The following is a 57,671-nucleotide window of genomic DNA, read 5'->3' as shown; positions in this document are numbered from 1 at the left end:
GCGGTCGCGACGTTGACGGCCGCGTCCACCGCGGCGCGGTACGGCAGGGATCCCGAACTGACCCGCCGGACCCCCAGCTCGCCCAACCGGGCAACCGTCAGCGTGGGATGCGCCAGCACGTTGACCGGCAGCGCAATCGCGGCGGTGATGCGTTCGATGTCCTCCGAGGCGGCGAGGCCGGGAACGAAGATCCCGTCGGCTCCGGCGTCGGCGTACCGGCGGGCCCGGAGCAGGACGGCCTCGACGGTGGCCTCCTGGGCAAACCACAGGTTGTCGACCCGGGCGTTGACGAACATATCCGGGCAGCGGTCCTTGACCGCCGCTACCTTGGCTGCAAACGCCGCGGGGTCCACCAGGCGGGAGTCGGCGCTGTCCTCCAGGTTGACCCCGGCGACGCCGAGCTCCGCCAGCCCGGCCACGAAATCCGAGACCTCCCGGGGGTCATCGGAGTACCCGTTTTCAATGTCCGCGGTGACATGGACGGGCAGGGCGCGCAGCGCCGCCACGAGCGCGAGGGTTGCGGACTGGGTGGAGTGGCCGCCGTCGGGCCGGCCGGCGCTGGCGGCCACCCCGAAGCTCGTGGTTCCCACCGCGGGGAAGCCGGCGTGTGCGAAAGCCAGGGCGGATCCGGCATCCCAGGCGTTCGGCAGCACCAGGGGTCCAGCACAGTGGTGGAGTTCGCGAAAAGTGTTCATTGCAGCTCACATCCCTTGTTCTCACCCCAACCGTACGGGCTCCGCCGAGGGAACGTAACCCCGGCGCCGGCTACGACCCGGAGTCCGGGCGCAGTGCGGCGAACCCGGCGGCAATGCGTTTGACCCCCTCCACGATGGCTTCCTCGCTGGCGGCGTAGGAAAGCCGGAGATGGAACTCGCCGGCTGCGCCAAACTCCCCGCCCGGCCGGACGGCGACGCCGTGGTCCCGCAGGTGGGCCACCATCTGCTCCGAGGTCAGGGCCGAGTCGTAACGCGGAAAGACGTAGAAGGCGCCCTCCGGCGTACCAACGCTCAATCCTGCAATCCCCGACAGCCCGTCCACCATGAGCCGGCGACGTCGCGCATAGGCTTCGTGCATGCGGGCGATGTCGGGAGCGCACGTTTGCAACGCCGTGAGGGCGGCCAGCTGGTTGGCGGTGTTGACCGAACCGTTGAATGTGCCGTGCACCCGGGCCGTGGCGGCAATGACCTCAGCCGGTCCCCAAAGATAGCCCACCCGCCAACCCGTCATGGCATAGCTCTTGGAAAAGGTCTGGCAATAGATGGTGCGCCCCTGCAGTTCCGGGACTTCCAGGGCCGAGGTAAACGGCTCAGCCGTGTAGACTAGGTCGCCATAGGCCTCATCGGACAGGACCAGCGTGTCGGTGCCCTCGAGGATCCGGCCCAGGGCTTCCAGCTCCGCGCGGCTGTGGACGATCCCGGTGGGATTGGACGGGTTGCAGAACACGAAGAGCTTCGCGTCAACCAACGCCGAGGACAACGCCCCAAGGTCCCAATGCAGGTCCGCCGCCAGGGGTACGGGCACGAGCACTCCCCCCGCCATGCTGACCAGGTCGGCATAGAGGGAATAGGTGGGGTCCGGAACCACCACGCGGTCCCCGGGATTGACGACGGCGAGAATCACCGCCGCGAGCCCGGCCGTGCCGCCGTGGGTCACCAGGACGTCCTCGCTTGATACGTCCTCGGCCGTGAGAAGTTGCAGCTTCTCCGCCAGGGCCTGCCGCAGCGCCTTCTCGCCGATCGTCGGAGAGTAGTGGGTGTGCCCGGCCCGCAATGCCTCGGCAGCTGCGGCAACAACCTGTGCGGGCGTGTCGAAGTTCGGCTCCCCCATGGCGAGTGAGACCAGGTCGGCGGTGGACTGGGGCTGTTGCACGCGCCGCGAGGTGCGCTGCACCCGCTGGACGGCATCGGCCGGGCGAAAGGACGGTTGGACTGGTGCTGGAAAGCGGGTCATCTGGATCCTGACTTAGATGGTGCGTGGAGGTGGCGTGTCAGTCTTCGGCGGGGGCTGCCGGAAGCACGGATTGCGGGGCCCCGGCCCAGCGGCTGATGTCGAGGTCGCCCGAAACGTCGCGCTGGAAGGTGGGGGCGATGGTCAGTTCCTGGACGACGGTGCGCTGCGGCATGGTTGCCACGAGGTGCACGGCACGCCCGATGTCCTCGGGCTGGACCATGTTGGCCCGCTCGTCCTCCCTCGGGGGCCTGGCCCGGTTGTCCATGATGGGGGTGCTGGTCTCGCCCGGAAGGATCGTGATGGCCCTGAGGCCGTCGTTGCGGAAGGTGTTGTGCAGGTAGGTCATGAAGTTGCGGACACCAGCCTTGGCGGCACCATAGGCAGCCCCACCCAGCAGGTTTGGATTGACGGCCGCGAGTGAGGAGATCGTGATGATCGTGCCGGTGTGGCGCTCAAGCATGGACGGCAGGACGGCCTGGGTCAGCAGGTAGACGGCATTCAAGTTCACGTCAATGACCTGTTGCCACTCTTCCTGGCTGATCCAGCGGACGTTCAGGACCTTGCTGGCGCTCCCGGCGTTGTTGACCAGGATGTCGACTGGTCCGAGCGTGCCGGCCACCCAGGAAATGAGTTCCTCAACGTCGGTTTTGGCTTCGATGTGGGCTGCCCGTGCGAACGCATTGCCACCGGCCTGGTTGATCTCGAGGGCTGCAGCCTCGAGAATCTCCAGGCGGCGGCCCACCAGCACCACCGTGGCACCCTCGCCGGCGAGCTGCGCCGCGCTCGCCCGCCCTATTCCGGACCCGGCACCCGTCACGATGGCTACTTTGCCGTCTAAAGCTCCCATAATGGTCCTGCTTTCCAGATTTGATGTGACACACGATACTAATATGAGAATACTTTCTCACCTTATCGCGAGGCCGTCAATAGTCCCACCCCGCCGCCGGCGCCGACCTACTCCCCCTTGCCGCATTGCTTCCGAAGGCGCACACTTGAGGAGATAAATGCGAAAGTCATCTCATTTGATACTCAAAACCCACTTGAAAGAGGAAGCGCAATGACTACCGACAATATCCGCGTCACGTCAGAATGGAACCGCCCCGCCCCCGAACTGCTGGCGGCATTCCGGGACTGCTCCGTCGCCAACCTCGGCGACGCCATGGATCGCCTGGGCATCGTCGACGGCGGGATTACGCCAATCTGGGCCGGCGCCCGGGCCGTCGGCGCAGCCCTCCCCGTACTCACCGTCGCCGGGGACAATATGGCAGTCATCGACTCACTCGACCACATCCGCCCCGGAGACATAGTGGTCATCAACGCCTTCGGCTACAACGGACGCGCCATCATGGGTGACAACCTCGCACAACGGTTCGATTTCCACGGAGCCGTTGGCGCCGTCATCGACGGTTACGTCCGGGATCGCGCCATCATAGAGGAACTGCGCTTCCCGGTCTTTGCCCGGGGCCTGACGCCGGCCGGACCGTTCAAGCACGGCCCGGGCACCATTGGCGCAGCCGTGGCCATCGGCGGAATCGTCATCAATGCCGGTGACATCGTCGCCGCCGACGACGACGGCGTCATCGCCATTCCCCTGCACCGCGCCACCGAAGTCCTGGCGGAAGTGGCGAAGATTGTTGAGCTCGAGGCAAGCAAGGATGCCGAAGTCGAAGCCATGCGGCACCAATTGGCCTAGCCCCACCCCGTCCGCGACACCGAGGCCCGGCAGCGCCACCCACCCTGATGGTTGGCACTGCCGGGCTTCCCCTTGCCCGCCGCCCAAAATCGAGTTAACACAGAGTTAACAAACCTTTGCGGGAAAGCCCTTGACGGAAATTATGAAACGAGACACAATTCTCATATGTGATTGGAATCTCACCATTCACCTTCGCAGCGAATCAGAGCCGGCACGTGCGGCCCCAGAACGTGGGGACGAATGAGGAAGGCTCGATCCAACCGCACAGCTTGCCGCAACCGGCACAGCACCTACATCTTCGAGAGGCCGCCATGACCAGCATCAAACCCGGGACCGGCACCCTGGACACCGAACAAATCCAGGTCGTCACCGCCGACGGCAAGGTTGTCCGCAAGGCCACCATCGCCGGAGCCATGGGCTCGTTCGTCGAATGGTACGACTACGGAATCTATGGCCTGCTAACCACCTACCTGGCCATCAACGTCATGGGCTCCAAGGACGTCGGGTCGCTCCTGCTCACAAACATCGGCTTCCTGGTCAGCTTCCTGGCCCGCCCCTTTGGCAGCGTCATCTGCGGCTACCTCGGCGACAAGATGGGGCGCAAGACACTGCTCTCGACGCTGCTGCTGCTCATCAGCGCATCAACGGCGGCCATCGGCCTGATCCCGTCCCATGCGATCATCGGAATCGCCGCCCCGATCCTCTTGATCCTGTTGCGGATCCTCCAGGGATTCTCCGCCGGTGGCGAGGTGGCCGGTGCAATGTCCTTCGTGGGCGAATATGCCCCCAACCGGACCCGCAACCTTTCCATGAGCTTTATCGCCGTCGGCTCCTTCGCGGCCCTGCTCTTTGGCAGCCTGCTTTCCACCGCACTCATTGCAACCCTCGGCGATGCCACCATGGAAGCCTGGGCATGGCGTATCCCGTTCCTCGTTGCGGTGCCGCTGGGCTACGTGGGCTTCTTCATCCGCAGCCGCATGGAGGACACCCCGCACTTCGCGGCACTTCGGGAACGCAACCAGGTTGAACGCAACCCGCTGAAGGCGGTCTTCACCTCGAAGCGGCACCTGCAGGCGATCGCCATCACCATCTTCCTGCCCGCGGTCAACGGCCCCGGCTACTACCTGCTGTTCGCCTACATGCCCACCTACTTGAAGACGTCCCTGGGCAACGGCCACAACTTCAGCAGCGTCCAGGCGCTCATGGTGACGGCGGTCGGGCTCGTCACCATCATCGTCGCCATCCCGCTCATGGCCCGCTTGTCCGACCGGATCGGCCGCAAGCCCGTGCTCACGCTCTCCGCCATCGCCATGGCCGCGGTGTCCTACCCCATGTTCACCTTCATCGTTACGGGCCAGATGGGTCTGGCCATGGTTGGCGCAGCGGTGATGGCGGTCGCGTTCTCCGGCCATGCCGCCGTCGTCCACACCGTACTGACCGAGCTGTTCCCCACCACGGTGCGCTACAGCGCCTACAGCATCGGATTCAGCATCAGCACCATCATCTTCGGCGGCAGCGCCCCACTGGTCATGACCGAGCTGATCAAGTCCACCGGAAGTTCCATGGTCCCGGCCTACGCGTCAATCATCACCGCACTCATCACCCTGGCCACCATCTTCTTCCTCAAGGAAACCAAGGGCCAGGCACTACGCTCACACTAAAGCCCGGGAGGGCGCCCCGACACCCGGGGCGCCCTCCTCACAGCAATCCGAACCATTCGAAGCCCCTTGCGGGACTTCATCAAACACCCGGGAGTAACAACGTGGGAATCAATTCAGTAGCCGTCGTGGCCGACCTCGGCGAGAGCTACGGAAACTACACCATCGGCGACGACGCGGCCCTCCTCGGGCTCGTCACTGCATCCAACATCGCCTGCGGCTTTCATGCCGGCGATCCCCGCGTCATGGACGCCACGGTCAGGGAGTGCGTGGAACGGGGCATCGAACTGGGCGCCCATCCCGGCTATCCGGACCTGGTGGGCTTCGGCCGCCGGTTGATCGAAGCCTCGGAGGAGGAGATCCGCACCGATGTGCTCTACCAGATCGGCGCACTGGATGCGTTTGCCCGGGTCCACGGCGGCACCATCAGCCATGTGGCCCCCACGGCCGTATGGGCAGCATCGCCCAGACGGATCCCAAGCACGCCCGCGCCATTGCCGACGCCGTGGCCGCCTACGACTCCTCCTATGTGGTGATCTGCCAAAATGGCGTCCTCGCCGACGAATCCCGGGCGCGCGGGCTCCAGGTGGGCTACGTTTTCCTTGCCGACCGCGGATACGGCGAGGACGGGATGCCGGTCCCCCGCTCCGCGGAGGGCGGCCTCTTGTACGACCCCGAGGAAATCGGCCGCCGCGTGGTCCAGGTGGTTAAGGACGGCACTGTTCGCTCGGTGTCCGGTCAGGTGGTCCCGCTGGGCCACGACTGCGACGTCGTCCTGCTCCACGGCGACCACCCGGACGTGCTCCGCAACGGAACGGCCCTGCGCAAGGCGTTGGGCGATGCCGGGATTGCCGCCGTCGGGCTGCGCGAAGTGCTCGCCGAGAAGGCCGCCGTCGCGGCGTCCGCCTAGTACCGGACGATCCGCCATGGCCACCTCCACCTCCCTCGCCGCCACCCTTGCCATGCACGAATTTGGCGACTCCGCCATGATGCTGACCGTCCGCGACGACAGCCAGGCAGTACGCCGGACCGTCATCGCCACCGTGCGGTCCGCGCTGCTCCCACGGCTTCCCTTCGGAGTCCGGGACGCCGTGGCCGGGTTGGAGTCCCTGCTCATCGAGTTCGACCCCTGGCAGTGGCGCCCCGACAACTTGCGGAGGTGCTGGGGCTGATCATCGACGCACACCACCAGGATTCCGGTGACGTCCGGGAGGCCAACACCTTCCTGATCCCCGTGGACTTCCGGGAGGAATTCGCACCCGACCTGGCCGAGGTGGCGGGCGAACTGGGACTCGCGCCGGAGGATGTCATCAGGGTGTTCACCGGTTCATCGCTGCGAATCAGCCTTTTGGCCGCGGCCATGGCCCCCATGATGGACGGTGTCGATTTTCCGGCACCCGTCAGCAGGTGCGCCCTGCCCCGGACAAACGTCCCCGCCGGTTCCATCATGGTGGCGGGGAACAATGCCATCATCCAACCCTTCCCCGGCCCCAGCGGGTGGAAGGTCATCGGGCGGACCCCCTTGCGCATCTGCGACATCGCGGAACAACCGGCCATCACCTACGCTGCCGGCGATTCAGTGAGCTTCACGGCCATCGGACCGTTGCAGTGGGCCCGTTACGAGGGCCGATTCCTCCGCCCCGTGAAAGGCGAAACACCGTGAAAAGACTCGTAGCCCTCACGATTGCCGAGTCCGGCTGGCTCAGCACCTACCAGGACCTTGGGCGCCACAACGCCGAGGCCCTCGGTGTTCCCAGCGGAGGGGCCGCGGACCAGCATTCGGCCACTGTCGGCAATATCCTGGTCGGCAACCCCCGCGACGCGGCATGCATCGAAATCATGGGTGGGCGTTTCTCCTTCGTCCCGGACAGCGACATCCTCATCGCCGTCACCGGCACCCCCGCGGAATTCACCGTCGCCGGCTGCACGGCTCCGCTCTGGACGCCGACCCGGGTGCCGGCGGGAGCCAAGGTCACCATCTCGAATGCCGCCGAGGGAGTCCGTTCGTACCTGGCCGTGGCCGGCACGATCGGCTCCGAACGATTCATGGGCAGCTGCGCACCCGATGCCCGCATGGGCTTCGGGCAAAAGCTCTCCGCCGGGGACACGGTCACGCTCAAGACGGCAAACAGCGGCTATTCGCACGCCTATTTTGACCAAATGCTTTTTCGGCTGCCGGTGCCGATCCCCACCATCTCGAGTGGGATCTGGACGGTCGACGTCGTCGAGGGGCCGGAAATGGCGGCCACGCCGGGGATCAGGGAACTCATGGCCTCGTCCATGTACACGGTCGGGGGCCGGTCCGACCATGTCGGCCTTCGGCTTGACGGGCCGGTCCTGCACCCCCAGGGCCTGGGCGAAATTGTTTCCCACGGCGTCCCGGTCGGTGCGATCGAGATCCCGCACTCCGACGAGCTGATCATCCTGGGCCGTTACCGGACCCTGACGGCCGGCTACCCCATCGTCGCCTTTGCCACGACGGCGGCCCAGTCCATGTTGGGCCAGGCCGGTCCCGGGCGCCGGCTGACCTTCAATTGGGTCCGGCAGGCGGACGCGATCCGGGCGCTTCGGTACCGGGAACACGAATTGAACGTCCTCGAAGATGCCGTGCGGAGCGCCTTTACCGCCGCCGGGCTGCCGATGACCGTTGCGGCGGCGTAACCCGAAATCGCAGTCGGGCAACCCGCCGGCAACGAGTTGACGGCGCCTATCTGCGAACGTATTCTCAAATGAGGATGCCCCGGACGTTGCCTTCCCGGCAACGGGACCGGGCTCGACGGGAACCACGAACAAGCAGGGTTGGGGCCAATGACCGAAGCACCAGTGACCGGCAAGGTCAGAAGCGACACCAAACGCAACCGCAAACACCTCATCCGTGCTGCCGGGGAACTGTTCGCGACCATGGACGGTCCCATCAACATGGTGGACCTTGCCCGCCATGCAGAGATCTCCACGGCCACCGCCTACCGCCACTTCAACTCGGTCGCCGATGTCCTCACCGCCTACCGGTACGACGTCGGACTCCAGCTGAGCGAGTACAGCCAGAAACTTACGATCAACGGGCTGCCGCTCCTGGAGGCCGTGAGCCTGAAGTGGGTGCTGCTGGTCGTCAAGAATGGCGCCGCCATGGTCCACACCAGGTCTCCGGAGGGATACCTGGCCCGGCTTCGGCAGCGTCCGGCGTACCTCCAGGTCCAGGCGGACGCCCTGGACCGTCCGCTCCGGGAGGCCGCGGCCGAACTGGGATTGGACGAGCTCGGCGACGAGGCGATGTTCCTGTGGAACATTCTCTTCGACCCCCGCGAAATCTTCGACCTGATCGACACCCTCGGGCTCAGCCCGGCCCAGGCCAGCGCGCGCCTCATGGCGACATTCAAGGGTGCGCTCGGCGGCTGGGCTGCCGGAAAGAAGGCCGGGTAGCCTACGGGGCCCAACCGGCGTCGTCGCCCTCATATCGGTGGAAGTGGGCGCGCAGGTACTCCCCCACCACGGCGCCGCCAAGGTCCCCGGTGTCCGGGGAGACCACGCGGCCACCGATGCGGCGCGACACCCGCTGCAGGAAGCGTTCAAGCTCGGGATCGTCGCCAAGCCGGAAGAACGTGGCCTGGGTGCCGGCCCGGCCGAGCCGGTCGAGCTCGGCCACCGTGACCCGGATGGTCTCCGGCTCCGGCGGCCAGTCGAACAGCGCTTCGCCGTCCGCGGCCAGGCGCGCGGTGGGTTCGCCGTCGGTCACCACGAGGAGGATGTGCGCCATCGTCGGATACTGACGGAAGAATCGGTTGGCGAGCAACAACCCGTGGTGCAGGTTGGTGCCCTGATCCCGCAGGGACGGCAGCGCCGTGAGTTCGCCAATATCCATGGACTGGGCGAAGCGGCCGAACGTGATGAGTTGGAGCCGGTCGCCGCGGAACCGCGTCGTCACCAGCTGGTGCAGGGCGAGGGCGGTGCGTTTCATCGGCACCCAGCGCCCCTCCGCCGCCATGGAGAACGACACGTCGACGAGCAGGACCACGGCCGCCTGGGTGCGGGCCTCCGTTTCCTTGACCTCAATGTCTCCCACCGCGAGGCGCAGGCCGTGGCGCGGATCGCCGCCGGCCGCGATCGTGCGCTGAATCGCATTGACCATCGTGGTGGTGACATCCCACGGCTCGGCATCCCCAAACTGCCATTCACGGCTGGCGCCCGTCTGCTCGCCGGCCATCCCGGCGCTGCGGGTGTCCCGGCTGCCCTGCCGTCCGGAGATCTGCCGGGCGGCATCCTGCAACAGTGACTTCCCGAGCCGCCGCAGGGCCGACGGCGACAACCGCAGCTCGCCGTCGCCGCCGCGGCGCAGATAGCCGCCGTCGTGCAGGGCCCGCTCGATCTCGGCGAGCCTGCGGGCCGAGATCGCGGCCTTCTCGCCCAATTGCCGGGCCAGGGCGTCCAGGTCAAGGTCATCCAGGCCCGCACCGTTGTGGTTCTGGGCGAGCTGCTCGGCTAGCTGGTCGAGCTCGGCAAGGTCCTGGATCACACCGGTGCCGTCGCCCAGCCCAAGCCCCTCCTGACCCTTGAACCGTTCGGACCCCGACCAATCTTCGCCGGGCCGCAGCGCCTGCAGATTCGCGTCCAGCTGCTCGAGCTGGCCCATGAGCTCCGGAGAGCCAAACGCTTGGGCGGAGAGCCGCATGAGTTCCTCACGCTGCTCCGCGGACATCGACTGCATCAGCCGCTGGGCCGCCGCCGCCCGCTGCGCCAATGCGTCGATCAACTCCTCGACGGATTGCGGGTTCTCCGGAAAGAACTGCCCGTGCCGGTCCATGAACTCCTGGAAGTCGGCGTCGGTGTCTTCGCCGCGCCCATGCTTGCCGAGGAGCTCATTGAGGTCCGCCAGCATGTGGTTGACCTCGGCGCGGTCCTCGGCGGTGGCGCTTTCCAGTGCCTCCTTCATGCCGGCGAACCGTTGGTCGAGGAGCTCGCGGCCCAGCAGGTCCTTGATCTGTTCGTAGGCCTCCCTGGCGCTGCTTGACTGCCAATCGTAGTTGGCAAGCTCATTGACTGCCGCCGCTGTGGACTGGGGAAGGTTCGCCAGCTCCATCTCCCGGAACGCCCTATCGGTGTCGTCCATCGCGACGTCACGGGCCAGCTGTTTACGTTCCTCCAGGACCGCCGTCTCAAGAAGTTTCCGGACCTCGTTGAGTGTGCCGTCCAGCTGGTGCCGGCCCAGCAGTTCCCGGCGGCGCTGCTGGACGCGCCCGGCCAGGTTGTCCAGCCCGGCACGTTTGCCCGTGCCCCGGCGCAGGTACTCCCGCAGGGCCTGTTGCGGGGAGTATCCGCTCATGACGTCCTCGGCGATCGCGTCGAGGGCCTCGGCCAAATCGACCGGCGGCGCGAGCGGGTCCGGCCCGCCGGCATAGCGGCCGTACCTGTTCGATCCGCTGTGGCTACTCATCGTTGCTGCCTGTTTCCGGTCCCGGGCCTAGCCGTAGATCCGCTCGCCGTCGTCGGAGTCCTTGGAGATTTTCCGGGCCAGGTAAAGGCCCTCGAGCGCCAGTTCGATGGCGGCGGCGCGCTGGCCGTCGTTGCCCGCGCCGAGGCGGGCGCCAATCTCGTCGTAGAGGCCCGAGCCATTCAGTGACGGCAGGTCCTCAAGGAACTCCCGTGCGGTGACCGCATCTCCCGTGGTCACGGTCCGGCGGCCGTCGAAGGCCGCCACGAGCGGCCCGAAGTCGACGCCGCGGAAGTGCAACCTGACGGCCTCGGCCGTCGCCATGCGCAGCAGATGCTCCAAAACGTCCTGTTCACGACCCTCCTCCCCCGCCTCGAATTCGATCTTGCCGGCCAGGACATCCACGGCGGCCGCCAGGTCAACGATCCGGGCGACGGCGTCCGTCTCACCACGGACGGTGGCGCGCCGGCGTGCGGCCGCGGCCACGGTCTCCGCGCCGGCGATCGCGAAGCGGACGGACACCCCCGAGCCCTGGTTCACGGCGGGCGACTCCCGCAGCGAGCGGGTGTACCGGGCCAGGATCTCCACGATCACGGCCGGTACGTCCGCGGCCAGCTGCCCCTCCTGCGTGATGATGGCAACCTCGTCGTCGAGCTCCACGGGGTAGTGGGTGCGGATCTCGGCGCCGAACCGGTCCTTGAGCGGGGTGATGATCCTGCCGCGGTTGGTGTAGTCCTCGGGGTTGGCGGAGGCGACGACCAGGACGTCCAGCGGCAGTCGCAGCACGTAGCCGCGGATCTGGATGTCGCGCTCCTCCATGACGTTGAGCATGGAGACCTGGATCCGCTCGGCGAGGTCGGGCAGCTCGTTGATGGCCACGATGCCCCGGTTCGACCGCGGGATCAGGCCGTAGTGGATGGTTTCCGGGTCACCGAGCCGGCGCCCCTCGGCTACGCGCATGGGGTCGACGTCGCCAATCAGGTCGGCGACGGAGGTGTCGGGTGTCGCAAGTTTCTCCACGTAGCGTTCCGAGCGGTGCCGCCACTCCACGGGCAGCCGGTCCCCCTCGGCCAGTACACGGACCCGGGACTGCTCCGTGATGGGGTCATAGGGGTGCTCGTTCAGTTCGGATCCCTCGATCATGGGCGACCACTCGTCAAGGAGCCCGGCAAGGGTTCGCAGGAGCCGGGTCTTGCCCTGCCCGCGTTGGCCCAGCAGCACGAAGTCGTGGCCGGCAATCAGGGCACGTTCAAGTTGCGGCAGGACGGTCCGGCTGAATCCGAATATGCCCGGCCACGGGTCAACGCCCGCGGCAAGGGCCGCGAGCAGGTTCTCGCGAATCTCCTGGTGCAGGCCCTTGTGGACGTGCCCGGAGGCACGCAATTCACCAACCGTAAGAATTTCGGGGCGATCGCTCACGTCTCCACGGTAGTCCGGAACTGGTGGCGAATCCAGCCTTGAAGTCCGGCCCGAAAGGGCGTAGAACGGCCTAGTCTGGAGGGTGATGACTGAAACTATGGCAGCGCCGCCGAAACCCGAAACGCTGCTCCTGCCGGTGCGTTGCGGTGAGAGCTTCCCGCAGATGCAAACACGGATGGTTGGCGCGCTTGAGGGGCTGTGCGCCGCCCATGGCGTGAGCGTCGTCGGTCCTCATGGTGAATTCGACCCAGGAACCCTTGCACGGACAGAGGGCGCCGTGAGACGGGGTGGATCGTGCCCGGCCGCAAGCTGACGCTGCTGTCTGAGGGCCGGATCGAACTGGCCGGACGCATCGAGCACAGCAGCAACGCAAGCTACCTCGCCCAGATCTCACTCGGGGAGGATGCGGCATGGGCGGTTTACAAGCCGGAGTCCGGGGAACGGCCGTTGTTCGACTTTGAACCCGGACTGCATCGGCGGGAACGCGCCGCGTACCTGCTCAGTAAGCATTTGGGCTGGGGAATCGTCCCGCCGACGGTGATCCGGGAGGACGCACCCCTGGGCGTTGGTTCGCTGCAGTGGTTCATCGAGGGCGACGGGCGTGAGCACTATTTCACCCTCTACGACGATGCGCCCGAAACCCATCCCGAGCTGGTGCGGATCGCCGTCTTCGATTGCATTGCCAACAACACCGACCGCAAGAGCGGGCACGTGGTGCGCGGGCGCAACGGGCGGGTGTGGGGCATCGACCACGGCTTGTGCTTCGCCGCCGAATTCAAGCTGCGCACCGTCATCTGGGACTTTGCCGGGGATCCCATCCCGGGTGCCTTGCTGGCGGATATCGCCCCGATCGCCGAGGCCGTCCCCGACGATCTCGCCGAACTCCTCGACGGGGCGGAAGTCACGGCACTTCGACGCCGGGCGGAGCGCCTGTTGCGCCAGGGCGTGTTGCCAATCGACCGCACCGGCAGGCGTTACCCGTGGCCCCTCGTGTAGAGGCCGGCCCGTAGGCCGGAAGTTCTTTCACATCAACGGCGAATTTGCTACCCCAAATCATCCGGAGTGTCCCATAATCGATGAGTCGCATGCTTTGGGTGGGGCATGCGGCACAAGCCCGGGCACAAGCTAGGGCTTTTACCATGGGGGTAAACCGCGCACTTTGGGTTTGCCGGGCCCGGGGCCGGCATGGCCGCCGGGTGCCAAACAGCGGAGGTCTTGTTATGTCACGAACGGATTTTGTCTTTCTCCCCACCACGGGCACGCCGAGGCCGCCCGGACTCGGTTCATTTTCAGCTCGGAGGAAGCTCCTGAGCTGCGTAGTTGCCGTAGGCCTGTGCATGCTGGCCGGCACGGTTCCCTCCCATGCGGCCGGCACGGCCGTCACTGTTGAGGATCCCGGACCTGTGGGCAGTTTCTCCTGGAAGGGTTTCAACTGGCAGAAGCGGTTCTGGGGAGGAGCGCCGCAGTACAACCAGAGTTTTGATGCGGCCAACGTCAGCAACCCGGATGCGAACGGCTATGTGACCATGGCGTTGTCCAACCCGACCGGTTCGGCGCCGGCGGGTGCGGAATTCCAGTCGACGCGGCAGGGGTTCGGTTACGGGACGTACAGCACCACGGTTGAAAAGAATGTCAGCCTGCTCCAAAAGGAGGTCGTGTGGGGATGCCTTTTCACCTATGATCCAGATGCCTCACCCGGCTTCAATGAAATTGATCTTTGCGAAGCATCCGCCTGGGGCGGCGGAGCTGCCTACGGCGAATCCTGGCCGGTCACCCAGGGTCACGGTTACTGGTTTGACGCCACCAAACCGCCCGGACAGGGAAACAGCACCGTCACCTTTGGCGTCACGAACGACGTCGTGCTGACGCACAAGATGGTGTGGGAACCTGGCAAGATCACTTTTGAAACGTATTCCGGCACGGGCGACACCGGGACGTTGTTGAAGCGGACGGTCATGGAAGGTTCCACGGTGCCGGTGCCCGCCAAGGAGGCCATCCACTTCAACTTGTGGGTGACCGGCGGCGGTGGCGGCGACCCGGCGCATATTGCGCCCGAAAGTGTCATCATTCGGGACTTCTCGTTCACTCCGGCGGGAGCCGTGCCCGGGACGCTGACCGCCCCGGCACCGACCATCAGCGGGACTTTGCGGACCGGGTCCACGTTGACGGCAAATGCCGGCACCTGGACCACGGGGACCTCCTTGCAGTATCAGTGGTACCGCTCGGGAACTGCCATTGCGGGCGCCACCGGCAAGAGCTACAAGCTCGTCACGGCGGACCAGGCCAAAACCATCACGGTGGCGGTGACAGGTTCCAAGGCCGGGTATACGACGGTGACGAAGTATTCGGCGGCTACTGCACCCATCACCTAGCCGGCCGCGGTGGCCGGGAACCTGGGATGACTCCCCGGTTCCCGGCCACCGGGCCGCACGTCTGCGGTTACGGCTTTTCTGCGCGCACCGGGATGATGCGCTTGACGGCCATGCCGAGCGCCACCATGGCGAAGGCCGCCAGGACGTACCAGAACAACTGGCCGGCGCCGGTCATGGCGAGCGCCGCCGAACCTACTCCTGCGGCCACGGGAACTACCGGGTTGTTGTACATGATCGCTACCAAACTTTCTTTTTGTTGAAGAGTGCGTCGGCGTAGGCCTTTGCGTGAACCGCCTGCAGGAAGAGGTCGATCACCGTCTCGTACATCGTGGCCGCCAACAGCATGTACTTCCAGCCCCGGTATCGCACGGTGATGATGCGTTCGAGCACGAACACGCCCGTGACGGCCAGCCAGAAGGCCTTGATGTGCAGTCCCTGGCCTGTTCCCAGGGTGAAGGCGATGGACCCCAAGTAGGCCATGGTGACAAGGACCCCGACCATGGAGAGGATCTGCCGGCCCCAGTACGGGCGCGTGATCCTGGTCCAGCCGTACTGGACGCAGTTCTCCACGGCGCCGCGCTTCCAGCGCAGGCGCTGGGCCCACAATTCCCGCCAGCTTTGCATCACCTCGGTGACAAGCGTGCAGTCGGAGGGGGATGCGATGCGATAGCCCAGGGTCAGCAGCGCGAACGACAGTTCATTGTCTTCCGTCAGGACGGAGGTGTCGTAGACCCCGCCGCGACCATTCCCTGCCGGGAGCACCTGCTCGATCCGGGCTGCCGAGACGGTCCGCAGCGTCTCGGCCCGGAACAGTGCGGCAGTCCCGGTGACGACGAGGCACCGGCCGTGGAGGCGCTTGACATCCCTGGCGTACCGGGCATATTCGTTGCGTTGCAGGTGGCCGACGAAACCACCCCCGGGACCTCCGCTGAACACGCCGCCGACGGCGCCGAGCTTGTTGTTGGCGCTCAGGTGGCGGACGGCGTTTTCGATAAAGTTTCCCGCCAATTGGGAGTCGGCGTCCTGCACCAGGATCAGATCGTCCGGGGCGGCATCCGCCAGGAGTCCCTCGAGCGCGAAGTTCAGGGCGCCGGCCTTCTTGTCCGTATTGCCCTCTGTCCGGATTACTTCCGCCCCGTGGCCGAGGGCAAGCTGCTCCGTGGTGTCCGTGCAGTTGTCGGCAACCACGATAACCCGGTCCGGCCGGCGTGTTTGCCGAGCCAGCGATTCGAGGGTCTCGATGATTGCCTCGGCTTCATTGTGCGCAGGCACCAGAACCGTGACTACGCCGCCGTCGGCCCGGTGCGAACCGCCTGCGCCTGCGGGGTGGGAATCCGGTGTCACACCGGGAAGAATCCGGGCTTCCACACTCTGATTGTTGCGCATTTGGATCCTCCTCCTGGGTTTGGTTTTGCTGCCATTTCCCACTATGGCAGCGGCACCTTAACCGACGGACAAGAAACCCTCAGGACTGGCGCAGCACTGGATCAAGATCACCTCCGGATGCGGATCCGGTGCCCGGCCCACCACCTCCTCCGAATCCCCATACGCGTCGGCCGTATCGACAAGGTCGATGCCCGCGTCGAGCGCCTTGTGAATGACCCGGACCGAGTCCCCGGGATCGGGGTTCCCAACCTGGGTGGCAAACAGGAGCGCGCCGAGCGCGTAGGGACTGACCTTGATGCCTGTTCGTCCGAGGTTGCGGCACTGCATGGGGTTCTCCATCGCTGCGCGTTATGTGCCCGGATGCCCCCGACGGATTGGCCATCCCCGACGGAAACTCTTCGGGGGAAAGGATCCGGCAGCGGGCCGGCCGCACCCCGAGAATCAGTTAGATCGTTGACAGTTAGAATTCAAACAGTTAGAGTTCATAGCATGAACCAGATGGACAAGCCCCTCCGCTCAACCCTCGAACTGATGCGTTGGGTGGGGTGGGCGCAGATGAAGGCCGGCGAGGACTGGATCCGTGAGCGCGAGCTCAGCCACCCCCAGAGTTTCGTGCTCGGCTACCTGGTCCAAAACCCCGGTGCGATCCAACGCGATATCGCGAAGGTGACGCGCACGACGGCGGCAAGTGTTTCCAGCCTCCTGCAGGGACTCGAGACCCGCGGCCTCGTTGAGCGCCGTACCGAAGCGGGCAATGAACGCAGCAAACGCGTCTACGCCACACCCGCCGGCGTCGAACTCATCAGTGGCTTCGACACCGCAATGGCAGGCACCGAAGAGTCGATCCTCACCCCGCTGGATACGGATGAGCGGACCGCCCTCCACGCGCTGCTGGCCAAGATCACCGCGGAGCTGCCGCAACCTAGCCGGTAGCAACCCCCGTGCGGCCCGGCCGCACATCAAGAACCTCTTCTTCGCCGCACCGGCATTCGACGGTGCGCGATCGAGTCTGCCCAAAAGGAGCTGCCATGAACACCCCAACAACCCAGGAAGTACCCGCGGCGGACATCGGATCCAACCGCTGGTACCTCTCAAATGCACCAATCATCCGGGCACTGGTCCACCTTTGCGTGCCCATGGCGGCCGCGATGATTGTCGGCGCCGTCTACAACCTCATCAACGCCGGATTCATTGGGTCGCTGCACAACACCGTGCTGCTTGCCGCGATCACCCTCGGCTCCCCCATCCTTGGCCTGGTCATGGCAGTCGGCAACGTCTTCGGCGTTGGCGGCGGTGCCCTCATGTCCCGGCTGCTGGGCGCAGCCGAACACGATCCCGCCAAGGCCGGTGGGATCAAGCGCGTGGCGTCGTTCTCCTTTTGGGGATCGATCATCACCGGTGCCGTGATCGGCGGCGCAGGCCTGCTGCTGCTAAAACCACTCGTGTCCCTGCTTGGCGCGAACGCCGACACCGTACCCGCCACCAGCGCTTTCGTGGGCGTCCTGCTCGCCTTCGTGCCGGTACTCGCCGCCGCGGTCTGCCTGGAGCAGCTGGTCCGCGCCGAGGGGGCCGCCCGGCAAGTCATGGTCGGGCTCATCGCCTCAACCATCGTCAACCTCATCCTTGATGTCCTCTTCATCCTCGTGCTGCACTGGGGAGTCGCCGGAGCCGCCCTGGCAACGGGGTTGGCGAACCTTGCGGTGGTCATCTACTTTGCCGCCTGGCTGACCGGAAACAGCGACCATGTCAGCCTTGCACCCCGATGGTTCACGCTTGCCGGGTCCGTGGTGAAGCCGGTCCTCGGCGTGGGTGTCGGCACCTTGTTGCAGTCCGCCTTCCTCATCGTCACCGCCCTGGTCCTGAACAATCTCGCCGCCGCGTACGGCGACGGCCCACTCGCCGCCATGGGGGTTGCCGTCCGCATCGCCCAGGTCCCGGAATTCCTGATCATGGGGATCACCTTTGGTGTATTGCCCCTACTCGCCTACTCCTACGGCAAGGGCGATAAGAACCGGCTCTCCTCGGCGCTGCGCAAGTCCGCGGTCGCGGTGGGCGGCATCGCACTGTTCTCCTCCGCCGTCGTGTTCATCTTCCGCGACCAGGTATTCACCGCATTTGTTGCCGACCGCTCGGTCCTGACGATCGGCGTCGTTGTCCTCACGGCTCAGCTCGTGGCAATGATCGCGAATGCATTCACAGGCCTGATCACCTCGCTGTTCCAAGCCACGGGACGCGCCATGGCGGCAACCGTGATGTCGGTGACGCAGGGTGTCTTGTTCATCCCCGTGGTGCTCCTGGGCAACCTCTGGTTCGGCCTTGCCGGCATCATTTGGGCGCTGACGGTCACCGAGGTAGCCGTGCTCGCCACCGGCCTGGTGATGTGGCTGGCTTCCCGCCGCGCGATCGACCGCGGCCTCGCCGAAGGCAGCCCCGAGCGGGCGGAGGCCGTGCTCGAGGAGGCTGCGGCCTAGGCACCCCCAGCGGAGCGGCCGCGCCGCGACGTGAAGGTCCTCACCAGGTCGGCGGTCCACTGTTCGGGAATCTCCCAGGGGATGAAGTGGCCGCCCTGGGGGTGGGCGGCGATGTTGACGTGGTTGTACCAGTCCGCACGGTCACTTGCCAGGAACGCTTCGATGCGCTCTTCCGGGCCGTGGATTCCCGGAGGGTTCTCATAGTCGACGAACGTGATCCCGGTGGGCGCCTCGATGACCGGCGTCCGGCCATGGGAGGGCGTCCAGGGGTAGCGGTTGTTGTTGGCATAGGTGCGGCTCGAGCTGGCGATGGCGTTGCCGGTCCAGTAGATCGTTGCGTGGGTCAGGAGCTCGTCGCGGGTAAAGACGGAGTAGATGTCGCCGTCGTTGTCGGACCAGTGCATCCATCGTTCCAGGATCCAGGCCAGCATGCCTACGGGAGAGTCGGCCAAGCCGTAGGCAAGCGTGCTTGGGGCGAGCATGTGCGCGGCGAGGTGCACGGCGAACCGCCGGTCGAACTCCATCACCCTCAGACGCTGGTCTTCGGGCAGCCCGGTGGGGATGGGTTTGCCGCCGGAATAGTCCCAGGCACGGTCGCCGGTGAAAGGGTCGAGCTTGAGGGCTGAGCCAATGTGGATCCCGTACAGCTCGTCGGCGTACTTATGGCCGAGCTGGCCCGTGATGAGGGCGCCAACGTCGCAGCCGGCCGCGGCATACCGGGCATGGCCGAGCGTCCCGGTCATCAGTTCATGCCAGACGTCGGCGATCTTCCAGAAGTTCATGTCCGGCCGGGTCGGCGTCGAGTACCCGAACCCCGGCAGCGAAGGGACAATCACCTCGAAGGCGTCCGCCGGGTCGCCTCCAAAGGCGGCCGGGTCGGCCGGGTCGGCCAGCCGGTCGATGACCTTTGACCAGTGCCAAAAGGTCCAGGGCCACCCGTGGCTGAGGATCAGTGGGGTGGGGTTGGGCCCGACGCCCGGCTTGCGCATGAAGTGGACCTTCGTGCCGGACACCTCAACCTCGTAGTGCTCATAGGCGTTCATCGCCCGCTCGGCGGCCCTCCAGTCATACTCCTCGGCCCAGTACCGGGCCAAATCACGGAGCAGGGCACCGGGGACCCCGTACCGGCCGTCGTCGTTCCCTGCATCATCGGGCCATTTCGTCGCGCGCAGCCGCGCTCGCAGATCGTCCAGGACCTTGTCCGCAACGGCAATCGGGGTTTGTGGCAATGCGTTCACGCCTGCGCTCATGCCGCGACTCTACCAATTTCGGTCCACCAGCACCCGCACGGGCGTAAAGTGTGGGCATCCGGATGAGTGTTAACTTCATGGGAGATGGCCAAATGGATGACAAGGTTGGAATCGATCCCGCTGTTCCGCCCAGCGGAACCGGGTGTGTTGAATGTGAGGCCGCCGGCGGGTGGTGGCTGCATCTTCGCCGCTGCGCCGAGTGCGGGCACATTGGTTGTTGCGACAGTTCACCGTCCCAACATGCCTCGGCCCATGCGCTATCCAACGGGCATCCGGTCATTCGGAGTTTTGAACCGGGCGAAGACTGGTTCTGGAACTACGATGAATCCGACTACGTTGACGGGCCCGCCCTGCTCCCACCCGACAACCGCCCGCTTGATCAATCGACACCCGGCCCCGCCGCCCGGGTCCCCGACGATTGGGCCAACCACCTGAATTAGCCGGGCGCGGGCCCGGCATGACCCAATCCGGCGACAATCGACCTGCGGGTCGGGAATGGAGCAAGCCATGAAGGCAGCCCGGTTCAGGCGGTTCGGAGGGCCGGAGGTCCTGGAGTTGGTGGATCTTCCCGATCCGCACGCAGGCCCCGGCCAGATCCGGATTGCGGTGCGCGCCGCCGGCATCAACGCCAGCGACTGGAAGAAGCGCCAAGGGTTGATGGACCAGGACCTCCCCCAGACCATGGGATATGAGGCTGCGGGCATCATTGACGAGCTCGGTCCGGGAGTCACTGACGTCACCGTTGGCGACCGGGTGTTTGGGATCGGCGGCGGAGGTGCCGCCCAAGCCGAACTCGCCGTGCTGGACTTCTACGCACCGATTCCTGCCTTGCTTGACTTCGCCGGTGCCGCGGCTTTGCCGGCCGCCGTCGAGACCGCGGCAAGGGCGCTTGACCAGCTCGGCGTCGGGCATGGCAGCACCGTGCTCATCAACGGCGCTTCCGGGAGCATCGGCAGCGCCGCGGTCCAGCTCGCGTTGGTGCGCGGCGCACGGGTGATCGGAACGGGCAGCCCTGCCACGCACGACTACCTGCGCGGGCTGGGCGCCGAACCCGTCGCCTACGGCGAGGGCATGACAGGGCGGATCCGGGCCATGGTTCCGGACGGCGTCGACCTCGCGCTCGATGTTGCCGGAAGCGGCGTCCTGGCCGAACTGATCGAGCTCGCGGGCGGCGCGGAGCACGTCATCACGATCGCGGACTTTGCCGGGGCGCGGGATCATGGAGTGCGGTTCAGCCGGGGCGACTCCGGCCGCGCCACCTATGCCCTGGCCCTGGCCGCCGATTTGATTGGCTCGGGACGGTTCTCGCTCCCGGTGGGGCAAACGTTTCCCCTGGCCGACGTCGCCGAGGCACATCGCGTGGGCGAGGCCGGGCTGGTGCGCGGGAAGCTCGTGCTGCTGCTCGGCTAGGCCGGCACAAGTGCAGCTGCCGCTATTCCGTCATCTCGACGGGTACGGCGATGACGTCCACCATGGCCCCGTTGCGGAGTACCGTCACCGCCAGCGGCGCACCAATGGCCTCGGCGAACAGCTGTTTTTGCAGGCTCTCGGCGCTCGAGACCGGACGCTGTCCCACCGTGAGCACCAGGTCGCCCGCCTTCAAGCCAGCGTGGTCCGCCGGCGATCCGGCAATCACATCTGCCACGCGCAGGCCCTTCCGCTGGCCGACCCGCAGGGCGAGGGTCTCGTTGAGCGCAATCGGCGAGCTGACCAGGCCCAGGTAGGCGCGTCGGACCCGCCCGTCGGCCATCAGGGCGGCGATGATCCGCCGGGTGGTGGCGTTGATCGGGACGGCAAGGCCCAGGCCCGCGCCCGCCACGGCGGTGTTGATGCCGACAACCCTGCCACGGGAGTCGGCCAGCGCCCCGCCGGAATTGCCCGGGTTCAATGCGGCATCGGTCTGGATGACGTCCTCAATCACCCGCCGGGTGCGGCCGAGGGCAGTGGGCATGGACCGTCCCAGCCCGCTGACGACGCCGGCCGTCACCGATCCGGCCAGGCCCAGCGGGTTGCCCACGGCGATGACCAGCTGGCCCACCCGAAGCCCCTCGGCGTCGCCGAGTTGGGCCGGCCCCTGCAGGTGGGACAGTCCGCGGATAACGGCCAGGTCGGACAATACGTCCGCTCCCCTGATCTCGATCTCCGTTCCGGTGCCGTCGGCAAAAGCCGCCCACCCGGACGTGGCGCCGGCAACCACGTGGGCGTTCGTCAGCATGTAGCCGTCTTCGGTGAAGACGACGGCGGAGCCCGCACCAAGGCGCACGCGCCCATTGCGGCCCTGACCCATCACCTCGACGGCGGCCACGTGCGGCGCGACCGCTTCGGCAACCGTGATGACGGTCCTGGAATAGGCGTCCATTGCTTCTTCAGCCCCAAGCCCACCCTCGGGAATGTCGGGAGACTCTTTCACCGCGCACCTCCTGGGGCGGTCGTGGCCGGTTGTTGATGGCGCGGCCCGCCCACGCACGGGCTGCGCCTGATGCCTAGTACAACGAACCAGGCGCCCAAGCTAGTCCTTGAGCCGGTACGCCGTCGGTGAACGCGAAGGGGTGCCGCCCGGGCAGCCGGGTCGGCAGCTGGGGGTACTACAACCGGGAGTGCATGCCGTGGGCGGCGAGGCGGCTACGCGGTCACTAACGCTCCCCGCGTCGTCGCCATGGTGACCGCGCAGTATGTTTCTCCCCCGGGTCTACTGCAAATGCAGTAGCCGGGTCGGTCGGTTTGCACGACGACCGGATGGCGGCATCCGGGAAGTATTGGGAGTGTCATCAGCCGCCCCTCCCCGGGCAGCGGCCACACCACTTTCCATATCTTTCGGAGCAGACCATGCCAAACTTCCTTGCCGCGATCGGGCGCTTCAGCGCCCGGCACCGGCTCATCATCATCGGCGCCTGGCTGGTGATCTTTGCGGTCTTCACCGGCATCACCGCCACCTCCGCCGACATGAGCGGCTCAACGGGCTCCATGCCCTCGACCAGCGCGTCGAAAGCACTCGCCACAGTCCAACAAAAGTTCCCGGGCGTCAACAGCACCGCCGGCACCAAAACCCTCCAACTGGTCATCGAAACCCACGGCACCGCCAAGGTCTCGGATGCGGCAACGAAGACAGACATCGAAGCGGTCCTGGCCCAGGCAAAATCCCTCCCGCACGTAAAAACAGTCAGCGACCCCTTCGACGCCCAGGCCCCGTTCGTGTCCCGGGACGGCACCACCGTTGTCTCCACCCTGACGTTCTCCGGGATCACCGATGCCAACGCCCAAGCCAGCTACGAGAAGGTGGTCGACTTCGCCCAGAAACAAGGCCCGCCACTGTCGATCCAGGTTGGTGGCGCCATCGCCGCGGACAGCTACGCAGCCTTTGGCCCCGGCGAAGCCGTTGGCGTCATCATCGCCTTCCTGGTCCTCCTGATCACCTTCGGCTCACTCCTCGCCGCCGGCGCCAACATGCTCATCGCAATCGTCGGGGTCGGCATCGGCACCGTCGGCGTCATCGCCTGGTCCGCCATCCACCCCATCGACTCCACCACCATCACCCTGCCCAGCATGCTGGGCCTGGCCGTCGGCATCGACTACTCCCTGTTCATCCTCACCCGATTCCGTGCGGAACTGCGGGCGGGACGAAAAGTCGACGACGCCGTCGCCCGCGCCACCGGAACCGCCGGCACCGCCGTCGTCTTCGCCGGCCTGACCGTCGTGATCGCCTTGGTCGGGCTCTGGGTCACCAACATCGCCGCGATCCGCAACATGGGACTCGCCGGAGCTTTCGCGGTCGTGATCGCCGTCCTCATGTCCTTGACCCTGCTCCCCGTCCTGATGAAGTCCCTCGGCCTCAAAGCACTTTCCCGCAAGGACCGCCAAGCCCTCCTGGCAGGCCACACGGTCGATTCCACACTGACCCGCCGCTCCTTCGTCAACGGGTGGGGCAAGGCAGTCACCCGTCGTCCGCTGCCAATGCTGCTGGGCGCCATCGCCGTCCTGGGCGTGCTCGCGATCCCCTTCTTCAGCATGCAAACCGCCGCGAACATCCCCGGCGGCAGCAATCCTGACTCCACCCAACGCCACGCTTACAACCTGGTCGTGGACAAGTTCGGTGGCGTCCAGTCCCCCCTCATGATCCTGGCCCAAGGCAAGGACATCTCCACGAAACTCCCCTCCATCGAACACGAACTCGCAGGCCTGGCCAACGTCAAGGCCGTGGTCCCGGGCGCCGTCGATCCAGCCGGCGACGCCGCACTCATCACCGTGATCCCCACCGGAGACCCCATCGACCAGGGCACCAAGGACCTCGTCCACACCATCCGCGACAACGCCGACACCGTCACCGGGGTGCACGTGGAAGTGACGGGCGAAACAGCCATGGGCGTCGACAGCACCGCCCTCATGTCCGCCGCGCTGGTCAAATATGTTGCCGTGATCGTAATTCTCTCCTTCCTGCTCATGATGGTCATGTTCCGCTCGCTGCTGGTGCCCCTCTTCGCCACCATCGGCTACCTGCTTTCCCTCGGGGCCGCCTTCGGCGCCCTTACCGCCGTGTTCCAGTGGGGTTGGCTCAAGGGCATCATCCAGGCGCCCCAGGGCGATCCGATGATGAGCCTGCTGCCCATCATCCTCGTCGGGGTCCTGTTCGGCCTCGCCATGGACTACCAGGTCTTCCTCGTCTCCCGCATCCGCGAGGAATACGTCAACGGCCAAGCACCCAGACACGCCATCATGACCGGCTTCCGCAAATCCGGACCCGTCCTGATCGCCGCGGCCCTGATCATGGGCTTCGTATTCGGCGGCTTCGCCTCCAGCACCATGACCTTCGCTGCCGAGACGGCTTTCGGCCTCCTGGTGGGGGTCCTCGCCGACGCCTTCCTCGTGCGCATGATCATCATGCCGGCATTGCTCTCCCTCGCCGGACACAAGGCCTGGTGGATTCCCGCCTGGCTCGACAAGCTCCTGCCCAACCTCGACACCGAAGGCCACGGCCTCGACGGCGCCGAAGCAGACACCCGGGACGAACGCCTGGCTGTCCTGGCCCGGTAACGCCGGTACGGAAGGGCTCCGCGGAAACGCGGAGCCCTTCCTCGTGGGAAGTGGTGGCAAGTGAACGATAATCGTGGAATGACATCAAGCAGCGCCGTGGTGGCCCCGCCAAGGTTGGCGTGGTTTCTTCGCGGCCAACTCCTGGACCGTGCGGCCCTGATCCTGAGTTGGGCGGCCGTGGCCACGGAGTTCTTCATCCTGGCCCTTTCCGGTGAGCCGGCTCCCGGCTACACGGGGGTCGTCCTGGTGGCGGCCGGGCTCGTGCTGGGCAGGACCCGGCGCCTTGCCGGATTGATGGTGGTTGCCCTTGGTGCAGTTGCGGCGTCGCTCCTCGCGACCGAGTTCGTGGCGATGTGGACCGTCGTCGTCTTTGCCTTGTTTTCGGTGGCGGTTCGGGGCAGCCGCGCCGTCGTCGCGCTGTTGATCGCCGGCATCCCCGTCTACCTTGCGCTTGTGCTTCGGGAGCACGGGGACTTTCAAGCTTCCGGTGCCCTCGTGGCCACGGCATGCTGCGCGGCGGGAGTCGCGGTGGGCAGTGCCATCCGCGCACAACAGGGCTACCTCGAATCCATGCGGCAACGTGCGCTCGACGCCGAGGCCACGGCAGGCCTTGCCATTGAACGCGGGATCGCGGAGGAACGGGTGCGGATCGCACGGGACCTCCACGACGTCGTTGGTCATGAGGTTGCCGTGCTCGGAATGTACCTTGGCGTGGCCGAGGTGTCGCTGTCCGAGGGAAATGCTGCCACCCGGACGGCCCTGGAATCGGCCCGGGCCAGTGTGCGCCGGGTGCTTCATGAGACACAGTTGATCCTCACGGTGCTGCGCCGGGGAGGCGACGACGATCCAACGAGCCCGGCACCCGATATGTCGCAGCTCCCGGCGTTGGTCGAGACGTTCCGCACGGCGGGCGTCGAGGTGGAACTCGTTGCTTCGGGAGACACCGGCGAGCTTGATCCGACGGTAAGCCTGGCCGCCTACCGGATCGTGCAGGAGGCCCTGACCAATGCGCAACGGCACGGACGGGGCAAGGTAAAACTGGTTATCACGCGCACCGAAGGGCAGCTCAAGATTGTGGCAGAGAACAAAAACGCAAGTCTGCAAAGGTCTCACACCGGGGCCCGGGGGTACGGTTTGGTGGGCATGCGTGAGCGCGCGCTCTCGGCCGGCGGCCGTTTGAGTGTCGACGACGACGGCACACGGTTTCGCGTGACGGCGATCTTGACAACGAAAGGCGGAATCATCCGATGATCCGTGTGCTCATTGTCGATGACCAGGAAATGATTCGTGTGGGCCTGCGCGCAATCTTGGCGGCACAACCCAACATCACCGTGGCGGGCGAGGCCGGCGACGGGCTGGAGGCGGTCCGCCTGCTCGGCGAACTGGACGTTGACGTTGTGCTGATGGACATCCGCATGCCCGGCGTCGACGGCGTGGAGGCCACCCGGCGGATCCGGCAGCTCTTCCCGGCGGAACGGGTCCGGATCATCGTGCTGACGACGTTCGAGCACGACGAAACCGTCTTCGCCGCTCTCCGGGCCGGAGCCAACGGTTTCCTCAGCAAGGGCGTGGGACCTGCGGAACTGGCCGCCGGAATCGAGGACGTTGCCGCGGGAGGTGGCGCCTTGTCGGCCACCGCCGCCGCGGCGCTGATCGGCCGGGTCACCGATGAGCGGCAACCCGAGGTCGACGCCGTCCTGGCCGACCGGTTCTCCGCCCTCACCCCCAAGGAGCGTGAGGTTGTCCTTGCGATTGCCTCGGGGTTGAGCAACCAGCAAATCGCCGAAGCAATGTTTCTCTCGCCCTACACGGTCAAGACCCATGCCAATCGGGCCATGACGAAGGTGATGGCCCGGGACCGCGCCCAGCTGGTCGCCTTTGCCTACCGGGCAGGCCTTTCGTCCTGACCGGGCAGCCCCGTCCGGGAAGGGTCCAGATCCGGGAACGGCCTAGGAGTTCAAGCTGGCTTCGTCGGCCTTCGCCTGCTGATGGTTCGTTGCGGCCCAAATGGACAGCAGCCGCAACCCCTCCTCCGTCACGGACCCCGGCTCGGCACCATAGACAATCAGGGATTGCCCGACATCGGCTGGCAGGTCCATCACCTCGAAGGTCAGCTCCAGCTCGCCGACCACGGGGTGGTGGAGGGCCTTGACACCGCTGTCGTGATACCGGACATCGTGTGCCGCCCACAGCGTGGAGAATTCCTGGCTGCGGGTCGACAACTCGCCGATCAAATCCTGCAGGCCGCGGTCATGGGGGTCACGGCCCACCTCCGTGCGCAGGTTGGCGACGGTGTCCGCGGCAGCCTTGTCCCAGTCCCGGAAGAAGTCCCGGGCGCCCGGATTGAAAAAGAGGTATCGCACGGTGTTGACCACACCGTCGGCATCGGCATACAGCTCGGAGTAGAGGGCCCGGCCCATCGTGTTGGCGGCCAGCAGGTCCCGGCGGTTGTTGCGCACGAACGCCGGCGCGTCCGTCAGCCCATCGACCACCCGCTGCACTGCCTGCCGCACGGTTTGCGGGGCTGCGCGGCGTCCGCCGGGCCTGATGGTTGCCGTGGCGGTGGCTAGGTGGAAGAGATGTTCACGCTCCGCCTCGTCCAGCTGCAGCGCCCGGGCCAGCGAGTGCAGCACGCTCTCGGAGACGCTGCCGAAATTCCCGCGTTCAAGCTTGGTGTAGTAGTCGACGCTGACCCCGGCGAGCATCGCGACCTCCTCGCGGCGAAGGCCGGCAACCCGGCGATTGCCGCCGTACGCGGGTAGTTTTGCCTGCGCCGGCGTAATCTTCGCGCGCCGCGACGACAAGAATTCTCTGATTTCGTTCCGGGGATCCATAGGGCCCAACTTTACGCCGCGGCCACCCGCCCTGGGAGGCCCTGCCATTACCTCCCCCGGCATTGACAGGGCCTCCCGGGATGCGGTGTGCGTACCCGGTTCGACGGCGGCAGCTCGCTTCAGCGGCGTCGTGCGGTGGCTGCCAGCTCACTGGCCCCGTAGCTGTTGTCGTCGGGATTCAGGGTCTGGCCCGGGGCGACGAGCGCGTCGATGCGGTCCAGGGTTTCAGCCGACAATTTCACCTCCGCGGCAGGCAGTTGGGACACCAGTTGTTCCATGGTGCGGGGCCCGATGATCGCGGACGTGACGCCCGGGTGATTGATCACGAACGCGATCGCGAGCTCAATCAGGCTGATGCCGGCGTCCTGCGCAACGCCGGCCAATGCGTCGACAACCTCAAGTTTGCGTTGGTTGGCGGCACTCGTCATGTCGAAGCGGGCCTTGGGCCGTGCTGCCGAGCTGGGTGTGGGAGCAGCTTCCTTGCGCCATTTGCCGGAGAGCCAACCGCCGGCCAGCGGACTGTACGTCAGGGTTCCCATCCCGTGGCGCTGCGTGGTGGGCAGGATGTCCTCCTCGATGCCGCGGACAAGGATCGAGTAGGGCGGCTGCTCGGTGACGAACCGGGCCAGCTGCCCCTCGCGCGATGCCACCTGTGCCTCGACGATCTGGCTGCCGGAGTAGGACGAGGACCCGATGTAACGGATCTTGCCCTGCCGGACCAGGTCGGTGAGGGCACCGAGGGTTTCCTCAACATCCATTAGGGCACTGGGGCGGTGCACCTGGTAAAGGTCGATGTAGTCCGTGCCGAGGCGCCGGAGCGAGTCCTCGACCGCTTGCATGATCCATTTCCGCGAGCCGCCGCCCCGGTTGGGCCCCTCCCCCATGGGCATGAAGAACTTGGTGGCCAGGACCACGTTGTCGCGCCGGCCCTTGAGCGCCTTGCCGACAATCTCCTCCGATTCGCCGGCCGAGTAGACGTCTGCGGTATCGACGAAGTTGATGCCGGCGTCGAGGGCGTGGTGGATGATCCGGATCGAGTCGTCGAGGTCGGTGTTGCCCCAGGCGCCAAACATCATCGTGCCAAGGCACAGCGGGCTGACGTGCACGCCCGTGCGCCCCAATGGACGGTATTCCATGAGTTTCTCCTTGAGTGGTTCTGCTTCGTGGCGATCAGTGCGCTGAATTCCCGGCGCACACGTTCCGGTTCATAGGTCAGGTGGTCGGCTGCGTCCGTGGCGAGGCTGTCCACCAGCACGCGGCGATCTGGTGGCGGGCGATCACGTGGCGGGCGATCACGCCGTCGCTTGAGTTTCCCGTCGCTCCGCCATCCGGGGCGGTGCCCATGGCAGATCTTCTTCCCTCGTCATGGTCGCACGAGTACTTTGAGTGCCCGGCGGTCCGCCATGGCCTGGTAACCGGCAGGAACGTCGTCCAGGCCGATGGTGCGGTCGAAGACCTTCCCCGGTTCGATCGTTCCGTCCAGGACCAGGGGCAGCAGCTCCTCGATGTAGGCGCGTGCCGGTGCCACGCCGCCGGTGAGGGTGATGTTGCGCAGGAACTCGGTGAAGCCCAGCGGCACCTCGGCAAACTGGGGTGCGCCGACCCGGCTGATGACGCCGCCGTCGCGGACCACTCCAATCGCCATGTCAATTGCGGGCTTCAGTCCGACGGCTTCGAGAACGACGTGCGTGCCGTCACCGTTGCTCAGTTCCCTAACCTTGGCGATGCCCTCTTCTCCGCGCTCGGCGACGACGTCGGTGGCACCAAAGTCGCGGCCAAGGTCCGTGCGTGCCGCGTGGCGGCCCATGAGGATGATGCGCGAGGCGCCCATTAGCTTGGCGGACAGGACTGCGGAGAGCCCCACGGCCCCGTCGCCGATCACGGTGACGCTTTGTCCGGGCACGATGCCGGCCTTCCTGGCCGCGTGGTAGCCCGTGGACATGACGTCGGAGAGGCTCAGCAGTGACGGGATCAGCTTCTCGTCAAAGCCGCCCGGGACCACCACCAGGGTGCCCGATGCCTGCGGCACCCTGGCGAACTCGCCCTGGCCGCCGTCGTCGGTCCCGCCCCAGTGTCCGCCATAGCGGCATGAGGTCTGCAAGCCCTCCTTGCAGAACTCGCAGCTGCCGCAGGAGGCGACGAAAGGCGCGATGACGAAGTCGCCCACGGCCAATCCCGTCGCCTCGGAGCCGAGTTCCTCGACGACTCCGACGAATTCGTGGCCCATCCGGGCGCCATCGTCGGTTGCGGCCTTCGAGGCGTACGGCCACAGATCGCTGCCGCAAATGCAGCCGGCGACGATCCGCACGATCGCGTCGGTGGGTTCCCGGAGGATGGGATGGGGAACTGTCTCTACGCGCACGTCGCCGGCGCCGTACATCAGTGTTGCTCGCATGGTGGGGTTTCCCTGACTCTCAGTGTTGGCTGGTTTCCAGTCAACACCTGCACGAGCCTGTCCGGGAGTCCCTGCCGGTCGGGGTACTGCCAGTACCCCTTCCGAGCCGCGGCGACGGCCCTCAGCGTTTAGCTGCCGTCTCGGAGATTTGCCGGCGCCTGCCCGCCGAAGGCGATGTGGTCAAAGCGCGCCACACACGCCTCACCCATGGGTGCCTGGGAGAGGAAACCCACGTGGACCGGCTGGTCGGTGTGCAAACGGAATAGGCGGACGAAGCTCCACTCGGTTCCGTTGGATGATGAGTGGAAGGCCCATGCCGGGCCAACCCGGCTCACCCGCAGATAGGTCCACGGATCAGCCACTACTGCCGCGTTGCAATCGTCCGAATGACCGTTCGTCACGACGCTGACCACCATCGCCTCTCCCCCCGGAGAGTACTCGAAACAGAGCTTGGCCCAATGGTCGCTGTCGGCCCAAAGGCAGAGGGCACCCGCGTCAAAGGTGGTCCTCGGGGAGTCCACACGGACCCGTGCGGACAAAGAAAAGGACGCAGGGGCGATGAAGCCCAGGGCCGCCGCACGGTGTTGAGGTGCTCCGCCCAGCGCGTCATTGCTCCAGTCCACCCCCGGCGCCGCGGTAAGCGCCAGGGAACCGGCACCCCCATCAACGGTGGACGCGTTGCCTGCCGGCATCCAGGCCAACGCCGGAAGTCCCGCAATGCTGTGGATCATGTACTCCTCCTTGGATTTGATTGCCCTCGGTACTTCCGGCAGGCGGCGGCAAAGAGGGCTGCCGCCTAGAACCTTTGCTTCTCGTAGGTGAAACCGTAGGGGACGTCCGGGGACAGCTCAACCGTGAACGAGGCAAAGTCGACCCGGGTGACAAGAATTCCACGCCGCCCGTCGCGGATCGCCCGTTTCGTGGCAGCGTGGACTGCCGCGTTGAGTTCCTCGTCCATCGCAGTCCGGTTGGTCGCCGTTATCGTCGCCAGCATTTCTGCTCCGTCAGCCATGGTGCTCCTTCGATGGTGTGTAAGTGGATGGGTGCGGGGTTCCGCCGGCACTGACGGATCCGCAGGAATTCGAATTCCTAGGCAAGGCCGGCCACGGCCCAGGCGCTGGAGATCATGTCCCGCAGCGTATGGCGCGGTTGCCATTCAATGTCCCGTTGGGCAAGCTCCCCGGAGGCCACAATGCGCGCCGGATCACCCAACCGCGCGGCATGGATTTGCGGTTTGAATGGGATCCCCGTGACGGTGGCCATTTCGGCCATGATCTCCCGCACGGATGAACCCGATCCGCTGCCCAGGTTGTAGGCCCGCTCAAGCCGGGCGCCGTCGTCGAGCTTCCGGGCAGCGGCCACATGGGCGGCTGCCACGTCGGCCACGTGGACGTAGTCGCGCACACAGCTTCCGTCCGACGTCGGATAGCTCGTGCCAAAGATCTTCGGTGTCTCGCCGGCCTTGAGTGCCTTGAAAACCAGTGGGAAGAGATTGTGTCCACTGGTGTCACTGACTTCAGGTGCGCCGGAGCCAACAACGTTGAAGTAGCGCAGCGAGGTGTGGCGCAGTCCGGTGGCATGGCCCTGCGCCTCAACCAACCACTCCCCTATGAGCTTGGATTGGCCATAGGGGACTCCGGATTCGTGGGCACCGTCTCGGTCACGAATTCGGCCGCCGCATTTCCATAGACCGCGGCGCTTGAGGAGAACACCATTGACGGAACTGACGCCGCTTCCATGGCCGCCAGCAGATTGACCGTCCCCGTGACATTCTGGCGGTAGGTGTGGAGCGGCCATTCCACCGATAGCCCGGCATACTTGAACCCCGCCAAATGGATGACGCCGGATACGTCATGACGGCCAAAGACACCTTCAAGGAAGTGTTGGTCCAGGAGGGATCCTTCCTCAAGAACAGGCCCAACCGGGACGAATTCACGACGGCCGCTGGACAGGTCGTCGAGGACAACCACGTCGTGGCCGTCCGCCAAAAGTGCCCTGACCACATGTGAACCGATATACCCGGCACCTCCGGTGACAAGCCAAGCCATAACATTCCCTTCATGAAGTTCTTGCGGCCAGAATGGCCAATATCTGGTGTGCCGGCGCCCGGTCAGAAGTCGGTGTGGCCGAGATTCGCGGCAGGTACAAACGAAACCACGGGAGCCGTGGACCCGTGAAGCTCAAGGATGATGATCTCGTTGCCATGGGCCCGCACTACGGGTCCCGGAACGTAGAGCGTGTGCTGGGGTCCGCGGGACCAGTACCGGCCAAGGCAGAAACCATTGATCCAGACAACTCCCTTGCCCCAGCCGCTGGTGTCCAGGAACAAATCCGAGACCTCGGTGCGGTCAAAAGTGGCGTATGCGAAGGCCGGCCCGGCCAGCGCCACGGGGCGCTCCGGTGACTGGCCCCCGAGGTGTGCGGCCACCTCGCCAATATTGTTCAAGTCCAACGGGAGCAGATCCCAATCGAGGATTGCCTCTCCATTGATGGTGACCTCACCGATCAGGCCCTTCTTTTCACCGAGCCGGTGGCCATAGTTCACGCGGCCCTGGTCTTCCACGAGGATTTCCAGGGTTCCGCTGGCGCCGAAGGGAAGCGCAAGGGCCCGCTCATGATGATCCCGTGACAGTGTGCCGACGCCCTGCCGGTTGAGGAATACTTGCGCCCTGTCCCGGACCTCCTCAATTCCCAGGACTGCCGTTCCGGCGGCATCGATCCGGGTCCGGTAAAGGCTGAACCCGGAGTAGTGTCCGATTTCATCCGTAACGGGCGGGCCGCCATCTGAAGTGACCCAATTGGCCGCACGATCGATGAGGTTCCACAGCGGAACCATACTGCTCAGCGGAATGGTCAGCGCGGGGGCCGGGGCCGGCAAGGCCGGAACGTCCCGGTCGTCAAGGTCCGCGTAGCGGGCAAGCACCGAACGGAACGCCCAGTACTTCGACGTCGGGTTCCCGGCCTCATCCAGCGGTGCATCGTAGTCGTAGCTGGTCACGAGCGGCTGGTAGACGCCCTTGTCGTTCGCGCCGTTGCTGAAGCCAAAGTTGGTACCCCCATGGAACATGTAGATGTTCACCGACGCACCGCGGCCAAGCAGTTCCTCGAGTTCCTTGGCGGACTCTTCAACGCTTGTTGTGTGGTGGTGGGCGCCCCAATGATCGAACCATCCCACCCAGAATTCCGAGCACATCAAGGGCCCCGTGGGTTGGTGGCGGCGCAGCGTGTCCAGGCGTTCAGCGGCACGGGAACCGAAAGATCCCGTTCGGTGCAGCCCGGGCAGGCTGCCGTTCTCAAGCATGTCGTCCTGGGGCTGGTCGACCGTGGTGAAGGGCACGGTCAACCCGATTTCCCGATTGATCTTCACAAGCTTCTCCAGGTAGCCGGAGTCATCTCCGTAAGCACCGTATTCATTCTCGATCTGGATCAGGATGATCGGGCCGCCGAACTGCACCTGGCGGGGTACCAGAATGGGTGCGAGCTGCTCGAAGTAGGTGGAAACCGCCGCCATGTAGACGGGTTCGTCGGCACGAATCTCGGTGGCGCCGGTGCTGAACAGCCATGCCGGAAGTCCGCCGTTGTCCCATTCGGCGCAGATATACGGGCCGGGCCGGACTATCGCCTGCATGCCCTCCGCCGCCACCAGGTCCAGGAAGCGGCCCAGGTCCAGGACCCCGCTGTTTTCAAAGACCTCCGGTGATGGTGCGTGGGCATTCCAGGGAATGTAGGTTTCGATCGTGTTCAGGCCCATCTGCCGGGCCTTGCGGATCCGGTCGGCCCATTGATCCGGATGGACCCGGAAATAATGCAGTGCACCGGAGAGGATGCGGTGAGGCTGACCGTCAAGCATGAAGTCGTGCTCGCCAATGGTAAAGGTGGGCATGGGCAAAGAATCCAATCTCGATGGTGGAGGGCCGCAGTGACGCTTCCGACACGGGTGTCATTTATTTTTCTTCATTCAACGCATCATGTTTGCGCAAACATTCAATAATCAACCGTAGCATGTTTAGGTGAACACACAAGAGGAGAACTCGCAAATACCATCAGCTCCCACTGACCTCCCCGTCGTCAGAAGCAGGCCAGGGAGAGCGGCCACCCGTGCCGCCAGGGGGCCCTCGATTGGCGATGTAGCCCGGGAAGCCGGTGTTTCCTCCCAGACCGTCTCCCGGGTGTCAAACGGTCTCACCAACGTCGAGGAGACAACCAAAAAGCGCGTACTGGACGCGATGAAGACCCTCGGCTACCGACCCAACAAGGCCGCAAGGGCGTTGAAGAGCGGACAGTTCAAGTCCATTGGCGTCATCATGTTTTCACTCTCCAGCTTTGGCAATATGCGAACCCTGGACGCGATTGCCACAGCGGCGTACCAAGCCGGGTACTCGGTCACCCTCATACCACTTGCGGATCCAACCACCGGCAACGTCTCCGGCGCCTATCATCAACTGCGCGAACAACAGGTGGACGGGGTCGTCATCATTTTCGAGGCACATCTGCTTGACCAGGCCGACATCACCCTCCCGGAGGACCTCCCCGCCGTCGTGATCGACTCGAATGCCGGGGACGGCTATTCGGTGGTCGATACCGACCAGGAGGAGGGTGCCCGGCTTGCAACTCGGCACCTCCTTGACCTCGGACACCGGCAGGTATGGCACGTTGGCGGCCCCGCATCATCCTTTTCCGCCTTGCACCGCGCCGAATCCTGGAAGCAGACCCTCGAGGACGCCGGGATCGAAGCCCCGCCCGTCCTCCGCGGCGACTGGTCATCGGAATCGGGCTATCAGATTGGACGTGAGCTTGCCCGCAATCCCGAGGTGAAGGCCATCTTCGCCGCCAATGACCAGATGGCCCTTGGAGTTATGCGGGCCATGCATGAGTTGGGGCGGGCCATTCCGGGGGACGTCAGCATCGTGGGTTTCGATGATCTCGAAGAGGCTGCTTCATTCTGGCCGCCCCTGACCACGATTCGCCAGGACTTCCACGAAGTGGGCCGGCTCAGCATGGAAGACCTGCTCCGGCAGGTGGCCGGAACCGGCCCCGCCAACAGCGCCACCAAGGTTCCCACCCGCCTGATCGTCCGCGACAGCACGGCCCCGGCCCGGAATTAGCATGATCCCGGCACGGTGGCGCGGAAGCCAATGAAACGCTTCGCAGCGGCCGCCGTGCCGGGTCGGTTTAGCCCTTGCTGGAGCCGAGGGTCAGCCCGGCGACGAAGTGGCGCTGGAGGGCGATGTAGATGACCAGGGTGGGGATGACGGTGATGGTTGCACCGGCCGCCAGCAGGTTGTAGTTGGAGAGGAAGGTCCCCTGCAGGTTGTTGATGGCGGTGGTGACCGGGAGCCTGTCCCCGCTCTGGATGAAGAGGAGCGGCCAGAAATAGTCGTTATAGATGAAGATGATCTGCAGCGTGGCCATGGCCGCCAAGGCCGGACGGCACAGCGGCATGATGATGGACCAATACTGGCGCCAGATGCCCGCCCCGTCCACGAGTGCCGCCTCCGTCAAGTCCGGCGAGAGCGCCTTCATGTAGTTGGAGAGCACGAAGGTGCAGAAGCCGATCTGGAACGCCGTGTTCGCCAGGACCACCGATAGGTAGGTATTGAGCAGGTTGCCCGAATCGCTGAACCAATACGGAACCTGGATCAACTTGAACATTTCAAACAGCGGGGTGGCCAGCACCTGGGGTGGGAGCAGGTTCCCGGCCGTGAACATGATCAGCAGGGTGATGTTGAATTTCCAGCTGACCCGGCTGACGGCGAAGGCCATCATGGAGGAGAACAGCAGGACCAGGATGATGGTGGGGATGGTGATGATCAGGGAGTTCGCGAAGTAGCGCGGGAATCCGCCCTGGTTCCAGGCCGTGACGAAGTTGTCGAAGTTGAAGGCGCCGCCGAGGCTGAAATAGCCAAACTTGTCTGTATCGGACTTGGGGCGCAGTGCCGTGAAGAGGGCCCAACCGAGCGGGACCATCCAGACGACGGCCATCACCGTCAGAAAAATGTGGGTGCCGTAGTGGCGTTTGGCCTTCGAGCCTCGGCGCAGGGGGACACTGGAGGAGCCGCGCATGGACGGCTTGAGGGGTGAGATTGTACTGGTCATGACTTGCTTTCCTTCCCAAAGGTGCGGGACAGGTAGATGATGATCGGAACCAGGGAGATCACGAGCAGGATCACGGCGAAGGCGGAGCCGATACCAATGGATTGCCCCTCGCCCACCAGGTAGGTGACGACCAGGGCGCTGATGAGTTCCAGGCCGTTGGTGCCCTTGTTGATGACCCAGACGACGTCGAAGGCTCGCAGGGATTCGATGATGGTGATGACTACGATGACGATGTTGACAGGTCGCATCGCCGGGAACACCACGCGGAAGAACGTTTGTGTCGCATTGGCGCCGTCGAGGGAGGCGGCCTCCTTCAGGGATCCGTCCACGCCCTTCAATCCCGCTAAGTACAGGATCATGACGTAGCCGGCGTGGCGCCAGGTCGCCGCAACGAGGGCTGCCCAAATGTTCACGTGCGGATCGCCGAACCAGTCCACGGCGGCCGGTGTTCCGGCGGTGCCGAGCAGGAAGTTCAGCAGGCCGTTGTCCTTTTGGTAGAACAGCTGCCAGATGATCCCGACCAGGGCCAGGGACAGCATGACCGGGACAAAGAAGATGCTTTGGTAGATCTTGGATCCGCGGATCTGCTGGTCCAGCAGCACGGCCAGCAAGAGTCCAATAGGTGTGGCGACGAGGGCCAGGAAGCCCAGCCACAGCAGGTTGTGCTGCACGGCTGGCCAGAATGCCGGGCTGTCATTGACGACATATTGGTAGTTGGCCAGTCCTGCGGCACGGATCCCGTCCAGGCCCAGGCCGTTCCACCGGGTGAAGGACAGCAGGATGGACAGCAGTGTGGGGATCCAGACCAGGACCAACTGGACCATGGTGGGAACCCCGACCATGATGCTCAGGACGATCTTGTCCCTGCGGGAGAGGCGCCGCACGCCCCGGTTCTTGCGGATTCCGCGGGTGTTGTGAGTCCTGCGAGAACCTGGGTCGGTCGCTGGTGCCGCGGAGTGGAGGTCCGGAGGCACTTCGATGGTGGAGCTCATGGGGAGTTCTTCCTTGGGTAGTTCAGAGGCAAAATGGCGGGGCCTGTTGCGGGGTCCGGATTTTGCGCCCGGACCCCGCACCAAAGGATGCTACTGGGCGGCGTAGAGTGCCTTGGCCTGGGCTTCGAGGTTCTTGACGTCGATCGTGCCGTCCTTGATGAAGCCCTGCAGGGCCGGGATCATCACGTTGTTCGCCATGGCGGGAAGGGCATCGCGGTCGAAGAACTGGCTGATGCTCTTGGCGTTGGCGATCACGTCGGCGCATTTCTTGTTCAGCGGCGTGAACTTGGACGTGTCGGCGCCCTTGACCGTGGCGATGTTGGACGGATCCACCGCTGCGTAGGCGTCCTGGCCGGCCGCGGATCCCATGAATGCCATGAAGTCGCGTGCGGATTGGTTGTTGCCGCCCTTCTTGGAAAGCAGCAGGCCGTCGATGGGTGCCTCCACGGCATCCTGGCCCTCCACGGCGATTTCCGGGAACGGGAAGAAGTCGATGTCGGAAAGAATGGCCGGGTCCGTGAATTGCTGGGTGACAAAGGAGCCCAGCAGGTACATGCCGGATTTTTTGGCGCCGAGCGACGTGGCGGAGTCCTGCCAGGTCATGCCGAGGGCGCCCGGATTCTGGTAGGGCAGCAGGGCCTTCCAGGTGTCAAAGACGTCGCTGACCTTCTTCTGGTCCCAGGACTCCCTGTAGGCGGTGAGGTCCATGTGGAACTGGTAGCCGTTGAGGCGCATGTTGATGTAATCGAAGGTGCCCATGGCGGGCCAGCCGTCCTTGTCGGCAAACTCGATCGGGATCAACCCGTCCGATTTCATCTTCTTGGCGAGGGTGGTGAGCGCATCGAAGGTCGTGGGGACTTCATAGCCCTTGTCGGCCCAGAGGCTCTTGCGATAGAAGAAGCCCCAGGGGTAGTTGTAGTTGGGCACGAAGTACATCTTGCCGTCGGGGCCAGTGGAGGCCTTCTTCATGGCAGGCGAGAAGTTGCCGCCGATTTTTTCCCACACATCGTCGATGGGCGCCAACAGGCCCTGCTTGGCGTAATACTGCATGCGGTACCCGGAGAACCAGGTGAAGGCGTCGTCCGGGCTGCCCTGCAGGTAGGTGGAGATCTTGTTCTGGAAGTCGTTGTGGGGCACCACGTTGGTGGTGACGCTGATCTTTGATTTTGCGGTGAACGCGTCGGTCACCGCCTTGTAGGCGGCCTTGGGAACGTCATCCGAAGATCCCGAGCCAAACGTCAGCGAAGACGACTTGACGGCATCGGTGGCCGGGGCCCCACCGGTGCAGGCGGCCAGCAAAGGAATCCCGGCGAGCCCAACTGCGCCCAGGCCGAGCGCTTTAATGAGGGTACGACGGCCCGGGCCATCGTTGCGTTCCGGGTGGAACGGGCCAAGATTAGATTCCATGACTTCTCCTTCAATTGTGAAACATAGTTGACGTCGGTCGCACGCATCCGTCCGTAGGCGCCCGTCTGGGCGGGGCCTTATGCGTGGGAGCTATTTGAGTGGTCTGATGCTGCGAATCCCCCAGAGGCATTGGTTGTCGTTGCAGCGCTTCCCTGAGAGTTGAGAGGGGAAGCCCGCAGCGCGGTTTCGCTTGCCGCGAGTGCGCTGTTCATCAATCTCGAACGAATCATCATTGATCTGCCTATGCCGTTTCTGGAGGCGAAAAAGTACGGTTGTGCACCTTTCGCATGTTCACGCAAACATCCACGCTGTGAAGTTTACGTAAACACACCCGTCATTGGCAATAGAAACGCACAAATCTTTTCATCCGATGCACTGAAATTCACATCCATGTGGATCGTCCGCGCTCCGAGGCGACTCCCAGATGCCCCTACAACGGCGCATTGGCGCCAATGACGCGCCACGCCAGGGTCGGAAAGTCCATTACCGTGACGCTATTGCCGCAGGCGACATATTCACGTAATGTTCTCGCCACCCGATGTTTACGTGAACATTTTAATCGATGCCAACTACCCCCACACAACCAAGCTAGGGCAGGTCAATGACGATTCACACCAGATGGAAATGCGGCGTCCGCGCCGAGCTCGATGTCCCCGAGATGCCGGGCGTACCCGTCCCCGGCGCCAGGAACCAACGCGCACGGGCGCCTCGCTCGGCACGAAACGTTCGGCCCATTGCAGACTCGAGGCAATCATGAACATCTTTGACAGGCCCCTCGGCAGGCGGGGCTTCCTGACTGCCTCGGCCCTGACCGCAGGAGCGGTGGTGCTTCCGGGCGCCCTGCTCTCCGCCCAGGACGCAGCGGCCCTGCCTGAAACGGCAACATTGCCGGAGCGGGGACTGTACGACACGGTGCCGGCGTCGTCATGGACCGACGGATTCCTCTCCGGCAATGGTGAGTTTGGCGCAGTATTCCATGGGTCACCGGCGCTGGAAAAGGTTGTCCTGAACCATCATCGATTCGTCCTCCCCAACGGCACCCGGACGGTGGAGCCACCCAACATAGCCTCCCGATTGGGGCAGGTACAGGACTTGGCACTCGCGGGCGACTATACGGGGGCGTCAAACGCCTTCGCCTCCGGCTGGTCCCTGAAGTGGACACAGACGTACCACCCCGGATACGAACTGCACTTGAGCAGTCCGGGCCTGGCCACGCCCACCGACTACGTGCGGACCACAAATTTTCGCACCGGGGAGGTGACCCACGCCTGGTCCGACGACTCCGGGACCTGGCAGCGGCGCGCATTCGTCTCCCGCGGCAGCCAGACAATTGTCCACGAGTTGCAAGCCTCCGCCCAGGGCACCATCAACACAGTCATCAGTGCAAACACGGCCCTCGAGGCAGTGCCGGGCAATGTCACCTACGGCATCACAACCTCGGTCAGTGGCCGCAACGGTTATCTTGAGGTCCGCGGCACCTACCCCGCGGGGCTGGGCGCGTACGGATTTGAGGGCGCCACCAGGGTTGTCATCACGGGCGCGGGGTCCTCGATCACCACGGACGGCTCCACGTTGACCGTCAACAAGGCCACCCGGGTCATCCTGCTGACCAAGCTTGCCAGGTACGAAGGAGCCAACGATTGGAATGGCCGTCCGCTCCATGCGGCGCTGAGCGTGCTCCTGACCGACTACGGCGCCCTGCTCCGCCGGCACGTCCCCGGCCACCAGGCCCTCTTTGACGGCTCAACCCTGGACCTCGGCGTATCCGTGCAGGACCGGGCGCTCTCGACGAGCGCGTTGACGAGCCGCCAGGCGGCAAACCGCTCAACCATCGACCTAGCACTGCTCGAGCGGATGTATGACTCGGGCCGCTACCTTTTTGCGAGTTCATCCGGGGTGCTGCCGCCTCGCCTGACGGGCATTTGGACGGGCAGCTGGGATGGTGCCTGGGCGGATGATTTCACCACCGACGCCAACATCAACCTCCAGGTTGCCGGCGGCAATATCCTCACCAGCGGCGCCATGGACGGTTATTTCGAGTTGATCCTGGGCCAGCTCGACGATTGGCGCACCAACGCCCGGAACATCTACGGCGCCCGGGGGTTCCTTGCTCCGACGCGGACCGACGGCGAATACGGGCACATGCTCCACTTCAACAGCAGCGACTTCCCCGGCGAATGCTGGACCGGCGGCGCCGATTGGCTGCTGTTCCCGCTGCTCGAGTATTACCAGGTCACGGGGGACCAAAAGTTCTACAAGGACAAGCTTGGCCCGGCACTCATGGAGTTGGCGCTCTTCTACGAGGACTTCCTGACCCGCACCGACGCTGCCGGAAGGTCGGTGTTTGTACCGTCGTACTCAATGGAGAATTCGCCGTCCTCCACCGGCCAAATGCTCTCCATCAACGCAACAGCTGACATCATGGCCGGACGGCACGCACTCCAGGCCGCCGTGGATGCCGCCAAGACCTTGAACGTTGAGCAGGGAGCCGGGCAGGGTGTGGCTCGATGGACGGCCCTGCTGGCCAAGCTCCCGGACTACACGATCAATTCCGACGGCGCACTCGCCGAGTGGTCCTGGCCCGGACTCACCGACCGCTACAACCACCGGCACGTCTCCCACCTGTACGGCGCCTGGCCGCTCCACGAGATCAATCCCGAGGAACGGCCCGATCTGACCTTTACCGCACGCAAGGCCCTGATCATGCGCGGAGATGAGAACTATTCCGCCCATGGCAGCCTGCACCGTGCGCTAGCCTCCGCGCGCCTGAAGGACGGTGCCGGTGTTTACACCAACATCAAGAAGATCCTTGGGAACAACATGGTCTGGCGTTCCCTGATAACGTCGCACAATCCCGAACTGACCACCTACAATGCCGATGCGGCCCATGCCCTGCCCGCGGTCATCGCCGAGGCGTTGACCTACAGCAGGCCCGGTTTCCTGGAACTCCTGCCCGCGCTGCCCGAGCAACTCTCCAAGGGAACCATCACCGGTGTTCGCGGGCGCAACCGCGTCCTCGTCGAAAGCCTGACATGGGATATCGCCGGGCAATCGGCCGTGGCAACCATCGTCTCGGATATTACCCAGGACATCACCCTTGCCTGCCGGCGCGGCATCACCTCAATCACCGCGGCGGCGGCCACCGTGGCAGCCTCGCCCCTCGGCGATCATGCCCGTACGGTGCACCTCACGGCCGGCGTCCATGTGGAACTGCAGATTGGCCTGTTGCCGGCAATCTGCCAGCTCGTCAACCGGCAAAGCGGGAAGGTCATGGACGTTGAGTCCCAGTCCACCAACGACGGCGCCGCGGTGATCCAATGGTCCCCGGCGGGCGGCACGAATCAACAGTGGAAGCTGTTTTCCGGATATGACGGCTCGTTCCGGCTCTCAAGCGTCAAGAGCGGCAAGGTCCTGGACAACCCGGGCACCTCGATGACCGACGGGAAGCCGCTGGATCAATGGACTGACAACTTCAGCCCAAATCAGTGGTGGAGGCTTGTTCCGGCGGCGACGAGCGGGTATTACCGGCTCGTGAACGTGGCAAGCGGGCTGTGCCTTGACGTGACCGGATCGGTCGCCACGGACGGTGCCCGGCTTGTCCAAAAGACGCTCTCCACGTCCTCCGCGAGCCAGGAGTGGAAATTGGGCGCGATCTAGGGCAGGCCACAAAAAGGACGACTGGGCCCACTGCCGCTTGTGAACTGGTCCCCGAATGTTGGACTTGGTAAATAAGAGTCTAGGTAGCGAGTGCCTGGGCCCGGTATTCCATCGGGCTCAGGCACTCGAGTGTTAACGAGATGCGGTCTTTGTTGTACCAGCGGATGTAGTCCTCGAGTTCAGTGATGAAGCTTTCGGGGCTGGTGTGTTCTTGGTGGTGGAACATCTCTTCTTTTAAGTGTCCGAAGAAGTTCTCCATCACTGAGTTATCCAGGCAGTTGCCCTTGCGGGACATCGATTGGGTCATGCCGGCGTTGCTGAGTAGCTTCTGCCAGCTGGCGTGTTGGTATTGGAATCCTTGGTCCGAGTGCACCATTGGTGCCTCGCCCGGTCCCAGGGTGCTGATCGCATCGCTGAGCGATCGGTTGGTGAAGGCCGTGTTGGGCGACTCGGAGACCGCGAAGGAGACCACGGAGCGGTCGAACAGGTCCATGACCGGGGAGAGGTAGACCTTGCGGTCCGCGACCTTGAACTCGGTCACGTCGGTCACCCACGTCAGGTTCGGTGCCGCGGTGACGAACTGGCGCTTGAGTAGGTTTTCAGCGATCTTGCCGACCTGGCCCTTGTAGGAGGAATACCTGCGGCGACTGCTGCGGACCTTGCAGAGCAGGTTCTCGGCGCGCATCAGCTTTAACACGGTCTTCTTCGCCACCTGCCATCCCTGGCGGCGCAGGAACGCATGGATGCGTCGGTGCCCGTAGCGGCCCTTGGCCTCGGTGAAGACCTCGTGGATCCGGGCACGGAGTTCTGCGTGCCGGTCAGGGGCCGTGAGCGCGGCCTGGCGGTGGAAGAACGTAGAGCGGGGCAGCCCGGCCGCGGCCAGGAGCAGGGGCAAGGGGTGAGAGGCCCTGAGGGCGATCACGGCGCTGACCTTCAACGCGGTGGTTGGTTCCTCAAGGCCCGTACTTTTTTTAGGTAGGCATTCTCGGCCTGCAACCGCTGGTTCTCAAGGCGCAGCTTCTCAAGCTCGCTAACCTCGGTAGGCAATTGGTCCACGGCGGTGTGTGGGCGGCCCCTCGGCCGGGGCTTGAGAGCGTCCTCACCGTCCTGGCGATACCGCCGAACCCAGCTTTGAACGAGTTTCGGCGAACTCAAGTGATACAACTGGGCCAGTTCCGTCGATGTTGCTTCAGCAGCGAGGAACTGACGAACCACCTTGATCTTGAACTCAAATGAATACGCTGGCACAGCCGGTCGTCTATCCAAAGCGGCCCTACCCCAAATCTTGAAACGTTGCTCCAAGCGCTTACAGGCATCCCTGCTGACCTGCAGCCGAGAAGAAACCGCACCATAGCCGAAGCCTTCCTCGAACAACCCTATGGCAGCAACCCGCTGCCGAGCACTCAACGAACTCCGCGAATCCATAAAAAACTCCCCGAAAGTAAGGAACCGAATTAATCAGTCCAACTTTCGGGGAGCAGTTCACTTGCGGCAGTGGGCCCAATCGTCCTTAAGCGAAGATATTTAGGGTCGGGCCGCCTGACGTCGCCGGCGGCCGGCCACCAGCACCCCGCAGCCAAGGAAGGCGGCACCCGCGCTGGCGGCAAGCATGGCGAGGGAGTCGTTTCCGGTGGCTGCCAAAGCCGGTTTTGGGCATCCGTTGGCGCCCGGGCAGCCACCTTGGGGTGCTATCCGGACCGTCAGGGTCACCCCTGATTGATCCGTTTGTTCGGCATATGCCGGTGACGCAGCCGTGACCAGGAGCAACCCCAGCATCGCGGCTACGACCACGCGGTTTCCATGGCGTCGAGCCCGTGAACCGCCATTGCGCCGGCCCGGTTGGGTTTGCAGCATTGTTTTATTCAAGATGTGGTTGTTCCCCCGTTAGATGGTCTCTCGGTCAAAGCCTGCCTCGCGACGGCCCAGCTGGCGGGCCTCCCGGACCAGCTGCTGGACCTTTTTCTTTTGTCGCATCCTTCCCCAAAGTAAACCGCCGGCCATCAGTGTCAAGGCCAGGATGACGATGAGCTGCGGCCAGGGGATGGCCCACACGGTGACGTTGTGCAGGATGGGAGGGAGGCCGTTCACCGATCCGTTGGTCTCTACGACCGCCTGGGTGACGGTCACCGGCAAGGTGACCGCCCCCAACGGCCACACATCCCGGACCTGGATGCTGACGGTCCGCTTTTCGCCAGGCAAAAGTTCCGCCTGGGTTGTTGAACCTCCGGCATCCTTCGCCCCGGCCGCAGGGTCGGTCCCGGAAGCGGCACCCACCCTGAGCCGGACGTTGCCGGTATTTTCCAGCACGACATCCAGCGTGGCCTCCCCCGGTGCGAACGGATTCCAGGACGTGGCGTAGCCCGCCGTCGAGCCAAGCTGCAGCCGGGGGGTGATGACCCCCTTGACGCGGGTCATGACACGGAAACCGACCCGGCTTTCCACATCCACCTGCGAACCCTTTGAGGTCCCTTGGGAGTGGATCGAGGCGGCGATACCCGCCGCGTGGTCCCCCGGAGTCGCGTTTGCCGGAACTTTGACGGTGAACGGAACCACCGCCGTCGCCCCTGCCGCCACGGTGACCTGCTTCTTCACGGAAATCCAGGTGCCTGAGTCCACGGATCTCGCATCCGAGGGGAGCATGTTGAACCGTCCCGTCGACGTGAAGTAGCCGTCCGCCGCGGTGATGGAGAAGGTGACCTCCCGGTCCCCCAGATTCCTCAGGGCCAGGTGGTCGCCGGCTGTGGCGCCGGGATCAAGTTCCAGCTCCACCCAGGGCCGGCCGTCCGCCCCCGATGCCTTGGCCGGGCTGACGGCCCAGGTCACCGGAGACTTGTTTCCCGGCTCGGCGGACGCCGCGGCGACGGGAATGAGGCTCGCCTGTGCCGCCACGCCGAGGATGGCCAGAACCGAGATGATTCGTGCCCAAACCGTGCCAAGGGAGGCAAGCGAGGGCCAAGCGTGTCGGCTTGTGCCGGCCGGTTGACGTCGGCGGGCGTTGCCGCGTCTAGGGTGCAGTTCCATGGTGCAGATTCGCTTTCTCTTCAGGTAGTCCGCGGTGCGGGCTTATTCGAAGAGGGAGAGGGTGAGCTTGGCCGTGTAGTCGCCGGGCGCCACGGTGGCCGGCGTGCGCAGGAACAGGTTGGCCGACGCCGTCCACTGTCCCTCGCTGGCGATCGTGCCGGAGTCAAACGCCAGGGCAAGCAATTCCTGGTCCACCAGGCCAACCGCATTGGGCCCCGAGTCCATCACCGTATCAACCTGGTCACCGCCGGCAACCAAACCGGCGGCGCCGCCGTCAATGATCTGGGGCGACCACCCCAGGTGCGAGGCGCTGATCGGGTCCTGGCCCGCGCTGCCGGTAAAGTCCGACGATGTGCCCAGCACGTACCAACCGGCACCAGCCGGAATGTCGGCGGCGGACCTGGTGTCCGTCACGGTCACGGTCGGCAACTTTCCCGTGAACTGGCGCACGGTACCGGTCGACCCATTCTCGGTGAGTGCCGCCGTCGTGCCCGCAACACTCATCGCCAACACGCCGGGGACGTCGAGCTTGCTGATCCCAACGGATACGTCCACATCGTTGTGGCCGTGGTTTTCCTCGGCCATCGCCATGCCGGCAACGCCGGCCAACAGCACCACGCCGGTCGTGACGGCCGTGCAACGGACGGCAAACTTCACTTTGTTCATTTCTGGGCTCCTCTATAAGTGACCCGGCAAACAGCCGGGCTGGATCATGGACGGGAACCGCCGGTGGTCCCCCAACGACGGACCACCGGCGGTTCCTTTACTCTTAGCTTCTAGTTGCAGGTTGTTGCGTTGTACGGTGCATTGATTGAGACCGTGACAGGCTTGCCATTCACGGTGCCCGCCGCCTCCACCGCGACCGAACCGGACGGCAGTGTGGTGGCCCGGGTCGTGTAGGCCTCCACGGCGTTCTTGCCCGCGCCAACCGCATCGAAGGACTTGGTTCCGAAGGCGGAGGTGAACTTCACCTGGACCGGGCCGGTTTCATTGTTCGTCGCCTGCACGGTGACCAACGCCTTCCCGGCAATGCACTTGGTGCCTGCCGCCACGGCCACTTTCAGGGCCGGGGCCACCGGAACCGGGTTGGCGATCATGAGCCAGCTGAGCTGGACGTCGGGTCCTCTTGTGGGGCTCAACGCAAAGGCAATCTTCCCGTCGGCGGCCACGGTGACGTTTTTGTACGCGCCGGTCTGGTAGTCGCCGCTGAATTGATGATCGGCCTCGACCACGGCGCCGTTGATGCTGACCTTGGCACCGCGGTTGTTCCACTGGGCCCACGGGTCGTAGTAGCCGGCATAGACCGTGTAGGTTCCGGGGGCCAGCCCGGTGAACCGGTACGTAAGGTCCCGCCCCGAGACGGCGTAGCGAAGGGTCGAGAACATGTCGCCGTCCACAGTGCCGGAGGTCCCGCTGCCGGCGCTGTCATAGCCCCAGCTCACCTGCGTTCCGGGGTCCACGCCGTACGCCTGGTCGGGGGTGCTGTTCAGGACGTGCCCGGAGGCGGCCGCGGCACCCATCAGCTGGGTCCAGTCAGCGGTTCGCTGGCCCCCTGCATTGACGGCGTACTGGACTCCGTTGGGCACCACGGGGATCGTGCGGGTGAAAGTCCGTCCGCCAAATCCCGGCAGCGTTCCGGTGGCCGTAATGATTCCGGGCGTGTCCGTGGCGCCGACAACCTTCCACTGCACGGCTTGCACAGTGCTCTGGCCGCTTTGGGTGACCGTGACGGATGCAGGGTTGAACGCCTGGCCCACGGCCAGGCTCGTCGGCACCCCGCTCACGGTCCAGCCAGAGTATTGATTGAGGTCCTCAAGGCGCCATTCCGACGGCGTGGGGATGTTCAGCGTCTTGCCGCCCTCCCCCATCTGGATGGGCAGCCAGACCATTTGTGCGTTGGCCAGGTCGGTGCCGCCGTTCCAGCGGTCGCCCATGTAGATGAATTTGCCCGCCTTTGCGTCGACGGGGATGATCGACGTCGGCTGTGAATTGTCCGAGTTCCCGGACGTGTCGGAGGCGAACGGATCGCCGACCTCGCTCCAGTCACCGAGGATGCTGGCGGCCGTTCCGTATTTGGAGGGGTTCGGCGACCATCCGGAGGTCCCCGAGGTGATCAGGAAGTAGCGGCCCTGGTAGCTGAACAAGGCGGGCGCTTCACGCGACTCGCCCACGAAGACCCGCCGGTAGTCGACACCCTCCACGGCCTTGTCCGGGGATGCCGAGAGGTCCGTGTAGTCCGCGTTGAGCTTGGAGATGAACATGGTTTGGTTCTCTTCGCTGGAGTAGATGATGTACCCCGTGCCGTCGGTGTCGACGAAGAGGTTCATGTCCCGTGCCATGCCCGGGTTGTTGGGGGCGTGGTTGCTTGAATCCGAGGGATTGGCGTAGTCCAGCCGTGAGCTGTCGATGTAGCGGAACGGCCCGAACGGGCTGTCGGCGATCGCCACGCCGGCGTTTGCCTTCGCATACTGGGCGTTCGAGGACGCCGACGGGCCGTCGGCGTGCATCCACATCACCCATTTGTTGGTGGCGGCGTTGTAGATGACCTTGGGCCGCTCAATGATGGGCGGGTTGACATTTGGATCACTTTGAACCGTGCCGAGGTCCCGGTAGACGGCATCTTTTTGGCCGGCCGAGTACCCTGCGTAAAGGTCCTGGAAGTACGGATCGGTGGTGAATTGGTCAGCTGAGGTCATGGCCCGCAGGGCCACCCCCTGGTCCTTCCAGTTGTACAGGTCATAGGAGCTGTAGGCGTGGACGCCGGGGGAAGAGTGGTATCCGTTGGTGCGGTCCTCACCGTACAGGTAGTAGATGGTGCGCCCGGAGTCATCCTTCGAGGTGACCACCTGACCGCCGTGGGCCTGGATGATGTTGCCGGCGTCGTCGCGCCATTCCTGTCCGGGCTTGAAGCTGGTGTAACCCGTGCCCGCATCGGGTGCCGGCACGAGGGTGAAGGCCTGGTTTGCACCGCCGTTGGAGCTCCAAAGCCCGACGGCGGCCCCGTCGCCGGTTGCCTGGTTGGCCACATCCAGGACCTGCTGCCGCCCGGCGTTGAGGAGACTGAAGGAGGATCCGTCGGTGGTGCTCACCATCCATTGTGCGGAGGTGTCAGTGCGGGCATCGGCGTCGGTCAGCGTGCGCAGCATGGTTCCGTTGGCGTCGGCCGTCAAGGCCCGGCCATCGGCCAATCTCAGCACGAAGCGGTCACGGGCGGTTCCGTCACCCGTGACGACCTTGGTTGCAGTCCAGACCTGCGTGGGGACAAAGGCGGAATCGCCCAGCACCGTGGCGGGTGATCCGGTGCTTGCCGTCAAGGCCTTGCCGCTTTGCACACCGACGATGCTGTAGGACTTGCCGTCCTGCAGTGACGGGGCATCCGCAGCCACACCGCTTGCGCCCTTGATGACGAAGGTGGTGACTGATTTGGCCGGAACACTCACGATGGCCGAGTGCGTTGCCGGATCGATGGTGACCGGTGTCCCCGTGACCAGGGCATTCGCCGTCGGGTCAACGGCGGGCGATTCCGTGGTGACGACGGGAGTGACGGTCGCGCCGGCGGTGATCGTGGCGAAGCGGGACAGGTCGATCTTGACGGTGTTGGCCTGGCCGGAGTCGTTGGTGTGCACCATGGTCAGCCCGGAGCCGTCCTTCTTCAGGGCCGAGGTGGTCTTCGTATCGCTGGTGGGAATGATTCTGTCCCCGGGCACGATGTAGTGGGTGAAGTTGCGAATGGTGTTGTACTTCGAGTTCACCTCGGTGCGGCATGAAGGATCGGCCTCGCCATCGGCGATCCGCCGGGCAGAGTTGCCGTCGGCGTTGCAGTCAAAGTCGATGAACACCGAACCCCAGTTCTTCTTCTCACCGAGTTGCATGTTGTAAAGGTCCTCCACGGGCTGCCACAGCACCCATGCCTGGGGGTCGAGTTCCCGGAGATCGTCGGTGATTTGGCCGGCGATTCCGAGGCCGTTCTCGATGCTGTCCGGATTCCAGGAGTTGCCGCCCCAGTTTCCTTCAACCTCGCTCATCCACAACGGTTTGCCGGCGGCCTTGGAAATATCCCGTGCCTGGATCCGGTTTCCGGTGGAGTAGGTGTGGACGTTCAGCTGGCTTACGGCCTGTTGTGCCGCGGGCGTCCAGCCTTGCCAGTCCTGGACGAATCCTCCCGGGGAGGTTTCATCGGGACCGGAGACCTTTGCCGTGGTGGAAGTGCCGGGCTTGGCCAGTTCGGCGGACAAGGCCGTGAGCACCTGGGATTGCAGGGCCGGCCCGGCGTGGGCGCCCTCCTGTCCGCCACCGGTTGGCAGGCCGTTGCCGCCGATGGTGGTTCCCCAGTAGTTCGTGTTGGGTTCGTTGAGCGGGTCGATGGAGTCGAAGTGGATGCCGTTGGCTTGTTCCACATGCTGTGCGACGGTTTTGAGATAGGTGGCGAACTTGCCGACGGCTTCGGGCTTGATCTGATCGGCGTTCGAATCCGTTCCACCGCTGACGTAGCCGCTCTGCGTCATGAAGTAGGGAGGCGAGTTGCTAAATGCCTCCCAGTCGGTCACCTTGTCCTTGATGGCAGACACCCAGGCGCGCTGCGAAGGGTCGGCGTCAAAATTGTAATCCGAGGCGTTCGCACCAGTCCACGCAGCGAGGTATCGATCCCGGTCGGCGAAGTTTGAGGTGATGGGTCCGGCAGCGTCGGACAGTCCCGCGTTGGGGTTCCACCAGCCTTGGACGGCGCCGCCGGGACGAAGGTAGTTGGGGATGTCGGTGGCGTTGCCGCCGCCAATGTTGTAGCGGGCGATGTTGAGGTTCAGGCCGTCCGCGCCGAATACCTTGTCGATGAGCGCATCACGGGTTGCCTGCGGATACTGGCCCGTGGCATTGGCCATCCAGGCCAGGCTGGTGCCCCATCCCTTGAATGCCGGGCCCGTTGCGGCGGGGTTTGGAGTCAGGACGGCGTCCACGGGCGTCGGTGCGTCCGCGGGTTCCACGGCGTTTGCGGCCACGGGTGCGAGTTGGAGTGCAGCAAGAACGATCGAAGAGGTCGCAAGCGCCGCGGCTATGCGGCGGCTTGGCGGCACTTTCGGTTTTGACACCATTGTCGAATCCAATCTGAAAATAAAGGGAAATGTTCACGTAAACAGTGAACAGTTTACGTAAACATACTGCTCGAGGGAAGGGCCGTCAAGAGTATTTCCCGGACACAAAAAGGCGCCCGACCGGATTTTTCCGATCGGGCGCCTGCGTGTGGCTGCGTCGTGGTGCGGGTCGAAGCCTACGCCGTCGCGGGCACGGGCACGGCGGTGCGAACCACCATCTTGCCCGTGTTTGCGCCGCGCATCATGTCGAGCAGCGCATCGACCGCATGGTCAATGCCGTCAACAACCGTCTCGTCATAGGCGATCCTGCCGTCGGTGAACCACCGGGTCATATGCTGGTTGAACTCCGCCGCCAGATCCAAGTGGCTCCCCAGGGTGAAGCCCCTTAGGTTTAGTCCTCGGGTGATCAGGTTGACCATGTTGTCGGGGCCGGCCTTGCGCTCGGTGGCGTTGTAGCCGGCGATGGCTCCACACAGTGCCGCGCGTCCGCCCGGTTTGAAGACGTCAAGTGCGGCTTCGAGGTGGTCGCCGCCGACGTTGTCAAAGAACACATCGATGCCGCCGGGTGCGGCTGCGGCGAGCTGCTCGCGCACAGGACCGGACTTGTAGTTGAAGGCCGCGTCGTAGCCGTACTTCTCCGTCAGCAGGGCTACCTTCTCATCACTGCCGGCCGAGCCAATGACCCGGCCGGCGCCCAGCAGCCGGGCGATCTGGCCGGCAGCAGTTCCCACTGCACCTGCGGCACCCGAAATGAAGACCGTGTCCCCGGGTTTCATGCCCGCGATCGCGGTCAAGCCAACGTAACCGGTGAACCCGGTCATGCCGAGGATCCCCAGGTAGAGCGACAACGGCACGCCGGGAATTTCCGGAACGATCTTGAAGCCGGCGCCGTCTTCCTGGACTACGTCGCGCCAGCCATATTGGTGCAGCACCACTGAGCCCACGGGAAGGTCGTCACGGGCGGATTCAACAACCCGGCCAATCGCACCCCCGGTCATGGTCTCACCCAGGGCAAAGGGGGCAGAGTAGCTCTTGGCGGCACTCATGCGCCCGCGCATGTACGGGTCGACGGAAACATACTCGTTGACCACACGAACCTGGCCCGGAGCAAGAGCGGGAAGATCCACCTGCACGGTTTTGAAGTCGCCGGCAGTTGGCCATCCGACAGGGCGGGCCGCAAGCTGGATTTGGGTACTGGCGGAGTGGGTCACGGTGGCCACTTTCTTTCTGGGAAGACAGGTTTGGAGGAAGGCGCGGAGATCGAAGAGATGCTCCGGGCAACTCCCATGGCATATTATGTATTGACTGGTCTACTATATAATGAACTGATCAGTCCACAAAATGAGGGGCAGGATGGGACGCACGCAGACCTTCGACACCGAGGACGTCATCCGCTCGGCGCGAACGGTATTTTGGGAACACGGTTATGAGGACGCATCACTGCCGGACCTGGAACGGGCCACCGGGCTGAGCAGATCAAGCATCTACCACGCCTTCGGCAGCAAACGCGGACTCTTTGATGCAGCCCTGGCAAGCTACCTGGCTGAAATCATCCGGCCGCGGCTGATGCCGCTGAACTCCCCCGTTGTCGAGCCGGACGCGATCGTGGAGTACTTCACCGGCCTCCGCGCGGCCCTCGCCCAACGCGGCACCCTGCCGGCCGACAACGGCTGCCTGCTTCTGAACTCCGCCGGCGCGCCTATCTCCAATGAATCGGCCGTCAGCCTCACGATTGCAGGCTACAGGCAGGAACTCACCGCCTCCCTGCTCCATGGAATTGCGGCCCACCGTCCGGAATTGGACGCCGGGGGGCAGCAACAGCTTGCCACCGTGCTCAGCTCGCTGGTCATCACGGCCATGACCCTGGCCCGCGTCGACAATCTGCAGTCGTTGACCACCCTGGACACGGCGCTGGTGCTGCTGGCGAGGTGACGGCGGAGAGTTCGATGCGCGGCCGGGCACCGTCGGTGTGGCGGCGAACCCGCGTGGGTCCCTGGGGCCTTGACCCGTGGACGCGCACCGACCGTCTCGTTAGCATGGGCAACAAGGGTAGACGAGCGACGACGGGAGAGTTCCGCAGCAACCCGAGGGAAGCACGAGCAATCGACGAAAGGCTTGAGCGATGAATGACCGCAACCCCACCGACCCGGAGCAACCCGTCAACCCGGAGCCGCTGGTTCCGGAACCGTCCCCGGCAGATCCTGACCCCATGGAACCGGACGGGCCCGATGATCCCGGACCGAAGCCCGGCACCGTCCCGCCACCGGACCCGTTCCTCCCGACTGCCCCGCCTGTGATCTAACGCCGAGGGGAATCGGGTGTACAGGAACGGGGACGTTCTTCCACCGGACACCAAAAATGGCCGGATTTCGGCGACGGTGATCTTCGCCTTTTGCATCAATGTTTTGGTGGCGGCAGCCAAGACCGCGGCCGCACTCATTACGGGCTCGGCGTCCATGGTGGCCGAGGCCGCGCACTCCTGGGCGGATACGGGAAACCAGATATTCCTCCTTTTTGCCGAGCGAAAGTCCGTCCGTCCCCGGGATGCGGCACACCCGCTCGGGTATGGGCGGGAAGCCTATGTGTGGTCGATGTTCGCCGCGTTTGGGTTGTTCGCCGCGGGTGCCGCGGTGTCGATCATGAACGGCGTGCAGCAACTGATGTCCCCCGAACCTGCCGCCGACTTCGTGGTGGCCTACGTCGTCCTGGGCGTCGCTCTTGTTCTGGAGGGTTTCTCCTTCCTCCAGGCCCTGCGGCAAGCCCGCGGCGACGCCCGGAAACAAGGCCGGGCAGTCTTGGACCACGTGCTGAACAGTTCCGACACCACGACCCGAGCGGTATTCGCCGAGGACGGGGCGGCCCTGGCCGGCATCGCCTTGGCGTTTGCGGGGATCCTGGCCCACCAGTTGACGGGTTCACCCGTTCCGGACGCCTTGGGTTCCATTGCGGTGGGCCTGCTTTTGGGCTGCATAGCCGTGGTGCTGATCCAGAAGAACCGGCGTTTCCTGGTGGGCCAGGCCGTCACCCAGGACGTCAGGCGTGCCGTGGCCGGTCAATTGTTGGAGGGGAAGGAAATTGACCGCATCACGTACTTGCACCTTGAGTTTGTTGGGCCCCGCAAGCTTTACCTTGTGGCGGCAGTCGACCTCACCGGCGACGACCCCGAATCCGAGGTGGCTGCCAGGCTGCGCGCCATTGAACGGGAAATTGAAGCTCACGACGGCATCGAAGAGGCCGTCCTGACACTTTCCACGGCAGGGGAACCCTCCCTGACCTTTTGACGCTCGGAGGTTCGCGAATTGCCGTTTGCCCGGGCTTCGAATCCGGGGCCATGGCGAATCAGGGAGTCCGGCCAGTGAGGCGAGGATCACTGTGCGTCGGGATGGAACGCTCCCCGGAGGCTGGGAAGATTGAAGGGCAGCTTTGACCTACGGAGACCCACCTTGAAGACCTTGATCCAAAAATTCCTCGCCCTCTTTTCCGCCGCCCACCAGGAAAATCCCGAACTCCATGAAGCCCGGCTCCCCCTGGACGGCATGCCGCTGGCCAGCGCAGCCTACCTGCGTGAGTTCGCCCAGCGGCTCGGATTGGAAGTGGACGACCTCTCCCCCGCCGAACAAGCCGAACTGAAGGCTCGTTTGGACCACTCCATGGATTTCCGGGAGGAAAACTATGGCGAGCTGTACCATGCGGTCTACCAGCTCGGACACGGCTATTCCCTCAGCGACGCCACCCGGGTGAGCGCACGAATCAGCGCCATCAGTGAGGAGCCGGCCGCCCGGGCCTACCTGGACTACCGCGAAAACGCCGTCGCCGCCGAGGCCCTCATGGCCGCCGGAGCCCTCCTCGAACAAGAAGGTGACCTCAACGCCGCCCACCGCCTCTACGACCTGGCCGAGGCCCGCCGCCACCGCAGCTCCCTTTTGGAATCCAGCCTGGAGATTGTGCCCGGCATGGAAGCCATCCACCATGAGGCCGTCTCCACCAGCGAGGACACCCCCACCGTGGCCAACTACGTGGTCGAGGTTGCTACCGTCGACGAGACTGACGCCGAAGATGAAGCCGGGAACGACGACGTCGACCCTGCAGAAAGTGCCACCGGGGCCGAGCGGGCCGCCTAGTTAGAAGTCGTAGTCGATCCGCCAGTCCGCGACCTGGCCGGGAGCAACGGTGCGCTCGATCATCGGCTCCCAGGAAAACGTGTGCCGGTTTCCCCAGATCGGGAAGTAGGTGGGTGCGTAGTTGCAGCTCGCACCCACCAGGCCCAGCACGGGGTGCCGCTGGAGGATCACCAGCTCGCCGCTTCGAGGCACGTCCAGCGCCTGGTAGTAGTCCCCCGTCCAGGGCCAGCCCAAGCGACAAAGGTAGCCGTTCGGTGAGATCCCGTAGGCCTCATTTTCGGGCAGCTCCACTGCCAGGTTGAGCTTGATCAATTCGTCCGAGCCTTGGGGCAGCTGCGGAAAGAAGGGGTGGGGGAACCAGATCAGCGGCAACCGGTCGGCACCGACGTTGCGCAGCACGGTGTTTGACCGAACCGTGCGTCCCGCGAGCGTGACCGTCCGTTCGAGCTCTACAGCCCACCCCTGAAACTCCTGCCGGGTCGTGAAAACGATCGACCGCCGCGTGGAATCGATGGTCCACCGGCACGGTTCGCGGACCGTGTTCCCGACGAGGTCGCACACGCCGACGCCGAGCACCAGGGCCGGCGCGTCCCGGGCGCCCCGCAGGGGTGCCAGGTTGAACGAGTCGGGGATGCCCTGCCCGTCGAACACATTGTACGAATCCGGAAATGTTGGGCCGGACAGCAGCGGTCCAAGCGTTTTGTCGGTGACCTGGAAGATGTAGCCGCCGGAGCAATACCGCGTCCCCAGATAGTCCCGGTCGTTTCGGGGGTCGATGATGTCGACGACCAGCTGGTCGTTCTCGATCGTCAGCATGGCCGGAACCTGCAATTCGTTGTGGGGTTGAACGAGTTGAGCAGGAACAGCCTATAGGGCGGTCGCGGCCGGGCCGGGTTGATTCGGCCCGGCCGCGACCGTTTTATCGACGCGGTCGGTCGTCGATCCGGACCAGGTTGCGGCCACGCATGGTGTACAGCATGCCGTGTTCGTCGTTGGCGATGTGCGGTCCGCTGTACCAGCCGCCGTTGATGGCCGCGACCACCGTGGTCACGGCAAACGTCCTTGGATCAAAGCGGAACACGGTCGAATCCGATGCGGCGTACACCGCGCCACGGTTGACCACCATCGCGGAGAACCCCGGGCAGATGGCGCGCAGATCGGCGGTGTGGACCACCGCGCGACGCCGGAGGTCGATGACGAAGAAGCCGCCCTGCAGGCTCAGCCCGTACAGGTGGCGGCCCAGCACGGCCAGCGACGCCACGCCATTCACCTGTCCGGATTCGATCCGCCACAGCTCCTTGCCGGCCACCGGGTCCCAGGCAACCACGGTGCCGCGCTGGCCCGTCTTTTGTGCGTTGTCCCCGCCCAGGTAGGCCGTGCCGTCGCCGGCCGCGACGGCACGGACCATCTGGATCTTGTCAATCGGATTGACGAAGGATTTGGCCTTGCCCGTCCTGGGGTTGAAGGCCGTCAGCGCGCCGCCGCCGTCGGCGTCGTCCTGCACGCCCACCAGGATCAGGCGGTGCCGCTCGTCCCACTGCACGTCGAGGGGCCGGTTTTGCCCTGCGGGAAAGGTGGCCAGTTGGCGCGGGCCCGTGGAACTTCGCGGGTCGTAGTGCCAGATCCCCTGTGAATCGTACTGCCCCGTGTACAGGGCACCGCCAACCACGACGGCGTCCTTTGCCTCACCCGGCAACTGCAGGTTGAGGACTTGGCCGTTGCGCAGGGAGTGGCGGGCCACCGTGCCCGTGCCGCCCACGTAGACGTGGCCGCCGCCGGCCGCGATGCCCATGGCGAGTTGCGGGTCCACCGGCGCCCCGGCATTGCCGAGGTCGGTGACGATTGACGCACCGCTTGCGGGGTCGATCTCCGCGACGAAGCCGTAGGCGGAGGTGACCTCGAGCTTGCCCGAATACGCATCCACGCCCCAGATTTCACCGAGGTCGAGACCCTTGATATCGACGCTGGTGACCGTCTTGGCGGTGGTCGAGTAGACCTGGAGGCCGACGTCGGTGGAGTAGTAGATGTTGCTGCCGGTCGCGGCGAAGGTCTTGACGGTGACCCCGTTGGAGGCACACACGGTGTAGGAGGAGTAGTCGGCAAGGTCCATGCTGGCGAAGTGGGCGGCGCCCTGGGATCCGGAGGTGCCGATGGCAAGGGTGTTACCCACAACGGCCAGTGCCCGCAGGCTGGGGTCGCCCACGATTTCCCGGGGCACGATCGAGCTGAAGGTGCCGCGGGCCCGGTCGTAGGCGAACAAGGATGCCTTGCTCGCGCTCCCACCGCCGCCCAGTATGCTGCCCGCACCGAAGAACACGGTGGTGTTCGTTGCCGCGACGGCCCTCGCCAGGGTGGCATTGGGGTCGGGAATGCCAAGGCTCCTGATGGCGCCCGTGCCCGGATCGTATTCCCACAACGCGGGGGCCGTTGGCGAGCCGCCGCCCACGGCATACACTGTCCCGTCCGGGGCAACGTCGAGGTCCCGGACGTCGCGGTCGCCGATCTTGCCCAGCGTCACGGCCGGGGTGGCCGGCGTCGTCAGGTCCCAGCGGAAGAGGTTGGCGGGGTCGGTGGGGGTTTTCGACAACGTTCCGGCGTAGAGGTAGCGGCCGGTGGGGTCCGCGGCGAGGGACTGGATGGTGTAGCCGGAGCTGAGGTTGGTCCGTGACACCACCTTTTGGGTGGGCAGGTGGAAGCCGATGACCCTTGGCGGGTCAAGGTTTCGCGAACCGATGTAGATGGTGTCACCGACCCGCAGCCCGCTCATCAGCGAGAATTGTTCGGCGCCCGCGCCCAGGTCGGTGATGACCGGCCAGGTCCCGCCGCCATTCTTGTGGCCGGGGACTGTCGCGGCGTTGGCGCCCGCGAAAGGTATGGCGGCCGCTGCCAGGCCGATGGCCCCGCCAAGCTGCAAAACGTGCCGACGGCTCATGTTCGATTCATGCATCAGGACTCCTTGAGGGTGGTTCGGGCTTATTTTCGGTGCTTTTTGGGCCGCTGGTCCGGCCGGCAATCGTCGATTTGGACGAGGTTGGGTCCGCGGAGCGTGTAGAGCAGTCCGGTCTCGTCGGAGGCGATGTGCGGGCCGCTGTACCAGCCGCCGTTGATGCCGGCGACCACCACCGAGACGGTGAAGCAGTGCGGGTCAATCCGGAAGACGGTGGTGTCCGAGACGCCGTAGACCACGCCGCGGCTGACGGTCAGGGCCGCGAAGTCGGTGCAAACGCCGGTCATGGGTGCGGTGTGGACCACCTTGCGGGTCTGCAGGTCGATCACGAACAGGCCCGCCGACTTCCGCGACAGGCCGTAGAGGAACCTGCCTTCGATGGCCAGTGCGGCCACGCCCTGGCTTTGTCCCGGGTCCAGGCGCCACAGTTCCTTCCCGGCCACCGGATCCCAGGCAACGATG

At 64.9% G+C, this 57,671-nt stretch carries 49 protein-coding genes and 2 pseudogenes (2 of these 51 cut by a window edge); 22 read left to right on the top strand and 29 right to left on the bottom strand.

Annotation, left to right across the window (positions count from 1 at the left end):
* From AL755_RS10300 to AL755_RS10290, 3 genes are all read right to left on the bottom strand, one after another.
* Positions 1–695, bottom strand: partial view of an isocitrate lyase/PEP mutase family protein gene (locus tag AL755_RS10300; RefSeq protein WP_054010927.1) — the 5' portion only. It extends 106 nt beyond the left edge of the window; only the first 695 of its 801 coding nucleotides appear in the window; the start codon lies at positions 693–695; the stop codon falls past the left edge of the window.
* 70 nt (positions 696–765) lie between these two features.
* A complete protein-coding gene (locus AL755_RS10295; protein ID WP_054010926.1) occupies positions 766–1,950 on the bottom strand; it encodes a pyridoxal phosphate-dependent aminotransferase in 1,185 nt (394 codons plus the stop codon).
* Positions 1,951–1,987: 37 nt separating this feature from the next.
* Positions 1,988–2,797 carry an SDR family oxidoreductase gene (locus tag AL755_RS10290; protein WP_054010925.1) on the bottom strand — a complete coding sequence of 270 codons (810 nt, stop codon included), beginning with the start codon at positions 2,795–2,797 and terminating at the stop codon, positions 1,988–1,990.
* Positions 2,798–3,007: 210 nt separating this feature from the next.
* Between AL755_RS10290 and AL755_RS10285 the strand changes: the two genes are divergently transcribed.
* From AL755_RS10285 to AL755_RS10255, 7 genes and pseudogenes are all read left to right on the top strand, one after another.
* Complete coding sequence (locus AL755_RS10285) at positions 3,008–3,643, top strand: RraA family protein (RefSeq protein WP_054010924.1); 636 nt, start codon at positions 3,008–3,010, stop codon at positions 3,641–3,643.
* A gap of 311 nt (positions 3,644–3,954) precedes the next feature.
* A complete protein-coding gene (locus AL755_RS10280; protein ID WP_054010923.1) occupies positions 3,955–5,304 on the top strand; it encodes an MFS transporter in 1,350 nt (449 codons plus the stop codon).
* Positions 5,305–5,405: 101 nt separating this feature from the next.
* A pseudogene (locus AL755_RS24570) lies at positions 5,406–6,211 on the top strand (LamB/YcsF family protein).
* A gap of 16 nt (positions 6,212–6,227) precedes the next feature.
* Positions 6,228–6,473: a carboxyltransferase domain-containing protein gene (locus AL755_RS23495; RefSeq protein WP_054010922.1), complete on the top strand. Its 246-nt coding sequence runs from the start codon at positions 6,228–6,230 to the stop codon at positions 6,471–6,473.
* A complete protein-coding gene (locus tag AL755_RS10265) occupies positions 6,437–6,964 on the top strand; it encodes a carboxyltransferase domain-containing protein (protein WP_160318885.1) in 528 nt (175 codons plus the stop codon). Before AL755_RS23495 ends, AL755_RS10265 begins: the two co-directional genes overlap by 37 nt.
* Positions 6,961–7,962: a 5-oxoprolinase subunit C family protein gene (locus AL755_RS10260; protein ID WP_054010920.1), complete on the top strand. Its 1,002-nt coding sequence runs from the start codon at positions 6,961–6,963 to the stop codon at positions 7,960–7,962. The genes AL755_RS10265 and AL755_RS10260 overlap by 4 nt, the downstream gene beginning before the upstream one ends.
* Before the next feature lie 147 nt (positions 7,963–8,109).
* The gene (locus AL755_RS10255) at positions 8,110–8,721 is read left to right on the top strand and encodes a TetR/AcrR family transcriptional regulator (protein ID WP_054010919.1); all 612 of its coding nucleotides are present in this window, start codon (positions 8,110–8,112) and stop codon (positions 8,719–8,721) included.
* A 1-nt stretch (position 8,722) separates the two neighbouring features.
* Here the strand turns inward: AL755_RS10255 and AL755_RS10250 are convergent, their stop codons facing one another.
* Both AL755_RS10250 and AL755_RS10245 read right to left on the bottom strand, forming a co-directional pair.
* The gene (locus tag AL755_RS10250) at positions 8,723–10,729 is read right to left on the bottom strand and encodes a vWA domain-containing protein (RefSeq protein ID WP_054010918.1); all 2,007 of its coding nucleotides are present in this window, start codon (positions 10,727–10,729) and stop codon (positions 8,723–8,725) included.
* 27 nt (positions 10,730–10,756) lie between these two features.
* Positions 10,757–12,145 carry a sigma 54-interacting transcriptional regulator gene (locus AL755_RS10245; RefSeq protein ID WP_054010917.1) on the bottom strand — a complete coding sequence of 463 codons (1,389 nt, stop codon included), beginning with the start codon at positions 12,143–12,145 and terminating at the stop codon, positions 10,757–10,759.
* A 294-nt stretch (positions 12,146–12,439) separates the two neighbouring features.
* Between AL755_RS10245 and AL755_RS10240 the strand changes: the two genes are divergently transcribed.
* Both AL755_RS10240 and AL755_RS10235 read left to right on the top strand, forming a co-directional pair.
* Complete coding sequence (locus AL755_RS10240) at positions 12,440–13,141, top strand: SCO1664 family protein (protein ID WP_054010916.1); 702 nt, start codon at positions 12,440–12,442, stop codon at positions 13,139–13,141.
* 341 nt (positions 13,142–13,482) lie between these two features.
* On the top strand, positions 13,483–14,517 hold the full coding sequence (locus AL755_RS10235; RefSeq protein WP_054010915.1) for a hypothetical protein: 1,035 nt from the start codon (positions 13,483–13,485) through the stop codon (positions 14,515–14,517).
* A 67-nt stretch (positions 14,518–14,584) separates the two neighbouring features.
* Here the strand turns inward: AL755_RS10235 and AL755_RS23610 are convergent, their stop codons facing one another.
* Genes AL755_RS23610 through AL755_RS10225 form a run of 3 tightly spaced genes read right to left on the bottom strand, consistent with a single transcriptional unit; the run spans position 14,585 to position 16,242 of the window.
* The gene (locus tag AL755_RS23610) at positions 14,585–14,749 is read right to left on the bottom strand and encodes a hypothetical protein (protein ID WP_192841667.1); all 165 of its coding nucleotides are present in this window, start codon (positions 14,747–14,749) and stop codon (positions 14,585–14,587) included.
* 5 nt (positions 14,750–14,754) lie between these two features.
* Entirely contained in the window at positions 14,755–15,903 is a 1,149-nt protein-coding gene (locus tag AL755_RS10230) for a glycosyltransferase (RefSeq protein WP_082369086.1), read from the bottom strand.
* Between the two features lie 57 nt (positions 15,904–15,960).
* Positions 15,961–16,242 carry an aldo/keto reductase gene (locus tag AL755_RS10225; protein WP_337589585.1) on the bottom strand — a complete coding sequence of 94 codons (282 nt, stop codon included), beginning with the start codon at positions 16,240–16,242 and terminating at the stop codon, positions 15,961–15,963.
* A gap of 159 nt (positions 16,243–16,401) precedes the next feature.
* Here AL755_RS10225 and AL755_RS10220 point away from each other — a divergent pair, with 159 nt between their 5' ends.
* Both AL755_RS10220 and AL755_RS10215 read left to right on the top strand, forming a co-directional pair.
* Entirely contained in the window at positions 16,402–16,836 is a 435-nt protein-coding gene (locus AL755_RS10220; protein ID WP_107503836.1) for a MarR family winged helix-turn-helix transcriptional regulator, read from the top strand.
* A 95-nt stretch (positions 16,837–16,931) separates the two neighbouring features.
* Positions 16,932–18,374 (top strand): MATE family efflux transporter, encoded by a 1,443-nt coding sequence (locus tag AL755_RS10215; protein ID WP_054010912.1) that lies wholly within the window; start codon positions 16,932–16,934, stop codon positions 18,372–18,374.
* On the opposite strand, the gene AL755_RS10210 is transcribed toward AL755_RS10215, so the two are convergent.
* A complete protein-coding gene (locus tag AL755_RS10210; RefSeq protein WP_054010911.1) occupies positions 18,371–19,624 on the bottom strand; it encodes an epoxide hydrolase family protein in 1,254 nt (417 codons plus the stop codon). The two genes, AL755_RS10215 and AL755_RS10210, sit on opposite strands and share 4 nt — an antisense overlap.
* 92 nt (positions 19,625–19,716) lie before the next feature.
* Between AL755_RS10210 and AL755_RS22405 the strand changes: the two genes are divergently transcribed.
* Complete coding sequence (locus tag AL755_RS22405) at positions 19,717–20,064, top strand: UBP-type zinc finger domain-containing protein (protein ID WP_082369082.1); 348 nt, start codon at positions 19,717–19,719, stop codon at positions 20,062–20,064.
* A gap of 67 nt (positions 20,065–20,131) precedes the next feature.
* Positions 20,132–21,034 carry an NADP-dependent oxidoreductase gene (locus AL755_RS10205; protein ID WP_054010910.1) on the top strand — a complete coding sequence of 301 codons (903 nt, stop codon included), beginning with the start codon at positions 20,132–20,134 and terminating at the stop codon, positions 21,032–21,034.
* 22 nt (positions 21,035–21,056) lie between these two features.
* Here AL755_RS10205 and AL755_RS10200 read toward each other — a convergent pair whose 3' ends face one another.
* On the bottom strand, positions 21,057–21,983 hold the full coding sequence (locus AL755_RS10200) for a S1C family serine protease (RefSeq protein WP_054010909.1): 927 nt from the start codon (positions 21,981–21,983) through the stop codon (positions 21,057–21,059).
* A gap of 467 nt (positions 21,984–22,450) precedes the next feature.
* Here AL755_RS10200 and AL755_RS10195 point away from each other — a divergent pair, with 467 nt between their 5' ends.
* The 3 genes from AL755_RS10195 (at position 22,451) to AL755_RS10185 (ending at position 26,559) form a co-directional block, all read left to right on the top strand.
* Complete coding sequence (locus tag AL755_RS10195) at positions 22,451–24,652, top strand: MMPL family transporter (RefSeq protein ID WP_054010908.1); 2,202 nt, start codon at positions 22,451–22,453, stop codon at positions 24,650–24,652.
* A gap of 78 nt (positions 24,653–24,730) precedes the next feature.
* Positions 24,731–25,903: a sensor histidine kinase gene (locus AL755_RS10190; RefSeq protein WP_082369080.1), complete on the top strand. Its 1,173-nt coding sequence runs from the start codon at positions 24,731–24,733 to the stop codon at positions 25,901–25,903.
* Positions 25,900–26,559, top strand: a complete 660-nt coding sequence (locus AL755_RS10185; protein WP_054010906.1) for a response regulator transcription factor — start codon at positions 25,900–25,902, stop codon at positions 26,557–26,559. Before AL755_RS10190 ends, AL755_RS10185 begins: the two co-directional genes overlap by 4 nt.
* 42 nt (positions 26,560–26,601) lie before the next feature.
* Here the strand turns inward: AL755_RS10185 and AL755_RS10180 are convergent, their stop codons facing one another.
* The 7 genes and pseudogenes from AL755_RS10180 to AL755_RS10150 form a co-directional block, all read right to left on the bottom strand.
* The gene (locus tag AL755_RS10180; RefSeq protein ID WP_054010905.1) at positions 26,602–27,486 is read right to left on the bottom strand and encodes a helix-turn-helix transcriptional regulator; all 885 of its coding nucleotides are present in this window, start codon (positions 27,484–27,486) and stop codon (positions 26,602–26,604) included.
* Positions 27,487–27,605: 119 nt separating this feature from the next.
* Positions 27,606–28,622 (bottom strand): aldo/keto reductase, encoded by a 1,017-nt coding sequence (locus AL755_RS10175; protein WP_054010904.1) that lies wholly within the window; start codon positions 28,620–28,622, stop codon positions 27,606–27,608.
* A gap of 227 nt (positions 28,623–28,849) precedes the next feature.
* Positions 28,850–29,881 carry a zinc-binding dehydrogenase gene (locus AL755_RS10170; protein WP_054010903.1) on the bottom strand — a complete coding sequence of 344 codons (1,032 nt, stop codon included), beginning with the start codon at positions 29,879–29,881 and terminating at the stop codon, positions 28,850–28,852.
* 128 nt (positions 29,882–30,009) lie between these two features.
* Positions 30,010–30,612: a DUF1349 domain-containing protein gene (locus tag AL755_RS10165; protein ID WP_054010902.1), complete on the bottom strand. Its 603-nt coding sequence runs from the start codon at positions 30,610–30,612 to the stop codon at positions 30,010–30,012.
* A gap of 65 nt (positions 30,613–30,677) precedes the next feature.
* Entirely contained in the window at positions 30,678–30,893 is a 216-nt protein-coding gene (locus AL755_RS10160) for a hypothetical protein (RefSeq protein WP_054010901.1), read from the bottom strand.
* 77 nt (positions 30,894–30,970) lie between these two features.
* A pseudogene (gene galE / locus AL755_RS10155) lies at positions 30,971–31,929 on the bottom strand (UDP-glucose 4-epimerase GalE).
* Between the two features lie 62 nt (positions 31,930–31,991).
* Positions 31,992–33,764, bottom strand: a complete 1,773-nt coding sequence (locus tag AL755_RS10150; RefSeq protein ID WP_054010900.1) for a glycoside hydrolase family 35 protein — start codon at positions 33,762–33,764, stop codon at positions 31,992–31,994.
* 286 nt (positions 33,765–34,050) lie between these two features.
* On the opposite strand from AL755_RS10150, the gene AL755_RS10145 reads away from it, so the two are divergent.
* A complete protein-coding gene (locus AL755_RS10145; RefSeq protein WP_237762657.1) occupies positions 34,051–34,986 on the top strand; it encodes a LacI family DNA-binding transcriptional regulator in 936 nt (311 codons plus the stop codon).
* Positions 34,987–35,053: 67 nt separating this feature from the next.
* Here the strand turns inward: AL755_RS10145 and AL755_RS10140 are convergent, their stop codons facing one another.
* From AL755_RS10140 to AL755_RS10130, 3 genes are all read right to left on the bottom strand, one after another.
* On the bottom strand, positions 35,054–35,977 hold the full coding sequence (locus AL755_RS10140; RefSeq protein WP_054010899.1) for a carbohydrate ABC transporter permease: 924 nt from the start codon (positions 35,975–35,977) through the stop codon (positions 35,054–35,056).
* Complete coding sequence (locus tag AL755_RS10135; protein ID WP_054010898.1) at positions 35,974–36,969, bottom strand: carbohydrate ABC transporter permease; 996 nt, start codon at positions 36,967–36,969, stop codon at positions 35,974–35,976. Before AL755_RS10135 ends, AL755_RS10140 begins: the two co-directional genes overlap by 4 nt.
* A 90-nt stretch (positions 36,970–37,059) precedes the next feature.
* Positions 37,060–38,376, bottom strand: a complete 1,317-nt coding sequence (locus AL755_RS10130) for an ABC transporter substrate-binding protein (protein ID WP_054010897.1) — start codon at positions 38,374–38,376, stop codon at positions 37,060–37,062.
* Between the two features lie 753 nt (positions 38,377–39,129).
* Between AL755_RS10130 and AL755_RS10125 the strand changes: the two genes are divergently transcribed.
* The gene (locus AL755_RS10125; RefSeq protein ID WP_054010896.1) at positions 39,130–42,033 is read left to right on the top strand and encodes a glycosyl hydrolase family 95 catalytic domain-containing protein; all 2,904 of its coding nucleotides are present in this window, start codon (positions 39,130–39,132) and stop codon (positions 42,031–42,033) included.
* 79 nt (positions 42,034–42,112) lie between these two features.
* Here the strand turns inward: AL755_RS10125 and AL755_RS24565 are convergent.
* From AL755_RS24565 to AL755_RS10095, 6 genes are all read right to left on the bottom strand, one after another.
* Positions 42,113–43,413 (bottom strand): IS3 family transposase gene (locus AL755_RS24565; protein WP_445290510.1). Its coding sequence is split into 2 segments (ribosomal slippage): positions 42,113–42,996 and positions 42,996–43,413, totalling 1,302 coding nucleotides; the frame shifts between segments, so codons are not numbered across the junction.
* Between the two features lie 144 nt (positions 43,414–43,557).
* On the bottom strand, positions 43,558–43,887 hold the full coding sequence (locus AL755_RS23220) for a hypothetical protein (protein WP_150117089.1): 330 nt from the start codon (positions 43,885–43,887) through the stop codon (positions 43,558–43,560).
* Between the two features lie 30 nt (positions 43,888–43,917).
* On the bottom strand, positions 43,918–45,054 hold the full coding sequence (locus AL755_RS10110; RefSeq protein ID WP_082369078.1) for a COG1470 family protein: 1,137 nt from the start codon (positions 45,052–45,054) through the stop codon (positions 43,918–43,920).
* 42 nt (positions 45,055–45,096) lie between these two features.
* Positions 45,097–45,720 (bottom strand): hypothetical protein, encoded by a 624-nt coding sequence (locus AL755_RS10105; RefSeq protein ID WP_054010893.1) that lies wholly within the window; start codon positions 45,718–45,720, stop codon positions 45,097–45,099.
* A 110-nt stretch (positions 45,721–45,830) separates the two neighbouring features.
* Complete coding sequence (locus tag AL755_RS10100; RefSeq protein ID WP_082369076.1) at positions 45,831–50,141, bottom strand: family 43 glycosylhydrolase; 4,311 nt, start codon at positions 50,139–50,141, stop codon at positions 45,831–45,833.
* 176 nt (positions 50,142–50,317) lie between these two features.
* The gene (locus AL755_RS10095) at positions 50,318–51,352 is read right to left on the bottom strand and encodes an NADP-dependent oxidoreductase (protein WP_054012990.1); all 1,035 of its coding nucleotides are present in this window, start codon (positions 51,350–51,352) and stop codon (positions 50,318–50,320) included.
* A 142-nt stretch (positions 51,353–51,494) separates the two neighbouring features.
* On the opposite strand from AL755_RS10095, the gene AL755_RS10090 reads away from it, so the two are divergent.
* The 4 genes from AL755_RS10090 to AL755_RS10075 all read left to right on the top strand — a co-directional run bounded on the left by AL755_RS10090 (position 51,495) and on the right by AL755_RS10075 (position 54,262).
* Positions 51,495–52,073 (top strand): TetR/AcrR family transcriptional regulator, encoded by a 579-nt coding sequence (locus tag AL755_RS10090; protein ID WP_054010891.1) that lies wholly within the window; start codon positions 51,495–51,497, stop codon positions 52,071–52,073.
* 190 nt (positions 52,074–52,263) lie between these two features.
* A complete protein-coding gene (locus AL755_RS10085) occupies positions 52,264–52,443 on the top strand; it encodes a hypothetical protein (protein WP_054010890.1) in 180 nt (59 codons plus the stop codon).
* Between the two features lie 16 nt (positions 52,444–52,459).
* Entirely contained in the window at positions 52,460–53,422 is a 963-nt protein-coding gene (locus AL755_RS10080) for a cation diffusion facilitator family transporter (protein ID WP_237762655.1), read from the top strand.
* 162 nt (positions 53,423–53,584) lie between these two features.
* Complete coding sequence (locus tag AL755_RS10075) at positions 53,585–54,262, top strand: hypothetical protein (RefSeq protein ID WP_054010889.1); 678 nt, start codon at positions 53,585–53,587, stop codon at positions 54,260–54,262.
* Here the strand turns inward: AL755_RS10075 and AL755_RS10070 are convergent, their stop codons facing one another.
* The 3 genes from AL755_RS10070 to AL755_RS10060 form a co-directional block, all read right to left on the bottom strand.
* Entirely contained in the window at positions 54,263–55,078 is an 816-nt protein-coding gene (locus tag AL755_RS10070; RefSeq protein ID WP_054010888.1) for a hypothetical protein, read from the bottom strand.
* Between the two features lie 103 nt (positions 55,079–55,181).
* Positions 55,182–57,209, bottom strand: a complete 2,028-nt coding sequence (locus AL755_RS10065; protein ID WP_054010887.1) for an outer membrane protein assembly factor BamB family protein — start codon at positions 57,207–57,209, stop codon at positions 55,182–55,184.
* Positions 57,210–57,235: 26 nt separating this feature from the next.
* Positions 57,236–57,671, bottom strand: partial view of an outer membrane protein assembly factor BamB family protein gene (locus AL755_RS10060; RefSeq protein ID WP_054010886.1) — the 3' portion only. It continues 1,595 nt past the right edge of the window; the window shows 436 of its 2,031 coding nt (coding positions 1,596–2,031); its start codon lies off the right edge, out of view; it ends in the stop codon at positions 57,236–57,238.

Source organism: Arthrobacter sp. ERGS1:01 (genome assembly GCF_001281315.1).
Lineage (GTDB): Bacteria > Actinomycetota > Actinomycetes > Actinomycetales > Micrococcaceae > Specibacter.
This window is presented reverse-complemented; position numbering and strand designations above follow the sequence as displayed.

What these genes read in the sequence shown, in the direction of transcription:
- AL755_RS10295 (WP_054010926.1), bottom strand. Translation starts at nt 1,950, where the DNA reads ATGACCCGCTTTCCAGCACCAGTCCAACCGTCCTTTCGCCCGGCCGAT.
- AL755_RS10290 (WP_054010925.1), bottom strand. Translation starts at nt 2,797, where the DNA reads ATGGGAGCTTTAGACGGCAAAGTAGCCATCGTGACGGGTGCCGGGTCC.
- AL755_RS10285 (WP_054010924.1), top strand. Translation starts at nt 3,008, where the DNA reads ATGACTACCGACAATATCCGCGTCACGTCAGAATGGAACCGCCCCGCC.
- AL755_RS10280 (WP_054010923.1), top strand. Translation starts at nt 3,955, where the DNA reads ATGACCAGCATCAAACCCGGGACCGGCACCCTGGACACCGAACAAATC.
- AL755_RS23495 (WP_054010922.1), top strand. Translation starts at nt 6,228, where the DNA reads ATGGCCACCTCCACCTCCCTCGCCGCCACCCTTGCCATGCACGAATTT.
- AL755_RS10255 (WP_054010919.1), top strand. Translation starts at nt 8,110, where the DNA reads ATGACCGAAGCACCAGTGACCGGCAAGGTCAGAAGCGACACCAAACGC.
- AL755_RS10250 (WP_054010918.1), bottom strand. Translation starts at nt 10,729, where the DNA reads ATGAGTAGCCACAGCGGATCGAACAGGTACGGCCGCTATGCCGGCGGG.
- AL755_RS10235 (WP_054010915.1), top strand. Translation starts at nt 13,483, where the DNA reads ATGCTGGCCGGCACGGTTCCCTCCCATGCGGCCGGCACGGCCGTCACT.
- AL755_RS23610 (WP_192841667.1), bottom strand. Translation starts at nt 14,749, where the DNA reads ATGTACAACAACCCGGTAGTTCCCGTGGCCGCAGGAGTAGGTTCGGCG.
- AL755_RS10230 (WP_082369086.1), bottom strand. Translation starts at nt 15,903, where the DNA reads ATGCGCAACAATCAGAGTGTGGAAGCCCGGATTCTTCCCGGTGTGACA.
- AL755_RS10225 (WP_337589585.1), bottom strand. Translation starts at nt 16,242, where the DNA reads ATGGAGAACCCCATGCAGTGCCGCAACCTCGGACGAACAGGCATCAAG.
- AL755_RS10220 (WP_107503836.1), top strand. Translation starts at nt 16,402, where the DNA reads ATGGACAAGCCCCTCCGCTCAACCCTCGAACTGATGCGTTGGGTGGGG.
- AL755_RS10215 (WP_054010912.1), top strand. Translation starts at nt 16,932, where the DNA reads ATGAACACCCCAACAACCCAGGAAGTACCCGCGGCGGACATCGGATCC.
- AL755_RS10210 (WP_054010911.1), bottom strand. Translation starts at nt 19,624, where the DNA reads ATGAGCGCAGGCGTGAACGCATTGCCACAAACCCCGATTGCCGTTGCG.
- AL755_RS22405 (WP_082369082.1), top strand. Translation starts at nt 19,717, where the DNA reads ATGGATGACAAGGTTGGAATCGATCCCGCTGTTCCGCCCAGCGGAACC.
- AL755_RS10205 (WP_054010910.1), top strand. Translation starts at nt 20,132, where the DNA reads ATGAAGGCAGCCCGGTTCAGGCGGTTCGGAGGGCCGGAGGTCCTGGAG.
- AL755_RS10200 (WP_054010909.1), bottom strand. Translation starts at nt 21,983, where the DNA reads ATGGACGCCTATTCCAGGACCGTCATCACGGTTGCCGAAGCGGTCGCG.
- AL755_RS10195 (WP_054010908.1), top strand. Translation starts at nt 22,451, where the DNA reads ATGCCAAACTTCCTTGCCGCGATCGGGCGCTTCAGCGCCCGGCACCGG.
- AL755_RS10190 (WP_082369080.1), top strand. Translation starts at nt 24,731, where the DNA reads ATGACATCAAGCAGCGCCGTGGTGGCCCCGCCAAGGTTGGCGTGGTTT.
- AL755_RS10185 (WP_054010906.1), top strand. Translation starts at nt 25,900, where the DNA reads ATGATCCGTGTGCTCATTGTCGATGACCAGGAAATGATTCGTGTGGGC.
- AL755_RS10180 (WP_054010905.1), bottom strand. Translation starts at nt 27,486, where the DNA reads ATGGATCCCCGGAACGAAATCAGAGAATTCTTGTCGTCGCGGCGCGCG.
- AL755_RS10175 (WP_054010904.1), bottom strand. Translation starts at nt 28,622, where the DNA reads ATGGAATACCGTCCATTGGGGCGCACGGGCGTGCACGTCAGCCCGCTG.
- AL755_RS10170 (WP_054010903.1), bottom strand. Translation starts at nt 29,881, where the DNA reads ATGCGAGCAACACTGATGTACGGCGCCGGCGACGTGCGCGTAGAGACA.
- AL755_RS10165 (WP_054010902.1), bottom strand. Translation starts at nt 30,612, where the DNA reads ATGATCCACAGCATTGCGGGACTTCCGGCGTTGGCCTGGATGCCGGCA.
- AL755_RS10160 (WP_054010901.1), bottom strand. Translation starts at nt 30,893, where the DNA reads ATGGCTGACGGAGCAGAAATGCTGGCGACGATAACGGCGACCAACCGG.
- AL755_RS10150 (WP_054010900.1), bottom strand. Translation starts at nt 33,764, where the DNA reads ATGCCCACCTTTACCATTGGCGAGCACGACTTCATGCTTGACGGTCAG.
- AL755_RS10140 (WP_054010899.1), bottom strand. Translation starts at nt 35,977, where the DNA reads ATGACCAGTACAATCTCACCCCTCAAGCCGTCCATGCGCGGCTCCTCC.
- AL755_RS10135 (WP_054010898.1), bottom strand. Translation starts at nt 36,969, where the DNA reads ATGAGCTCCACCATCGAAGTGCCTCCGGACCTCCACTCCGCGGCACCA.
- AL755_RS10130 (WP_054010897.1), bottom strand. Translation starts at nt 38,376, where the DNA reads ATGGAATCTAATCTTGGCCCGTTCCACCCGGAACGCAACGATGGCCCG.
- AL755_RS10125 (WP_054010896.1), top strand. Translation starts at nt 39,130, where the DNA reads ATGAACATCTTTGACAGGCCCCTCGGCAGGCGGGGCTTCCTGACTGCC.
- AL755_RS23220 (WP_150117089.1), bottom strand. Translation starts at nt 43,887, where the DNA reads ATGCTGCAAACCCAACCGGGCCGGCGCAATGGCGGTTCACGGGCTCGA.
- AL755_RS10110 (WP_082369078.1), bottom strand. Translation starts at nt 45,054, where the DNA reads ATGGAACTGCACCCTAGACGCGGCAACGCCCGCCGACGTCAACCGGCC.
- AL755_RS10105 (WP_054010893.1), bottom strand. Translation starts at nt 45,720, where the DNA reads ATGAACAAAGTGAAGTTTGCCGTCCGTTGCACGGCCGTCACGACCGGC.
- AL755_RS10100 (WP_082369076.1), bottom strand. Translation starts at nt 50,141, where the DNA reads ATGGTGTCAAAACCGAAAGTGCCGCCAAGCCGCCGCATAGCCGCGGCG.
- AL755_RS10090 (WP_054010891.1), top strand. Translation starts at nt 51,495, where the DNA reads ATGGGACGCACGCAGACCTTCGACACCGAGGACGTCATCCGCTCGGCG.
- AL755_RS10085 (WP_054010890.1), top strand. Translation starts at nt 52,264, where the DNA reads ATGAATGACCGCAACCCCACCGACCCGGAGCAACCCGTCAACCCGGAG.
- AL755_RS10070 (WP_054010888.1), bottom strand. Translation starts at nt 55,078, where the DNA reads ATGCTGACGATCGAGAACGACCAGCTGGTCGTCGACATCATCGACCCC.
- AL755_RS10065 (WP_054010887.1), bottom strand. Translation starts at nt 57,209, where the DNA reads ATGCATGAATCGAACATGAGCCGTCGGCACGTTTTGCAGCTTGGCGGG.